This is a genomic window from Enterobacter quasimori, from assembly GCF_018597345.1.
Taxonomy (GTDB): Bacteria; Pseudomonadota; Gammaproteobacteria; order Enterobacterales; family Enterobacteriaceae; genus Enterobacter; species Enterobacter mori.
In genome coordinates, this window is sequence record NZ_JAHEVU010000005.1 from 115,021 (window position 1) to 172,691 (window position 57,671).

At 55.3% G+C, this 57,671-nt stretch carries 51 protein-coding genes, 1 tRNA gene and 2 pseudogenes (2 of these 54 only partly in view); 34 read left to right on the forward strand and 20 right to left on the reverse strand.

What is annotated here, in order from left to right:
- A protein-coding gene (gene radC, locus KK102_RS18625) for a RadC family protein (RefSeq protein ID WP_216358189.1) crosses the window boundary here: on the reverse strand, positions 1 to 191 show its 5' portion. Its footprint begins 475 nt before the window's first position; 191 of the gene's 666 nt are visible here — the first part of the coding sequence; its start codon is at positions 189 to 191; the stop codon falls past the left edge of the window.
- 173 nt (positions 192 to 364) lie between these two features.
- Between radC and coaBC the strand changes: the two genes are divergently transcribed.
- The 3 genes from coaBC to slmA all read left to right on the forward strand — a co-directional run bounded on the left by coaBC (position 365) and on the right by slmA (position 2,729).
- Entirely contained in the window at positions 365 to 1,576 is a 1,212-nt protein-coding gene (gene coaBC / locus KK102_RS18630) for a bifunctional phosphopantothenoylcysteine decarboxylase/phosphopantothenate--cysteine ligase CoaBC (protein WP_216358242.1), read from the forward strand.
- Positions 1,554 to 2,012 carry a dUTP diphosphatase gene (dut, locus tag KK102_RS18635; protein ID WP_216358190.1) on the forward strand — a complete coding sequence of 153 codons (459 nt, stop codon included), beginning with the start codon at positions 1,554 to 1,556 and terminating at the stop codon, positions 2,010 to 2,012. The genes coaBC and dut overlap by 23 nt, the downstream gene beginning before the upstream one ends.
- Before the next feature lie 120 nt (positions 2,013 to 2,132).
- Complete coding sequence (gene slmA / locus KK102_RS18640) at positions 2,133 to 2,729, forward strand: nucleoid occlusion factor SlmA (RefSeq protein ID WP_010426428.1); 597 nt, start codon at positions 2,133 to 2,135, stop codon at positions 2,727 to 2,729.
- Between the two features lie 83 nt (positions 2,730 to 2,812).
- Here the strand turns inward: slmA and pyrE are convergent, their stop codons facing one another.
- Positions 2,813 to 3,454, reverse strand: coding sequence for an orotate phosphoribosyltransferase (gene pyrE, locus KK102_RS18645; RefSeq protein ID WP_032644404.1), 642 nt, complete (start codon positions 3,452 to 3,454; stop codon positions 2,813 to 2,815).
- A 68-nt stretch (positions 3,455 to 3,522) separates the two neighbouring features.
- Complete coding sequence (rph, locus tag KK102_RS18650; RefSeq protein WP_010426431.1) at positions 3,523 to 4,239, reverse strand: ribonuclease PH; 717 nt, start codon at positions 4,237 to 4,239, stop codon at positions 3,523 to 3,525.
- A gap of 125 nt (positions 4,240 to 4,364) precedes the next feature.
- On the opposite strand from rph, the gene KK102_RS18655 reads away from it, so the two are divergent.
- The gene (locus KK102_RS18655; RefSeq protein WP_216358191.1) at positions 4,365 to 5,228 is read left to right on the forward strand and encodes a YicC/YloC family endoribonuclease; all 864 of its coding nucleotides are present in this window, start codon (positions 4,365 to 4,367) and stop codon (positions 5,226 to 5,228) included.
- A 293-nt stretch (positions 5,229 to 5,521) separates the two neighbouring features.
- Here the strand turns inward: KK102_RS18655 and KK102_RS18660 are convergent.
- Positions 5,522 to 5,675, reverse strand: a pseudogene (locus KK102_RS18660) (IS3 family transposase); the annotation flags it as partial.
- 198 nt (positions 5,676 to 5,873) lie between these two features.
- Between KK102_RS18660 and KK102_RS18665 the strand changes: the two are divergent.
- From KK102_RS18665 to KK102_RS18675, 3 genes are all read left to right on the forward strand, one after another.
- Positions 5,874 to 6,815, forward strand: a complete 942-nt coding sequence (locus KK102_RS18665) for a hypothetical protein (protein ID WP_216358192.1) — start codon at positions 5,874 to 5,876, stop codon at positions 6,813 to 6,815.
- A complete protein-coding gene (locus tag KK102_RS18670; protein WP_216358193.1) occupies positions 6,812 to 7,540 on the forward strand; it encodes a hypothetical protein in 729 nt (242 codons plus the stop codon). Before KK102_RS18665 ends, KK102_RS18670 begins: the two co-directional genes overlap by 4 nt.
- Positions 7,541 to 7,865: 325 nt before the next feature.
- Positions 7,866 to 8,483: a trimeric intracellular cation channel family protein gene (locus tag KK102_RS18675; protein WP_010426435.1), complete on the forward strand. Its 618-nt coding sequence runs from the start codon at positions 7,866 to 7,868 to the stop codon at positions 8,481 to 8,483.
- Positions 8,484 to 8,485: 2 nt separating this feature from the next.
- Here KK102_RS18675 and ligB read toward each other — a convergent pair whose 3' ends face one another.
- Positions 8,486 to 10,156 (reverse strand): NAD-dependent DNA ligase LigB, encoded by a 1,671-nt coding sequence (gene ligB, locus KK102_RS18680; protein ID WP_216358194.1) that lies wholly within the window; start codon positions 10,154 to 10,156, stop codon positions 8,486 to 8,488.
- A gap of 251 nt (positions 10,157 to 10,407) precedes the next feature.
- Between ligB and gmk the strand changes: the two genes are divergently transcribed.
- Genes gmk through recG form a run of 5 tightly spaced genes read left to right on the forward strand, consistent with a single transcriptional unit; the run spans position 10,408 to position 16,274 of the window.
- Positions 10,408 to 11,031 (forward strand): guanylate kinase, encoded by a 624-nt coding sequence (gmk, locus tag KK102_RS18685; protein WP_010426438.1) that lies wholly within the window; start codon positions 10,408 to 10,410, stop codon positions 11,029 to 11,031.
- A 54-nt stretch (positions 11,032 to 11,085) separates the two neighbouring features.
- A complete protein-coding gene (gene rpoZ / locus KK102_RS18690) occupies positions 11,086 to 11,361 on the forward strand; it encodes a DNA-directed RNA polymerase subunit omega (RefSeq protein ID WP_000135058.1) in 276 nt (91 codons plus the stop codon).
- Positions 11,362 to 11,380: 19 nt separating this feature from the next.
- Positions 11,381 to 13,495 (forward strand): bifunctional GTP diphosphokinase/guanosine-3',5'-bis pyrophosphate 3'-pyrophosphohydrolase, encoded by a 2,115-nt coding sequence (gene spoT, locus KK102_RS18695; RefSeq protein WP_042714441.1) that lies wholly within the window; start codon positions 11,381 to 11,383, stop codon positions 13,493 to 13,495.
- 4 nt (positions 13,496 to 13,499) lie between these two features.
- A complete protein-coding gene (trmH, locus tag KK102_RS18700; protein WP_126545722.1) occupies positions 13,500 to 14,189 on the forward strand; it encodes a tRNA (guanosine(18)-2'-O)-methyltransferase TrmH in 690 nt (229 codons plus the stop codon).
- A gap of 3 nt (positions 14,190 to 14,192) precedes the next feature.
- Positions 14,193 to 16,274, forward strand: a complete 2,082-nt coding sequence (recG, locus tag KK102_RS18705; RefSeq protein WP_126545723.1) for an ATP-dependent DNA helicase RecG — start codon at positions 14,193 to 14,195, stop codon at positions 16,272 to 16,274.
- A gap of 2 nt (positions 16,275 to 16,276) precedes the next feature.
- Here the strand turns inward: recG and gltS are convergent, their stop codons facing one another.
- The gene (gene gltS / locus KK102_RS18710; RefSeq protein ID WP_126545724.1) at positions 16,277 to 17,479 is read right to left on the reverse strand and encodes a sodium/glutamate symporter; all 1,203 of its coding nucleotides are present in this window, start codon (positions 17,477 to 17,479) and stop codon (positions 16,277 to 16,279) included.
- Between the two features lie 226 nt (positions 17,480 to 17,705).
- On the opposite strand from gltS, the gene xanP reads away from it, so the two are divergent.
- From xanP to KK102_RS18725, 3 genes are all read left to right on the forward strand, one after another.
- The gene (gene xanP, locus KK102_RS18715; RefSeq protein ID WP_014881972.1) at positions 17,706 to 19,097 is read left to right on the forward strand and encodes a xanthine/proton symporter XanP; all 1,392 of its coding nucleotides are present in this window, start codon (positions 17,706 to 17,708) and stop codon (positions 19,095 to 19,097) included.
- Between the two features lie 119 nt (positions 19,098 to 19,216).
- Entirely contained in the window at positions 19,217 to 20,917 is a 1,701-nt protein-coding gene (locus KK102_RS18720; protein WP_216358195.1) for an AsmA family protein, read from the forward strand.
- A 333-nt stretch (positions 20,918 to 21,250) separates the two neighbouring features.
- Entirely contained in the window at positions 21,251 to 26,578 is a 5,328-nt protein-coding gene (locus KK102_RS18725; protein WP_338070882.1) for an Ig-like domain-containing protein, read from the forward strand.
- A 52-nt stretch (positions 26,579 to 26,630) separates the two neighbouring features.
- Here KK102_RS18725 and yicI read toward each other — a convergent pair whose 3' ends face one another.
- Both yicI and KK102_RS18735 read right to left on the reverse strand, forming a co-directional pair.
- Complete coding sequence (yicI, locus tag KK102_RS18730) at positions 26,631 to 28,949, reverse strand: alpha-xylosidase (RefSeq protein ID WP_216358197.1); 2,319 nt, start codon at positions 28,947 to 28,949, stop codon at positions 26,631 to 26,633.
- Between the two features lie 12 nt (positions 28,950 to 28,961).
- The gene (locus tag KK102_RS18735) at positions 28,962 to 30,353 is read right to left on the reverse strand and encodes a glycoside-pentoside-hexuronide family transporter (RefSeq protein ID WP_216358198.1); all 1,392 of its coding nucleotides are present in this window, start codon (positions 30,351 to 30,353) and stop codon (positions 28,962 to 28,964) included.
- Between the two features lie 289 nt (positions 30,354 to 30,642).
- Between KK102_RS18735 and KK102_RS18740 the strand changes: the two genes are divergently transcribed.
- The 4 genes from KK102_RS18740 to KK102_RS18755 all read left to right on the forward strand — a co-directional run bounded on the left by KK102_RS18740 (position 30,643) and on the right by KK102_RS18755 (position 33,023).
- Positions 30,643 to 30,737, forward strand: a tRNA-Sec gene (locus KK102_RS18740).
- A gap of 78 nt (positions 30,738 to 30,815) precedes the next feature.
- Complete coding sequence (locus KK102_RS18745) at positions 30,816 to 31,601, forward strand: hypothetical protein (RefSeq protein WP_125366094.1); 786 nt, start codon at positions 30,816 to 30,818, stop codon at positions 31,599 to 31,601.
- Positions 31,601 to 32,677: an N-acetyltransferase gene (locus tag KK102_RS18750; protein ID WP_216358199.1), complete on the forward strand. Its 1,077-nt coding sequence runs from the start codon at positions 31,601 to 31,603 to the stop codon at positions 32,675 to 32,677. Before KK102_RS18745 ends, KK102_RS18750 begins: the two co-directional genes overlap by 1 nt.
- On the forward strand, positions 32,655 to 33,023 hold the full coding sequence (locus tag KK102_RS18755) for an ASCH domain-containing protein (protein WP_047062544.1): 369 nt from the start codon (positions 32,655 to 32,657) through the stop codon (positions 33,021 to 33,023). Before KK102_RS18750 ends, KK102_RS18755 begins: the two co-directional genes overlap by 23 nt.
- A gap of 1 nt (position 33,024) precedes the next feature.
- On the opposite strand, the gene KK102_RS18760 is transcribed toward KK102_RS18755, so the two are convergent.
- The gene (locus tag KK102_RS18760; protein WP_216358200.1) at positions 33,025 to 33,216 is read right to left on the reverse strand and encodes a toxin-antitoxin system HicB family antitoxin; all 192 of its coding nucleotides are present in this window, start codon (positions 33,214 to 33,216) and stop codon (positions 33,025 to 33,027) included.
- 136 nt (positions 33,217 to 33,352) lie between these two features.
- Between KK102_RS18760 and KK102_RS18765 the strand changes: the two genes are divergently transcribed.
- Positions 33,353 to 33,694, forward strand: a complete 342-nt coding sequence (locus KK102_RS18765) for a SymE family type I addiction module toxin (RefSeq protein WP_216358201.1) — start codon at positions 33,353 to 33,355, stop codon at positions 33,692 to 33,694.
- A gap of 58 nt (positions 33,695 to 33,752) precedes the next feature.
- Positions 33,753 to 34,780: pseudogene (locus KK102_RS18770) on the forward strand (virulence RhuM family protein).
- Here the strand turns inward: KK102_RS18770 and KK102_RS18775 are convergent.
- From KK102_RS18775 to KK102_RS18785, 3 genes are all read right to left on the reverse strand, one after another.
- The gene (locus tag KK102_RS18775; RefSeq protein WP_216358202.1) at positions 34,777 to 35,220 is read right to left on the reverse strand and encodes an acetyltransferase; all 444 of its coding nucleotides are present in this window, start codon (positions 35,218 to 35,220) and stop codon (positions 34,777 to 34,779) included. The pseudogene KK102_RS18770 and the gene KK102_RS18775 sit on opposite strands and share 4 nt — an antisense overlap.
- Before the next feature lie 101 nt (positions 35,221 to 35,321).
- Positions 35,322 to 36,320, reverse strand: a complete 999-nt coding sequence (locus KK102_RS18780; protein ID WP_216358203.1) for a class I SAM-dependent methyltransferase — start codon at positions 36,318 to 36,320, stop codon at positions 35,322 to 35,324.
- A 78-nt stretch (positions 36,321 to 36,398) separates the two neighbouring features.
- The gene (locus tag KK102_RS18785; protein ID WP_126545735.1) at positions 36,399 to 36,923 is read right to left on the reverse strand and encodes a lipocalin family protein; all 525 of its coding nucleotides are present in this window, start codon (positions 36,921 to 36,923) and stop codon (positions 36,399 to 36,401) included.
- 117 nt (positions 36,924 to 37,040) lie between these two features.
- Between KK102_RS18785 and KK102_RS18790 the strand changes: the two genes are divergently transcribed.
- From KK102_RS18790 to KK102_RS18805, 4 genes are all read left to right on the forward strand, one after another.
- Positions 37,041 to 37,766: a MerR family transcriptional regulator gene (locus KK102_RS18790; protein WP_216358204.1), complete on the forward strand. Its 726-nt coding sequence runs from the start codon at positions 37,041 to 37,043 to the stop codon at positions 37,764 to 37,766.
- A gap of 99 nt (positions 37,767 to 37,865) precedes the next feature.
- Positions 37,866 to 38,276, forward strand: coding sequence for a hydroxyisourate hydrolase (gene uraH / locus KK102_RS18795; RefSeq protein ID WP_042714413.1), 411 nt, complete (start codon positions 37,866 to 37,868; stop codon positions 38,274 to 38,276).
- A gap of 102 nt (positions 38,277 to 38,378) precedes the next feature.
- Complete coding sequence (locus KK102_RS18800; RefSeq protein WP_216358205.1) at positions 38,379 to 39,338, forward strand: YbgA family protein; 960 nt, start codon at positions 38,379 to 38,381, stop codon at positions 39,336 to 39,338.
- A gap of 146 nt (positions 39,339 to 39,484) precedes the next feature.
- Entirely contained in the window at positions 39,485 to 40,573 is a 1,089-nt protein-coding gene (locus tag KK102_RS18805; RefSeq protein ID WP_172701442.1) for an AAA family ATPase, read from the forward strand.
- A gap of 28 nt (positions 40,574 to 40,601) precedes the next feature.
- Here KK102_RS18805 and KK102_RS18810 read toward each other — a convergent pair whose 3' ends face one another.
- The 6 genes from KK102_RS18810 to KK102_RS18835 form a co-directional block, all read right to left on the reverse strand.
- Entirely contained in the window at positions 40,602 to 41,555 is a 954-nt protein-coding gene (locus KK102_RS18810) for a GlxA family transcriptional regulator (RefSeq protein ID WP_126545740.1), read from the reverse strand.
- 25 nt (positions 41,556 to 41,580) lie between these two features.
- Entirely contained in the window at positions 41,581 to 42,360 is a 780-nt protein-coding gene (locus KK102_RS18815; protein WP_126545741.1) for an MBL fold metallo-hydrolase, read from the reverse strand.
- Positions 42,361 to 42,455: 95 nt separating this feature from the next.
- Positions 42,456 to 43,256, reverse strand: a complete 801-nt coding sequence (gene nlpA, locus KK102_RS18820; protein WP_109081970.1) for a lipoprotein NlpA — start codon at positions 43,254 to 43,256, stop codon at positions 42,456 to 42,458.
- Positions 43,257 to 43,444: 188 nt separating this feature from the next.
- On the reverse strand, positions 43,445 to 43,843 hold the full coding sequence (locus KK102_RS18825; protein ID WP_216358206.1) for a type II toxin-antitoxin system VapC family toxin: 399 nt from the start codon (positions 43,841 to 43,843) through the stop codon (positions 43,445 to 43,447).
- Positions 43,844 to 43,846: 3 nt separating this feature from the next.
- Positions 43,847 to 44,107 (reverse strand): antitoxin, encoded by a 261-nt coding sequence (locus KK102_RS18830; RefSeq protein ID WP_216358243.1) that lies wholly within the window; start codon positions 44,105 to 44,107, stop codon positions 43,847 to 43,849.
- A gap of 117 nt (positions 44,108 to 44,224) precedes the next feature.
- The gene (locus KK102_RS18835; protein ID WP_216358207.1) at positions 44,225 to 45,709 is read right to left on the reverse strand and encodes an MDR family MFS transporter; all 1,485 of its coding nucleotides are present in this window, start codon (positions 45,707 to 45,709) and stop codon (positions 44,225 to 44,227) included.
- A gap of 93 nt (positions 45,710 to 45,802) precedes the next feature.
- On the opposite strand from KK102_RS18835, the gene KK102_RS18840 reads away from it, so the two are divergent.
- A complete protein-coding gene (locus tag KK102_RS18840) occupies positions 45,803 to 46,450 on the forward strand; it encodes a TetR/AcrR family transcriptional regulator (protein WP_126545743.1) in 648 nt (215 codons plus the stop codon).
- On the opposite strand, the gene KK102_RS18845 is transcribed toward KK102_RS18840, so the two are convergent.
- Complete coding sequence (locus tag KK102_RS18845; RefSeq protein WP_216358208.1) at positions 46,447 to 46,866, reverse strand: GNAT family N-acetyltransferase; 420 nt, start codon at positions 46,864 to 46,866, stop codon at positions 46,447 to 46,449. The genes KK102_RS18840 and KK102_RS18845 overlap by 4 nt on opposite strands.
- 186 nt (positions 46,867 to 47,052) lie before the next feature.
- Between KK102_RS18845 and KK102_RS18850 the strand changes: the two genes are divergently transcribed.
- The 5 genes from KK102_RS18850 to KK102_RS18870 all read left to right on the forward strand — a co-directional run bounded on the left by KK102_RS18850 (position 47,053) and on the right by KK102_RS18870 (position 53,783).
- Positions 47,053 to 47,622, forward strand: a complete 570-nt coding sequence (locus KK102_RS18850) for a TetR/AcrR family transcriptional regulator (RefSeq protein WP_216358209.1) — start codon at positions 47,053 to 47,055, stop codon at positions 47,620 to 47,622.
- A gap of 148 nt (positions 47,623 to 47,770) precedes the next feature.
- The gene (locus tag KK102_RS18855) at positions 47,771 to 48,892 is read left to right on the forward strand and encodes an efflux RND transporter periplasmic adaptor subunit (RefSeq protein ID WP_216358210.1); all 1,122 of its coding nucleotides are present in this window, start codon (positions 47,771 to 47,773) and stop codon (positions 48,890 to 48,892) included.
- Complete coding sequence (locus tag KK102_RS18860; protein ID WP_216358211.1) at positions 48,892 to 52,002, forward strand: efflux RND transporter permease subunit; 3,111 nt, start codon at positions 48,892 to 48,894, stop codon at positions 52,000 to 52,002. Before KK102_RS18855 ends, KK102_RS18860 begins: the two co-directional genes overlap by 1 nt.
- Positions 52,002 to 53,366 (forward strand): efflux transporter outer membrane subunit, encoded by a 1,365-nt coding sequence (locus tag KK102_RS18865; RefSeq protein ID WP_216358212.1) that lies wholly within the window; start codon positions 52,002 to 52,004, stop codon positions 53,364 to 53,366. Before KK102_RS18860 ends, KK102_RS18865 begins: the two co-directional genes overlap by 1 nt.
- Positions 53,367 to 53,486: 120 nt before the next feature.
- Positions 53,487 to 53,783, forward strand: a complete 297-nt coding sequence (locus KK102_RS18870) for a YicS family protein (protein WP_126545748.1) — start codon at positions 53,487 to 53,489, stop codon at positions 53,781 to 53,783.
- A 48-nt stretch (positions 53,784 to 53,831) separates the two neighbouring features.
- Here the strand turns inward: KK102_RS18870 and KK102_RS18875 are convergent, their stop codons facing one another.
- Positions 53,832 to 54,782, reverse strand: coding sequence for a LacI family DNA-binding transcriptional regulator (locus KK102_RS18875; protein ID WP_047649987.1), 951 nt, complete (start codon positions 54,780 to 54,782; stop codon positions 53,832 to 53,834).
- Positions 54,783 to 55,075: 293 nt separating this feature from the next.
- Between KK102_RS18875 and KK102_RS18880 the strand changes: the two genes are divergently transcribed.
- The 3 genes in view from KK102_RS18880 to KK102_RS18890 are tightly spaced (at most 17 nt apart) and all read left to right on the forward strand, a layout consistent with a single transcriptional unit that may run on beyond the window.
- On the forward strand, positions 55,076 to 55,390 hold the full coding sequence (locus KK102_RS18880) for a PTS sugar transporter subunit IIB (protein ID WP_010426508.1): 315 nt from the start codon (positions 55,076 to 55,078) through the stop codon (positions 55,388 to 55,390).
- Positions 55,391 to 55,401: 11 nt separating this feature from the next.
- Entirely contained in the window at positions 55,402 to 56,727 is a 1,326-nt protein-coding gene (locus KK102_RS18885; protein ID WP_126545749.1) for a PTS sugar transporter subunit IIC, read from the forward strand.
- 17 nt (positions 56,728 to 56,744) lie between these two features.
- Positions 56,745 to 57,671: the 5' portion of a glycoside hydrolase family 1 protein gene (locus KK102_RS18890; RefSeq protein WP_216358213.1), read on the forward strand. It continues 450 nt past the right edge of the window; 927 of the gene's 1,377 nt are visible here — the first part of the coding sequence; its start codon is at positions 56,745 to 56,747; its stop codon lies off the right edge, out of view.

Genomic DNA, 57,671 nt, shown 5'->3' on the forward strand with positions numbered 1-57,671 from the left:
GCCGCCAGATCGGCGGTCAGCAAACCATGCAGTGAACCGAAATGTGCGATCAGCTCTTTTGCCAGCGTAAATACGGTTTTCCCCTGCGTACCCGTGCGCAAAAAGAGCGCCAGCAGCTCATCGTCTTTTAACAAGGTGACGCCATAGCGCAGCAGTTTTTCGCGCGGTAGCAGCAGTTCCGTCTCTTCCATGCCCAGCCTCCTTCTGTTTGCCATCATGCTGCCACAGGCCAATCCGGGGCTCGACGCTGACTTTTCGTTCTTGCGTAACGCCTCGCAAAGTGAACGAAGGACAAAATCACCCCGTTTTTGTGATTGTGATAAAATGCCCGCTCTCTGGTGAAACCCAACAGGAAAGAATCATGATGAGCCTGGCCGGTAAAAAAATCGTTCTTGGCGTGAGCGGCGGTATTGCAGCCTATAAAGCGCCGGACCTGGTGCGTCGTCTGCGCGAGCGCGGGGCGGATGTGCGGGTCGCGATAACCGAAGGTGGCAAAGCCTTTATCACGCCTCTGAGCCTGCAGGCTGTCTCGGGGTACCCGGTATCCGACAGCCTGCTTGACCCTGCTGCAGAAGCGGCGATGGGCCACATTGAGCTTGGGAAATGGGCAGATCTGGTGATTCTTGCCCCCGCCACGGCTGATTTGATTGCCCGCGTGGCGGTAGGCATGGCGAACGATCTGGTCTCGACCATTTGCCTCGCGACACCTGCGCCAGTCGCCGTCGTGCCCGCGATGAACCAGCAGATGTACCGTAACGCAGCCACCCGGCACAATCTGGAGACGCTGGCATCGCGCGGTATGCTTATCTGGGGCCCGGACAGCGGCAGCCAGGCCTGCGGCGATGTTGGCCCGGGTCGTATGCTGGACCCGCTGACGATTGTTGATATGGCTGCAGCCCATTTTTCGCCTGTCAACGATCTGCAACATCTCAACATCATGATTACCGCGGGCCCCACGCGCGAACCGCTGGACCCGGTGCGTTACATCACTAACCACAGCTCCGGCAAGATGGGCTTTGCCATTGCTGCTGCTGCTGCAAAACGCGGCGCGAACGTTACGCTGGTGAGCGGCCCGGTCTCACTGGCGACACCTCCGTTCGTTCAGCGCATTGACGTCACCACCGCGTTGGAAATGGAAGCCGCCGTGCAGGCCCATGCGCAAAGCCAGCAGATTTTTATCGGCTGTGCGGCCGTCGCGGATTACCGTGCAGAGACCATTGCAGACGCCAAAATCAAAAAGCAAGGTGATGAATTAACGATAAAAATGGTGAAAAACCCGGATATCGTTGCGGGTGTCGCTGCACTGAAAAGCCATCGTCCTTACGTTGTTGGGTTTGCCGCAGAAACAAATAATGTGGAAGAATATGCCCGGCAAAAACGTACTCGCAAAAACCTCGATTTGATTTGCGCGAACGACGTATCGCTGGCCACACAAGGATTTAACAGCGACAGCAATGCACTGCACCTTTTCTGGCAGGATGGAGATAAAGTCTTACCGCTTGAGCGCAAGGAACTCCTGGGCCAACAATTACTGGACGAGATCGTTACCCGTTATGATGAAAAAAATCGACGTTAAGATTCTGGACCCGCGTGTTGGCGAGCAATTTCCGCTGCCGACCTATGCCACCTCCGGCTCTGCCGGTCTTGACCTGCGCGCCTGTCTCGATGACGCCGTAGAACTGGCTCCAGGTACAACCACCCTGATCCCGACAGGCCTGGCCATTCACATTGCTGACCCGTCTCTGGCGGCGGTGATCCTGCCGCGTTCTGGTCTGGGCCATAAGCATGGCGTCGTACTGGGTAACCTGGTCGGCCTGATCGACTCTGACTATCAGGGTCAGCTGATGGTGTCCGTCTGGAACCGTGGTCAGGACAGCTTCACCATTGAACCGGGCGAGCGTATTGCGCAGATGGTCTTTGTACCTGTTGTGCAGGCAGAATTTAACCTGGTGGCAGACTTCGACGCCACCGACCGTGGCGAAGGCGGCTTCGGCCATTCCGGGCGTAAATAACCGTCCGATAGATACGCATCTCACAGCGCCATAATGCAATAACAAACCGCAAACGTCAGTTTGCGGTCGCTGTGTGGATGCCAGCCTGGCAAGTGCTTATTTTCAGGGGTATTTTGTAACATGGCAGAAAAACAAACCGCGAAAAGGAATCGTCGCGAAGAAATACTTCAGTCTCTGGCTCTGATGCTTGAATCCAGCGATGGCAGTCAACGCATCACCACCGCTAAACTGGCCGCCTCCGTAGGCGTGTCTGAGGCGGCGCTGTACCGTCATTTTCCGAGCAAGACCAGGATGTTCGACAGCCTGATCGAGTTTATTGAAGACAGCCTGATCACGCGCATCAACCTGATTCTGAAAGACGAAAAAGACACCACCGCGCGTCTGCGTCTGATTGTGCTGTTAATCCTGGGCTTTGGTGAACGCAATCCGGGATTAACCCGTATCCTCACCGGCCACGCGCTGATGTTCGAGCAGGACAGGCTGCAGGGGCGCATTAACCAGCTTTTTGAGCGTATTGAAGCGCAGCTGCGCCAGGTACTGCGCGAAAAGAAAATGCGTGAAGGCGAAGGGTACACCATCGATGAGACGCTGCTGGCGAGCCAGATCCTGGCGTTTTGCGAAGGGATGCTCTCCCGTTTTGTGCGTAGCGAATTCAAATACCGACCAACGGACGATTTTGACGCCCGCTGGCCGTTAGTGGCTGCTCAGTTGCAGTAACACCGTTGCCGGATGGCGGCTTCGCCTTATCCGGCCTACGAAATACGCAGGTCCGGTAAGCGTCGCGCCACCGGGCAATGCAATTACACGCCGAACGCTTCCCGGTACGCACGTACCGCCGCCAGATGATCCGCCATCTCCGGCTTCTCTTCCAGATACGCAATCAGGTCTTTCAGGGTGATAATCGACGTCACTTTGCAGCCGTAATCACGCTCGACTTCCTGAATAGCGGAAATTTCACCGCGACCACGCTCCTGACGATCCAGAGAAATCAGGACGCCAGCCAGCGTCGCACCGTTGGCCTGGATAATCTCCATCGATTCGCGGATCGCCGTGCCCGCGGTGATCACGTCGTCCACCAGCATGACGCGGCCCTGCAGCGCGCTGCCGACCAGATTCCCGCCTTCACCGTGGGTTTTAGCCTCTTTGCGGTTAAAGCAGTACGGCACATCGCGGTCATGGTGTTCAGCCAGCGCCACCGCGGTGGTGGTCGCAATTGGAATACCTTTGTAGGCCGGACCAAACAGCAGGTCAAAATCAATCCCGGAATCCACCAGCGCTTCGGCATAGAAACGGCCTAACAATGCCAGATCGCGCCCGGTATTAAACAGCCCGGCGTTGAAGAAATAGGGGCTCTTACGCCCGGATTTCAGCGTAAACTCGCCAAACTTAAGTACCTGCTTGTTAAGCGCAAACTCGATAAACTGGCGCTGATACGATTTCATGGATTCGCTCCTTTGGTTTTTCTGTCTTACAGGCAAAAAAAAAGGCGACTCATTGGTCGCCTTTAAAATCAATTTTCTAACGCCGCTTTCTGCGTCGTGACAATAGATTCGATTCCCCCTCGGGCCAGCGCCAGCAGGGAGAGAAGCTCTTCGTGGGTGAACGGCTCGCCTTCCGCCGTGCCCTGCACCTCAATGATGCGACCGTCTTCGGTCATCACCACGTTCATGTCGGTTTCGGCAGCGGAATCTTCAACGTATTCCAGATCGCAAAGCGCTTCGCCGTTAACGATGCCTACGGAGACCGCCGCAACCATGCCTTTCATTGGGTTGGTTTTCAGCTTGCCGGCCGCAACCAGCTTGTTCAGAGCGTCCGCCAGCGCCACGCAGGCACCGGTAATGGATGCGGTACGCGTACCGCCGTCTGCCTGAATCACGTCGCAATCGAGAGTGATGGTGAATTCGCCGAGGATTTTCAGGTCAACGGCGGCGCGAAGCGCACGCGCGATCAGACGCTGAATCTCCATGGTACGACCGCCCTGCTTGCCCTTCGCCGCTTCGCGGGCGTTACGGGTATGAGTCGCACGCGGCAGCATGCCGTACTCAGCGGTGATCCAGCCCTGACCCTGACCTTTCAGGAAGCGCGGAACGCCTTCTTCGATAGAGGCGGTGCACAAAACTTTAGTGTCACCAAACTCAACCAGCACGGAGCCTTCAGCGTGTTTTGTATAGTTACGGGTCAGGGTGACGGGACGCACCTGGTTGGCGCTACGACCTGATGGACGCATGATGGATTCTCCGGCTTGAAACGAATGTGGCTGCGCATTATACGGATAAAGGACGCTTATTCCTATCCTGAGAAGCCCCCGAAAGCTATAATCCCCCCATCTCTCCTTTAAAAACGGGAATGTCTATGATCCGCAGTATGACCGCCTACGCCCGGCGTGAAATCAAGGGTAGCTGGGGCAGCGCCACATGGGAAATGCGCTCGGTAAACCAGCGTTACCTGGAAACGTATTTCCGTATGCCGGAGCAGTTCCGCAGCCTTGAGCCTGTCGTACGCGAGCGTATCCGCACGCGTCTGACACGCGGCAAAGTGGAATGCAACCTGCGCTTTGAGCCTGATGCCAGCGCACAGGGCGAGCTGATCCTCAACGAAAAACTGGCGAAACAGCTCGTCAATGCGGCGAACTGGGTCAAAATGCAGAGCGATGAAGGCGAAATCAACCCGGTTGATATTCTGCGCTGGCCTGGCGTCATGGCCGCCGGTGAGCAGGATCTGGACGCCATCACCGCTGAAATCCTGGCAGCCCTCGACGGCACGCTGGACGACTTTATCGTTGCCCGCGAAACCGAAGGTCAGGCGCTGAAAGCGATGATTGAGCAGCGCCTTGAAGGCGTGAGCACCGAAGTGGCGAAAGTCCGCGCCCATATGCCAGAAGTGCTGCAGTGGCAGCGCGAACGCCTTGTCGCCAAACTGGAAGAAGCGGAAGTTCAGCTGGAAAACACCCGTCTGGAACAAGAGCTGGTGCTGATGGCGCAGCGTGTTGACGTCGCTGAAGAGCTGGACCGTCTGGAAGCGCACGTTAAAGAAACCTACAACATTCTGAAGAAGAAAGAAGCTGTAGGTCGCCGTCTGGACTTTATGATGCAGGAGTTCAACCGCGAGTCGAACACCCTGGCGTCTAAATCTATCAATGCAGACGTGACGAATTCAGCGATTGAGCTGAAGGTGCTGATTGAGCAGATGCGCGAGCAGATCCAGAATATCGAGTAACGTTTCTCGCGATCTTTTAGAGCCTCATCATGCTAAAAAAGGTCATTGTAAATCATGGCCTTTTTCGTTTTATTTAGTCTCATATCTTATCACTACAGCGCGTGTTCAACGTGTACTTATTCAGCCTTCAGTTCATGCGTTTGAGTACCCCCGCTGATGATGAGATACATATGGGAAAACCAACAGACGTACAAATCCGTACATGGATTATAAACAATAAGCATTTTGCAAGGCAATCTGACGAGAATTGCTTCTACATCTGCTTTCAGAGACATATTGTAAACACACCTGTTTTAGTTCCACGCACTTTTTGAGGGTTCCGGATTTTCAGCCTTCAGCCGATATTCCACTGGTGTCAGGTTGTTCAGGGATTCATGCCGCCGCTGGCTGTTCTATTCACCCAGCAAGCGTTCCCCTGATTACCCGCGCTTCATTCAGGTGCATGAAAACTGCTCTATATTGCGGGCAGGCGTAGCGGGAGTACGAGTGCGCGCAAGCAACACTCAAACATGTAAAATAACTTTCTAGCCCTATAGATATTTTCAGCTAAGCCGATTAAAAAGAAAGCTATTAAATCAGCACAAAACAGCCCATATAATTAGCTTGCTAATAATTAAACATATTATGCCCACTAAAGGAAAATACATGAGCGTTTATGATTATGTATGCGAAACGTTTGGCCAAGAGAAAGGCGCAACACTTAGACGCATACAGACAGGAGGCAATAACAATTTTAAGGGCAGTGAATATGAAGCTGCTTTAGCTGCTATAAAAATTTGCGTCAATGCGGCTGAATATCATGATCAAGATTTAGATCAAGTCAAAATCGCTATTCAGGAAACAGCTTTTGTAGACGACCTTTGCATTATCAATGATTTATATGGATTCAAGCACAATTTCCAAGCGAAAAACTCTGACGGTACTGCAGCAGCTTGGACTGATGCGATGCATGACCGTTTTTGCATGCAGAAACGAATAGACGACGAGCATTTTGGATATCCCGATAATCAGCAGATTTTAGTCGTAAGTAACGAAGCCAAGAAAGTAGACAATGAAACCAAAATCCATGAAGACTATAGGGATTTTTTTATTTCAGAATATGTCCCGTATGAAGAAAACCGGATTGATTTAATTAGAAATTATTCTCCGCTACAACAAGCTCTTAAAACTATATCCGGAAAAAATAGCCCTTCGCATCTTGACTATGTCTATAGTTTAGTAGTAAGTGCTTGGGCTAACAGTCCAAAAAAAGGTTTACAAACTATTGGCGACTTGATCGGTTCAGCAAAAGCGATAGGGAAGCCCGATTGGATCTTGACGAACATACCGCCTCGTGCGATTCCAGAATGGCTAAATGATGCTTGCTTCGCTTTTCCGGGGTTGTCTGTTCGTGTAGAATCCGGTCACTTTATTGTAAGTTTGGCCGTCGGTATCGAAATCGATCTGGGAAAACACCCAGTCAAGCCCGAGGGGGTCGATGAGATAACAACAGCCGATAAAATGGTCGAATGCCTGTTATCTTTAATAAGTGATGAGCTTGATGAAGAGCAGGACAATGAACAAGATTTCAATGAGGGCATCATATGACTATTGATATCAACAAGTTAAGCCCAAACGTTTTGAGCAATAGCAGGACGCTGGCACCGACAGTATCCCATGAAGCTCGTGATGCTTTGGATGAACTTATCGATCCTAACACTGGAATAAAAGAGTATCGCTCTGCAATGCTTGCGTTAGGTGAGGAACTTGGAGCCCTCGTTGCCAAGAAAATGCCAAACAGAAGCAAGCAATGCTTGATTGTGTCTACTGCTGAAGATGCTGACTTCTTAGCTAATGGCGTAAGTCACGCTTTAAGTGAAACGAACATTCTCTATAAAAATGCTGTGCTCTGGAACAATCATTACGCGCTTAAAAAAGGTAGCGTTGCTCCTGTCATACACAGTTATATGGAACCTGGATATGAAAGTTCCAACGTTCTTATCGTTGTGAAATCAGTTATTTCAGGAAGTTGTGTAGTAAGAACTAATATTTTGTCTTTAATTGACAAAATAGATCCCGAAAAAATATTTATTGTTTCTCCAGTAATGCATGAAAAATCTGAGATGAATCTAAGGAATGAGTTCCCGAATGAGATCGCAGATAAGTTTGATTTCACATTCTTCGCTATCGATCGTATCAAAAGTGAAGATGGGGAAGTCATTCCAGGTATTGGTGGACAAGTATACCAGAAGCTAGGCCTTAGTGATCAGCCAGTAAAAATCGGTTATCTACCTGATACAGTTAGAAGAAAGATTGTCTCTTACAGTGTCTAAGCCTTTCGTTCTATCAAATAAGCCACTCATAAATGAGTGGCTTATTTGTACCAAAAAAGTAAAAACCCAAAAAACTTTAAGTTGATAATAAAAAACATTCAATTCCAGAATATCGAGTGATACCTTTCGGGTGGCGTCGGCTGATGCCATCCATTATTATTTCTAATTCGTTATCTGCTGGATTTTATCAACTCGCCACCACTAATCAGGCAGTTACGGCGAAAATTGATAACATTTTATAGGGCAAACTGACTCGCCTTAGAAAATCTCAATCGTGATCTTGCGCACAAATCGCTAACCTCCCCGCGTTCACACCGGAGGGTATATGCTGCTTCACGTTCTTTATCTGATTGGTATCACCGCAGAAGCCATGACCGGCGCGCTTGCTGCCGGGCGTCGCCGTATGGACACCTTCGGTGTAATTATTATTGCCACAGCGACCGCGCTGGGCGGCGGTTCCGTGCGCGATATCCTGCTTGGCCATTACCCGCTCGGCTGGGTTAAACACCCTGAGTACGTGATTATCGTGGCGACGGCTGCCGTGCTCACCACCATTGTGGCGCCCGTTATGCCCCACCTGCGCCGCCTGTTCCTGGTGCTTGATGCGCTGGGACTGATCGTCTTTTCAATCATCGGGGCGCAAATCGCGCTCGATATGGGGGAAGGACCGGTTATCGCTACCATTGCCGCCGTGGTCACGGGCGTATTTGGCGGAGTATTGCGTGACATGTTCTGCAAGCGTATTCCCCTGGTCTTCCAAAAAGAGCTGTACGCCGGCATCTCTTTTGCCGCAGCGGTACTCTATATCGCCCTGCAGCATTACGTTTCGAACCATGATGTGGTGGTCATCTCCACGCTGCTGTTTGGCTTTACGGCCCGCATGCTGGCGCTGCGTCTGAAGCTCGGGCTGCCCGTTTTTCACTACAAGCACAGCGCGCACTGATGTCAAAATCCGTTGATGCGCTGTTCAGCGAGCCACTTCGCCAGCACGTCAACCTGAGGCGCGCGCATCCAGTTCGTGATTTGCCGCGCTTTCTCCTCTCCAGTGCCCGGCAAGGTTTGCCAGTCGGCAGAGCTTCGCTGGCTCATTGCCTGCCACGATCGCCCATCGATAGCGTTCAGTGTCGCTTTGGATAGCGGAGCTCCCATCGCGCTAATCCAACGGATAAAAGGTTGTTCCCGCACCCGATTAAAACGATGCCAGAGCGCTAGCCCGCGCGCCGCAGAAAACCCCGGGGTGGCCTGAAGCTGCGCCTGTGTTAATAACAGCCAGGAAAAGATATGTTCGAAATGATGAGCCTGCCAGAGCGTACGCCAGCCGGATTCCCCTAAACCTTCGATATCCAGCCCCTGTTTAGAGCTGAGCCATGTTAGCCGGGCAAAAAACTGCTCCATGCAGTCCGGCGAGGCATAAAAACAGCTTAATGAATGGTACTGCGAGTCAGGTGGTCGCGGTTTTTGTCTGTCCGTCCCTCGCCAGACCACCTTATCCAGGCGCGGAATACCCTGTCCGGCGAGACTGATCAGCACCTGATCGCCTTTGGTGAGATCCAGTCTCTGCCAACGCCCAACCGACCCCAGACTGACTCGTCGCACCTGTTTATCGTCCAGTCGCACAGGCTCAAGCCCTGCAACGACGGATACCTTGCCCGTTCGTCCTACAGAAAACTGGATATTCTTTACCTCAACAAGCTGCGAAACAGGAGAATATTTCCACGCGACAACCCAGTTTCCTTCACCAGGCAACCAGCTTTCGCCCGCAGGTTCATCCTCCGAACGCACCACAATGCCATCCGTGGCAAAGGGTAATCCGGTCTCGTGCCAGGCCGCGCGCTGTTTCTCGACACCATCAACAGATTCGGCGGGAAGCGTATACCGTGCCGACAGCGTAAAACCGGCCTGAGACAGTTCAGCTAAAGATGTCTGCATATCTTTCGGCCCGTCCGGCCAGGCCCAGATGAATACGCCGATCTTGCTCAGGAGCGCGTTATCCTTTTGCCGCATCATCGCACCCGCCACCTTTGCGCGAGCGTTCATCCCGCCCATCTGCCGCTGAATGTGATTGTCGCTTAGCCAGAAAAGCTCGCCCTGTAAGACGCTGTTCGCCAGCGTGCCGGTGAGCGTTTGCGGAACCGAAGGGATTAAACGTACCTTCCCGGTCCAGTCCTCCCCTTTCAGGCCATCCCCGCGGCTGATGGCCTGGGTTAAATTACCGTCACGATAGACCAGCGTTACCGCCACACCGTCAACTTTAGGCTGCATCCAGAGGTTACGTCGGGCACGCATCCACTGTCTCAGTTCCTCTTTGCTGGTCACCTTATGCACGCCCGTATGGGCAACAGGATGTTTTACGCTCCCCGTCAGCGCGGGGAGTTTCTCTTCTGAAGGCTCGCTGCCAAAACAGCGCTGCCACTGGGTTAACCGCGCGTTAAGCTGGTCGTACACGTCGTCATTGACATCGCTCACGCCCTGCTTCCAGTAGGCATCATCCCAGCGTTTGATCTGCGCGCTTAGCGACGCGATCTCTTTCTCTGCTTTTGCCTGCGGCCACACCGGACACACCGCCGCGCCATAGCCGCACCACAACATCAGTAATCCGCTTATCCATCGCCACATTGCTACCCCTCCTTTGCGTTGCAGGAGGTATAACCTGACGATCGAAACAACGCTAACGGCAATCTTTCGCTTTGCGAGGCGCTATCCAGGGTTTCTTTTTATTTCTGCAAACCGCAGGTAAAACCGGAAAACGGCACGCAAAAATCAATAATCCGGGGGAAAAAGTGTGACAAAGGCTACGTCACGGTGCGCCGACGTGTATAATAAGCCCGTATGTAGGACTTCTTCGCTAACACATACAAAAGACTCTCATGGCTCAAGGCACGCTTTATATTGTTTCTGCCCCTAGTGGCGCGGGTAAATCCAGCCTTATTCAGGCACTGTTAAAAACCCAACCGTTGTACGACACACAGGTTTCTGTTTCTCACACCACGCGAGCGCCGCGTCCGGGTGAAGTGCACGGTGAACACTATTTCTTTGTGGATCACGACGAGTTCAGAGCGATGATCGGCCGAGACGCGTTTCTTGAACATGCTGAAGTGTTCGGTAACTATTACGGCACCTCGCGTGAAACCATTGAGCAGGTTCTGGCAACCGGCGTAAACGTGTTCCTGGATATCGACTGGCAGGGCGCGCAGCAAATTCGCAAGAAAATGCCCGACTCGCGCAGTATCTTTATTTTACCGCCATCGAAAGATGAGTTGGATCGCCGCCTGCGTGGCCGCGGTCAGGACAGCGAAGAAGTGATCGCTAAGCGTATGGAACAGGCTGTTGCAGAAATGAGCCATTACGCGGAATATGATTACCTTATTGTGAATGATGATTTTGATGCCGCGCTGAGCGATCTCAAAACCATTCTTCGTGCAGAACGTCTGCGTATGAGCCGCCAGAAGCAGCGACATGACGCATTAATCACCAAACTGTTGGCAGACTGAACCCACTTTCAGTATCATGCCCAGTCATTTCTTCACCTGTGGAGCATTTTAAGTATGGCACGCGTAACTGTTCAGGACGCTGTAGAGAAAATTGGTAACCGTTTTGACCTGGTGCTGGTCGCCGCGCGTCGCGCTCGTCAGATGCAGGTAGGCGGTAAAGATCCGCTGGTACCGGAAGAAAACGATAAAACCACCGTTATTGCACTTCGCGAAATCGAAGAAGGTCTGATCAACAACCAGATCCTCGACGTGCGTGAGCGCCAGGAGCAGCAAGAGCAGGAAGCCGCAGAACTGCAGGCCGTAACCGCTATTGCTGAAGGTCGTCGTTAATTAAACCTGCGGGTCGCCCTTGTATCTGTTTGAAAGCCTGAATCAACTGATTCAAACCTACCTGCCTGAAGACCAGATTAAGCGTCTTCAGCAGGCGTATCTCGTTGCACGTGACGCTCACGAGGGCCAGACACGTTCAAGCGGTGAACCCTATATCACGCACCCGGTAGCGGTGGCCTGTATTCTGGCCGAGATGAAACTCGACTACGAAACTCTGATGGCCGCTCTGCTGCACGACGTGATCGAAGATACCCCTGCCACTTATCAGGACATGGAACAGCTGTTTGGCAAAAGCGTTGCCGAACTGGTGGAAGGGGTCTCTAAGCTTGATAAGCTGAATTTCCGCGACAAGAAAGAGGCGCAAGCCGAAAACTTCCGCAAGATGATTATGGCGATGGTGCAGGATATCCGCGTCATTCTCATCAAACTCGCTGACCGTACCCACAACATGCGCACGCTGGGCTCACTTCGCCCGGATAAACGTCGCCGCATTGCCCGTGAAACCCTCGAAATCTACAGCCCGCTGGCGCACCGTTTAGGTATTCATCACATTAAAACCGAGCTGGAAGAGCTGGGTTTTGAAGCGTTGTACCCGAACCGCTATCGCGTGATTAAAGAGGTGGTGAAAGCCGCACGCGGTAACCGTAAAGAGATGATTCAAAAAATCCTCTCGGAAATCGAAGGGCGCTTGCAGGAAGCGGGAATTCCGTGCCGCGTCAGCGGTCGCGAGAAACATTTGTACTCCATCTACTGCAAAATGGTGCTCAAGGAGCAGCGTTTTCACTCGATCATGGATATCTACGCCTTTCGCGTGATCGTCCACGACGCCGACACCTGCTATCGCGTGCTGGGGCAGATGCACAGCCTCTACAAACCGCGTCCGGGTCGCATGAAAGATTACATCGCCATTCCAAAAGCGAACGGCTATCAATCTTTGCACACCTCGATGATCGGGCCACACGGCGTGCCTGTTGAGGTGCAAATTCGCACCGAAGACATGGACCAGATGGCAGAGATGGGTGTTGCCGCACACTGGGCGTATAAAGAGCACGGTGGCGAAAGCAGCACGACCGCACAAATCCGCGCCCAGCGCTGGATGCAGAGTCTGCTGGAGCTTCAGCAGAGTGCGGGTAGCTCGTTTGAATTTATTGAGAGCGTTAAATCCGATCTCTTCCCGGATGAGATTTACGTTTTCACCCCAGAAGGCCGCATTGTCGAACTGCCTGCGGGCGCAACGCCGGTCGACTTCGCTTACGCCGTGCATACCGATATCGGCCATGCCTGCGTGGGCGCTCGCGTCGACAGACAACCTTATCCGCTGTCTCAGCCGCTCTCCAGCGGCCAGACGGTAGAAATTATTACCGCGCCGGGCGCACGTCCGAACGCGGCCTGGCTGAACTTTGTCGTGAGCTCCAAGGCGCGCGCCAAAATTCGCCAGCTGCTGAAAAACCTCAAGCGCGATGATTCCGTCAGCCTGGGGCGTCGTCTGCTCAACCACGCGTTGGGCGGCAGCCGTAAGCTGGCTGAAATTCCGCAGGAGAACGTCCAGCGTGAGCTGGAGCGTATGAAGCTCGCGTCGCTTGACGATCTGCTGGCGGAGATTGGCCTCGGCAACGCCATGAGCGTGGTGGTGGCGAAGAACCTGCAGCAAGGCGACACAACAGCGGTGCCGGCAACGACGCAAAGCCACGGACACCTGCCGATTAAAGGCGCGGATGGCGTGCTGATCACCTTCGCAAAATGCTGTCGTCCAATTCCTGGCGACCCGATTATTGCGCACGTCAGCCCGGGCAAAGGGCTGGTTATCCACCACGAGTCCTGTCGTAACATTCGCGGCTACCAGAAAGAAGCCGAGAAGTTTATGGCGGTCGAGTGGGATAAAGAGACCGCGCAGGAATTTATCACCGAAATTAAGGTGGATATGTTCAACCACCAGGGTGCCCTGGCGAACCTGACGGCAGCGATCAACACGGCCTCTTCCAATATTCAGAGCCTGAATACGGAAGAAAAAGATGGTCGCGTGTACAGCGCCTTTATTCGTCTGACCGCCCGCGACCGCGTGCATCTGGCGAATATTATGCGCAAGATCCGCGTCATGCCGGACGTGATTAAAGTCACCCGAAACCGAAACTAGGTTTATGAATTCACAACGTTATGCACGTATCTGCGAAATGCTCGCCAGGCGTCAGCCTGACCTGACGGTCTGCATGGAGCAGGTGCATAAACCTCATAACGTCTCTGCTATCGTCCGCACCGCAGATGCCGTCGGTGTGCATGAAGTGCACGCCGTCTGGCCGGACGGCCGTATGCGCAATACGGTCTCGGCGGCGGCAGGCAGCAACAGCTGGGTGTCTGTCAAAAATCATCACACCATTGGCGAAGCCGTATCGCACCTGAAAGGGCGCGGGATGCAGATCCTCGCCACTAACCTGTCCGCTAAAGCCGTAGATTTCCGCGAGATCGACTACACCCGCCCGACCTGCATTTTGATGGGTCAGGAGAAAACCGGGATCACCCAGGAAGCGCTGGATCTGGCGGATCGGGACATCATCATTCCGATGATCGGCATGGTGCAGTCTCTCAACGTCTCCGTGGCGTCCGCGCTCATTCTGTATGAAGCGCAGCGCCAGCGTCAGAACGCCGGGATGTACGAGCGCAGCAACAGCATGCTGCCGGAAGAGGAACAGCAGCGCCTGCTTTTTGAAGGTGGCTATCCGGTGCTGGCTCGCGTTGCGAAGCAGAAAAAATTGCCTTACCCCCACGTCAACGCGCAGGGCGAAATTGAAGCCAATGCCGAGTGGTGGGCCACCATGCAGTACGCCGGGTAAGCGATGAAAGGCCGCCTGCTGGATGCCATCCCGCTCAACAGCCTGACGGGCGTGGGCGCGGCGCAAAGCAATAAGCTGGCTAAAATTGGCCTGCACACGGTGCAGGATCTCCTGCTTCACCTCCCCCTGCGTTACGAAGACCGCACTCAGCTTTATAAGATTGGCGATCTCCTTCCTGCTATTTACGCCACCGTTGAAGGCGAAGTCCTGAACTGCAACATCACCTTCGGCGGACGCCGGATGATGACCTGCCAGATCAGCGACGGCACCGGCATTCTCACCATGCGTTTTTTCAACTTCAACGCGGCGATGAAAAACAGCCTGGCGACGGGCCGCCGGGTGCTGGCCTATGGCGAGGCCAAACGCGGGAAGTACGGCGCAGAGATGATCCACCCGGAGTACCGCGTACAGGGCGATCTCAGCACGCCGGAGCTGCAGGAGACGCTCACCCCGGTTTACCCGACGACCGAAGGCATCAAGCAGGCGACGCTGCGTAAGCTCACCGATCAGGCGCTGGAGCTGCTGGATACCTGCGCCATTACCGAGTTGCTGCCGCCCGAGCTGGCGCAGGGCATGATGAGCCTGCCCGAGGCGCTGCGCACCCTGCACCGCCCGCCGCCAACGCTGCAGCTCAGCGACTTAGAAAGCGGCAAACACCCCGCCCAACGGCGTCTTATCCTTGAGGAATTACTGGCGCATAACCTGAGCATGCTGGCGCTTCGCGCGGGCGCGCAGCGTTTTCACGCCCAGCCCTTAAGCCCGCGTGATGAGCTCAAAGATAAGCTGCTGGCCTCGCTGCCGTTTAAACCCACCGGTGCGCAGGCGCGCGTCACCGCCGAAATTGAACGCGATATGGCGCTCGACGTGCCGATGATGCGCCTGGTGCAGGGCGACGTGGGGTCCGGTAAAACGCTGGTTGCCGCGCTGGCCGCCCTGCGCGCGATTGCCCACGGTAAGCAGGTGGCGCTGATGGCGCCGACCGAACTGCTGGCGGAACAGCACGCCAACAATTTCCGCGCCTGGTTTGCGCCGCTGGGAATTGAAGTGGGCTGGCTTGCCGGGAAGCAAAAAGGCAAAGCGCGCCTTGCGCAACAGGAGGCTATTGCCAGCGGGCAGGTGCAGATGATCGTGGGCACGCACGCCATCTTCCAGGAGCAGGTGCAGTTCAGCGGTCTTGCGCTGGTGATTATCGACGAGCAGCACCGCTTCGGCGTGCATCAACGTCTGGCGCTGTGGGAAAAGGGACTGCAGCAGGGCTTCCATCCGCATCAGCTGATCATGACCGCCACGCCGATCCCGCGCACCCTGGCAATGACCGCCTACGCCGATCTGGATACCTCCACCATCGACGAACTCCCTCCCGGCCGAACGCCGGTGACGACGGTTGCCATTCCCGACACGCGTCGCAGCGACATCATCGACCGCGTGCGCAACGCCTGCACCCACGAAGGGCGTCAGGCCTACTGGGTCTGTACGCTGATTGAAGAGTCGGAACTGCTGGAAGCGCAGGCTGCCGAAGCCACGTGGGAAGAGCTTAAGCTGGCGCTGCCGGAGCTGAACGTGGGCCTGGTTCACGGACGCATGAAGCCTGCCGAAAAGCAGGCGGTGATGCAGTCGTTTAAGCAGGGCGAGTTGCATTTGCTGGTCGCCACGACGGTGATTGAAGTGGGCGTGGACGTCCCGAATTCCAGCCTGATGATCATCGAAAACCCGGAGCGTCTCGGTCTTGCCCAGCTCCACCAGCTGCGCGGGCGCGTCGGCCGCGGCGCGGTGGCTTCCCACTGCGTACTGCTCTACAAAGCCCCGCTCTCAAAAACCGCCCAAATGCGTCTGCAGGTGCTGCGCGACAGCAACGACGGTTTTGTGATTGCGCAAAAAGACCTGGAGATCCGCGGCCCGGGCGAACTGCTGGGCACGCGTCAGACGGGGAACGCGGAATTCAAAGTGGCGGATTTGCTACGCGATCAGGCGATGATCCCCGAAGTTCAGCGCCTCGCCCGCCATATTCATGAACGCTACCCCGAACAGGCGGCAGCGTTAATTGAGCGCTGGATGCCGGAAACTGAACGCTACTCCAACGCCTGATTTCAGGCAAACATCGGCAGCATCAGGTACAGCTTAATCACCAGTGCGTTGACGATATCAATGAAGAACGCCCCGACCATCGGGACCACCAGAAACGCCATGTGCGATGGCCCGAACCGTTCAGTGATCGCCTGCATGTTGGCGATAGCCGTTGGGGTAGCCCCCAGACCAAACCCGCAGTGACCTGCCGCCAGCACCGCCGCATCGTAGTTTTTACCCATCATGCGCCAGGTCACGAACATGGCGTACAGCGCCATAAACAGCGCCTGCACCGACAGTATCGCCACCATCGGCAGCGCCAGCGAGGCCAGCTCCCACAGTTTGAGGCTCATCAGCGCCATCGCCAGGAACAGCGACAGGCAGACGTTGCCGAGCACCGATACCGCCCGTTCAAACACGCGGTAGAAGCCCATCAGCGCCAGGCCGTTGCTCAGGATCACCCCGATAAACAGCACGCAAACAAACGTCGGTAGTTCAAACGCAGAGCCCGCCAGCCATTGCGCAACCACTTTGCCCACGGTCAGGCAGATGGCGATCATCGCGATGGTTTCAATCAGCACCAGCGAGGTAATGCTGCGCCCGACGTCCGGTTTTTCGAACGCGGTCGGCACCAGCTCATCGTCAGGTCTGCCGTTCGGCGTGGTGGAGTGTTTAACCAGATACCGCGCCACCGGGCCGCCAATCAGGCCACCCAGCACCAGCCCAAAGGTCGCACAGGCCATCGCCACCTCCGTCGCGTTTTCAAATCCATAGCGCTCGATGAACAGCTTGCTCCACGCGGCTCCGGTCCCGTGACCGCCAGAAAGGGTAATCGACCCCGCCAGCAGCCCCATCAGCGGATCCAGCCCCAGCAGCGTTGCCATCCCGATACCGATGGCGTTTTGCATCAGCAGCAGCCCCACCACCACAATCAGGAATACGCCGAGCACTTTACCGCCCGCCCGCAGGCTCGCCAGATTGGCGTTCAGGCCGATGGTGGCAAAGAAGGCCAGCATCAGCGGGTCCTTCAGGGACATATCAAAATCGATTTCCCAGCCCATGCTTTTTTTCAGTATCAGCAGGGCCAGCGCCACCAGCAGACCACCGGCGACAGGTTCAGGAATGGTGTATTTCTTCAGAAGGGAAACGCTATGTACCAGCTTACGGCCAAGCAGTAAGACCAGCGTTGCGGCAACAAGTGTCGACAACGTATCGAGATGAATCATAGAAGGCTCCTGTTTTGCGCGTGTTCCATACACACGCGGCGTTATCCTGGGCCGGTTTGCGCTCTTCATGAGCTCCCGGCGCGAAAAAGTGTAATTTTTTTTCCTCACGCGTTGTAGAAAACCTGCGCGCAGCGGCAGAATTTCTTCCCTTTTTTTGCTGGCAATCGTTTGCTTTTACCAGGTGGTCAGATAAAATGCCCGCTTTTCCACCGTGGGATTGTCGCCGATGTCCGTTAACACCATAGAGTCGCCTGATGCGCAACCGATTGCGCAGAAGCAAAATAGCGAACTGATTTACCGCCTTGAAGACCGCCCGCCGCTGCCGCAAACGCTTTTCGCCGCCTGCCAGCATCTTCTGGCGATGTTTGTTGCGGTGATCACCCCGGCGCTGCTGATTTGCCAGGCGCTCGGTTTACCGGCGCAGGACACGCAGCACATTATCAGCATGTCTCTTTTTGCCTCCGGCGTCGCCTCTATTATTCAAATTAAAGCCTGGGGTCCGGTAGGGTCGGGATTATTGTCGATTCAGGGCACCAGCTTTAACTTCGTGGCACCGCTGATCATGGGCGGTACGGCGCTGAAAACCGGCGGGGCGGATGTCCCGACCATGATGGCGGCGCTGTTCGGCACGCTGATGCTGGCCAGCTGCACGGAGATGGTGATCTCCCGCGTTCTGCACCTGGCTCGCCGCGTTATCACCCCGCTGGTTTCCGGCGTCGTCGTGATGATTATCGGCCTGTCGCTGATTCAGGTGGGCCTTACCTCCATCGGTGGCGGCTATGCCGCGATGAGCGACCACACCTTCGGCGCGCCGAAAAACCTGCTGCTGGCGGGCGTGGTGCTGGCGATCATTATTCTGCTTAACCGTCAGCGCAACCCTTACCTGCGCGTCGCCTCGCTGGTGATTGCCATGGCGGCGGGTTACCTGCTGGCGTGGGCGCTGGGCATGCTGCCTGAGAACACCGCGCCGACCAACAGCGCGCTGATCACAGTACCCACGCCGCTGTACTATGGACTGGGCATTGACTGGGGCCTGCTGCTGCCGCTGATGCTGGTCTTTATGATCACCTCTCTGGAGACCATCGGTGACATCACCGCTACCTCGGACGTCTCCGAGCAGCCGGTGTCCGGCCCGCTGTACATGAAGCGCCTGAAAGGCGGCGTGCTGGCCAACGGCCTGAACTCGTTTGTCTCTGCGGTATTCAACACCTTCCCGAACTCCTGCTTCGGTCAGAACAACGGCGTGATCCAGCTGACCGGCGTGGCCAGCCGCTACGTCGGGTTTGTGGTGGCGCTGATGCTGATCGTCCTCGGCCTGTTCCCGGCGGTAAGCGGCTTTGTGCAGCACATCCCTGAGCCGGTGCTGGGCGGCGCGACGCTGGTGATGTTCGGCACTATCGCGGCCTCCGGCGTACGTATCGTCTCCCGCGAGCCGCTGAACCGCCGCGCGATCATGATTATCGCCCTGTCGCTGGCGGTCGGTCTGGGCGTTTCCCAGCAGCCTCTGATCCTGCAGTTTGCGCCTGACTGGGTGAAAAACCTGCTCTCTTCCGGCATTGCCGCGGGCGGTATCACTGCTATCGTTCTGAACCTCGTTTTCCCGCCTGAGAAAAATTGATTTCTCTCACGGCAGGCTGTCAGGGCCTGCCGTGACATCTCTTTACACCATTCCCGCCTTGAGCATTGCGCATAAATCGTGCATAACTCCTTTATGTACGTTTTGCGGGATGGAAGACCATGAAATTTATTGGAAAGCTGCTCGTCTATCTTCTGTTAGCTCTGCTTGTGGTGGTGCTGGCATTCTATATTTTGCTCCAGACCCGCTGGGGCGCGTCGCAGGTCAGCAATTGGGTTACGGTAAATACCGATTACGAACTCAACTTTGACCTGATGGATCACCGCTTTTCATCCCCTTCTCACCTCATTCTGGAAAATGTCACCTTTGGTCGTGACGGCAAACCTGCCACCCTGGTGGCGAAAAAAGTTGATATCGGTTTAAGCAGCCGTCAGGTAACCGATCCGCTGCATATGGACACCATTACCCTGTTTGATGGCACGCTGAACCTTTCTCCGCAAACCGCGCCGCTGCCTTTCCAGGCGGACCGCTTACAGCTAAACAACATGGCCTTTAACAGCCCGAATACCGAATGGGACCTGAGCGCGCAGAAAGTCACGGGCGGCGTCAGCCCGTGGCAGCCAGAGGCGGGCAACGTGCTGGGCAAAAACGCGCAGATCCAGATGAGCGCAGGCTCGCTCACCCTCAACGGCGTCCCGGCCAGCAACGTTCTGATTCAGGGGCAGCTCAACGGTAAAGAGGTGGTGCTGAGCACCATTGGCGCGGATATGGCGCGCGGCTCGCTCACCGGCTCCGCCCTGCGTAACGCTGACGGCAGCTGGATTATTGACAGCATGCGTCTGAATGAGATCCGCCTGCAAAGCGATAAATCGCTGATGGATTTCTTTGCTCCCATCACCACGCTCCCTTCCCTGCAGATTGGTCGGCTGGAAGTGACCGACGCGCGCCTGCAGGGGCCGGACTGGGCGGTGACGGACCTTGATTTGAGCCTGCGTAACCTGACTCTCAGCAAAGGCGACTGGCAGAGCCAGGAAGGGCGTTTGTCTATGAACGCGAGCGAGTTTATCTACGGCTCGCTGCATCTGTTCGACCCGATCCTGAACGCGGAATTCTCCCCGCAGGGTATCGCGCTGCGCCAGTTCACCTCTCGCTGGGAAGGCGGGATGGTACGCACCTCCGGCAACTGGCTGCGCGACGGCAAAGCGCTGGTGCTGGATGATGCCGCCATCGCCGGGCTGGAATACACCCTGCCTGAAAACTGGAAAACGCTGTGGATGGATCCCCTACCGGAATGGCTGAACAGCGTGACGCTAAAAAAATTCGGCCTGAGCCGCAATCTGGTGATCGACATCGATCCTGCTTTCCCGTGGCAGATCACCTCTCTGGACGGCTATGGTGCAAACCTGCAGCTGGCGAAAGACCGCCAGTGGGGCGTCTGGGGCGGCAGCGCAACCCTGAACGGTGCGGCCGCGACCTTTAATCGCGTGGACGTGCGCCGTCCGTCGCTCGCGCTGAATGCGAACGCCGCCACGGTGAACATTACCGACCTGAGCGCCTTTACCGAGAAAGGTATTCTGGAAGCCACGGCGACGGTTTCGCAGCTTCCGCAGCGGCAGACCACGGTGAGCCTGAACGGGCGCGGCGTGCCGCTCAACGTGCTGCAGCAGTGGGGCTGGCCTGCTTTGCCGATCACGGGCGACGGCAATATTCAGCTCACCGCCAGCGGCAGCGTAAAGGCCAACGCGCCACTTAAATCCTCGGTTAATGGAACGCTTACCGCAATAAATATGGATAAAAAACAAGTTATACAGAATTTAATTAATGGCAAATCTGTAAACAATAATATTTCTATCAGAGAATAATATTGTTATATTGTTTTGAAAATCAATAACCAGCCTCCTGAAAGCACGAGGCTGGCTATATAAATACCGTTATTTTTAAGTTACAAGGTTAACTAACCGTTAACTATTTTTAATTTAGAAAAAATAAAATTAAAAATAAGAAACCCTAAAACACACCTTAGAAAAATCTTAATATACTGCTGCTGGTGACTTTACCACCTCTCTCTCGTTACTCAGGAAAGGACTCCAGCAATGCATTTTTCTGCACGATTTATGGCCTGCACGCAAATATGCGTCCACCTTATCTTTCTGTTTATTAATTCATTTATATTTTCATTCCCCGCCAGAGCAGAAATGCCCATCCCATCAGCATCGGAGCCAGTTTCCAGGCCAGCAACAGGTACAGATAAAGACGATGACGCAGGTAAAAACCTCGCAAACGTACTGTCCAGCACTGGTGCGATGCTGAGTCAGGATAACAAAACGGATGCGTTAATTAACTCTGCGCTTAATAACGGATCGGCTTATGCCACGAATGAAGTACAAAACTGGCTTCAACAGTTTGGCACGGCAAAGGTAAATTTAGGTCTCAATAACGATCTGTCGCTGGAGAGCGCGAGTCTGGATCTCCTGCTGCCGCTTTATGATGATAAGAAACACAACCTGTTATTTACGCAATTAGGCGGAAGACGCGATGACGATCGCAATATTATCAACGCGGGCGCAGGTTATCGTTATTTCGCCGACCGCTGGATGTGGGGCGTTAACGCCTTTTATGACCAGCAAATCTCAAGCGTGACCCACCAGCGCCTGGGCATTGGCGGCGAGCTTGGCTGGGATTATCTCAAGCTGAGCGCCAACGCCTACCAGCGTCTTTCTGGCTGGAAAGATTCGAAAGACCATACGGATTACGAAGAGCGTGTCGCCAGCGGCTATGACGTGCGGGCCGAAGGTTATTTACCGGCCTATCCGCAACTCGGCGCGCAGTTGATTTGGGAGCAATATTATGGCGACAGCGTGGCGCTGTTTGGCGACAGCGACGATGACCGCCAGCACGATCCCTATGCATTGACCGCGGGCGTCAATTACACTCCGGTTCCGCTCCTTTCCGTTGGCGTGAACCAAAAAATGGGTAAAGGCGATCATAACGATACCCAACTCGAAATGGCGGTTAACTGGTCGCTTGGCTCACCACTCAGCGCTCAACTCGACGCCGATAACGTCAAAAACCGCCGTACGCTGCTCGGCAGTCGCCTCGATTTGGTCAACCGCAACAACACCATCGTGCTGGACTACCGTAAGAAAGAGCTGATATCGCTCAAAGTGCCGGAAAAAGTAACCGGTACAGAGGATGAAACGCTGCCAGTCAATGTCACGGTGAAGAGCAAATACCCTCTCGATCATATCACCTGGCAGGATGACAATCTGGTCCAGAACGGCGGCAGCATCACCGAGAAAAACGGCGCGTGGAGGGTCACGATGCCGCATTACATACAAAATGGCGCCGAGAAGAATATGTACGTTGTTGCCGCCACGGCCTACGACAACCAGGGCAATAAATCTGACGTCAGCCATATGACCGTAGCCGTGAGCGGTTTTAATCTGAATGACATCGCCACCACAACCACGGCGGACAGCACAACGCTGCCAGCAGACGGCGTCAGCACAACACAAGTGAACGTCACAGTTACATCAGGCAGCGGGCAAAAAATTACCGGACTCGCCAGCAACCTTAGCGCCGAGCTGATTCGCAACACGCAAAACCAGGCATCCTCTACTTCAACGGTAGCGGAAAAAATCAGCGCGTTTAGGGAGCAGTATCCGGGCGTATACGTGAGTACTTTCACTGCGGGCACGCGACCTGGCGCGGTTATCGTCCAGCCGCTCTATAATCAAACCACGAAGCTCAGCACCACCACCATTAACCTGACGGCAGTGCAAGACAACGCGCATTTTGCCACCCTTGACGCCTCTAAAACCACCGCGCTGGCGAACAGTCAGGACGCGATTTCGCTGACGGCGCACGTGGTAGACGCGATGAATAATCCTGTACAGGGCATGACAGTGCACTGGCAAAGCAACAACGCCGACGCAATACTAAGCGCGCCAGTGAGCACAACAGATAGCCAGGGAAATGCCGTCGCCTCTGTCACCAGCGGCCAAATCATACGCGCTACGGTGAGCGCGACGCTTGATAACGGCGAATCCATGAACAGTCAGTCGTTGCAGTTTACGGCCGACGCCAGCAGCGCGCAGGTCTTGCAAATTGATGCCGATAAAACCGTTGCCCGTGCCGATAATCAGGACGCTATCACCGTCAGCGCGATGGTCACCGATGCCAGCCAGCATCCGCTGTCGAACCAGACCGTAGACTGGGCGATCGATGCAGCCAGCGGTACCGCTCACCTGGCGGATAAAAAGAGCAATACCGACGAGAATGGAATTGCGACTGTCACCCTGACGTCAGCAAAAGCCGGGCAGGGCATTGTTTCGGCCTCAACGGGAAACAGCGAGGCATTAACATCAGGCACGCTGACTTTTCTGCCGGATGCTAAAACCACAACCCTGAGCAGCGTAACGGCCAGTAAAGCCTCGGCGCTCGCCAACGGCCACGATGCCGTCACTTTCACGGTGAAGGTTGAAGATGCCAATCACAATCCGGCTCAGGGCATTCCTGTTAACTGGACTACGTCCAGTACTGACGCAAGCTTATCCGCTAGCGCCACCAACACGGACGCGCAGGGTGTAGCGACTGTCGATCTGACCTCAACCGCCGTCGAAGACGTGACGGTTACCGCGGTGCTGGGAAAACAATCGCAAACCTCCCCCACCATTAATTTCCTTGCGGATAACGCCACGGCGTCTGTTCAGTCGCTGAACGTGGACAAAACCCAGGCGGTGGCCAACCAGAACGATCGTATTACGCTCACGGCTCACGTTATCGATGCCAGTGAGCACCCTGTTGCGAACGGCGCCATCGAATGGAAAATCGTGCAGGGACAAGGTACGCTGAGCGACACGCAAAATAGTACTAACCTGCAAGGGGATGCCATTGTCACGCTGGTCTCATCCGCGCAGGGTAAGGTGGTCGTCTCAGCCAGCGCCGCAACCGGCGGGGCGGTTAATTCGCCTGACCTCCTGTTTACCGCGGACACCGCGACGGCAAAAGTTACGGACGTCACGGTGGATAAGTCGACGGCCATCGCCAATGGTAAAGATCAGATCACCTACACCGCCACCGTGACAGATGCCCAGGGTAACCCGGTTAATGGCCAGGACGTTAGCTGGAAGGCAATACCCGCTACGGCGAAACTGTCATCCGCAACGACCAAAACGGACGTGAACGGCACCGCAAGGGTAACCGTGACAACCCTGAAAGCTGGTGACGTCAACGTGACTGCTCAGGCGGTGACAGGCGCGGCGTGGAATGCGCCGGTTACCACCTTTACCGGCGATTCCGCAACCGCGCAGATAGGAAACATCACCACGAATAAAACCACTGCGATCGCCAATGGCATGGACAGCATAACCTATACCGGCACCGTGACCGACGCCAACAGTAACCCTGTTACAGGGGTAAGTGCAGAATGGTCGGTAAGCCCAGCTACGGGCAAGCTGTCAGCCACCAGCAGCATCTCTGACAGCGCAGGTAAGGTGACCGTTTCCTTAACCTCTACCCTGGTAGAAAAGTACGTGGTCACCGCCAAAGTCAACGGTATGGATGAAAATGCAGAAACCGTGAACTTTACCGCCGATACCGGATCGGCCGCCATTCAGACGCTTACGGCAAGTAAAACGGACGACATTGCCGCGGGAAGAGACAATGTCACCCTGACGGCAACGGTGCAGGATGCGTCGGGGCATCCTATTGCTAACGCCGCAGTCAGTTGGTCATCCGATAATACCTCGGGCAACTTCAGTGAGCCAACCTCAACTACCGATGCCCAGGGACAGGCGATAGTCACCTTTAGCGGCACGCTCGCGCAGGCCACAATCGTGACAGCAAGCAGCGTGAACAACAGCCAGAAAACCATTCAGCTTAACATCGTGCCGGACCAGGTGAGTGCGAAAGTGGTCTCGATCACCTCTCCGGGATATGATTACGATGCCATAGCCGACGGTAAGGACGCGATTAACTTAACGGCTACAGTTAAGGACGATTACGGCAACGTCATTAACCAGGGCGAGGTAGCATGGAGCCTTAACCCGGCGGATTCTGCGCATCTCTCTGCCAACACAGTGCCCACCAATACCGAGGGCAAATCGACTGTATCCGTAACGTCAGGGAATATTGTCTCGTGCAAAGCGGTCGCCACGTTCAATGGCGTGAATACATCCTCAGCAACGATGCGTTTTATCGCTGACAGCACCACGGAGAAGGTCTCGAAGATCACTGCCAGCAAAACAACGGATATCGTTGCAGGAAAAGACCTCGTCACGCTTCAGGCCACGATCACTGACGCGAACGACAATCCCGTTGCGAACGCGACGGTACACTGGGGTACCGATAGCAACGGGGGAGCGTTCCAGCCAGCCGACAGCAGCGTCACCGACAGCAATGGCTTAACCAGCGTGACTTACACAGACACCAAAGCCGGTGCAACGGTTGTCGGGGCAGGTATCAACAGCTCTCAGCAAACCTTAACGCTGAACGTTATTGGGGACGTTGAAACCGCCACGCTCGCAAATATCAAGGCCGATAAAACCCAGGCCGTCGCGGACAATACCGACACGGTGACCTGGTCGGTCACCGTGAAGGATGCGAACGGCAACATCCTGCCGTCAACGGCGATTAACTGGAGCAGCGACGATTCGGATCTGATCCTTACGGCCAGCAATAGCATCACGAATGAGCAGGGTATCGCGTCCATTTCAGGACATACGCTTAAAGCACGTGATGCGGTGGTGACGGCAACGGTACCGGGCAATAGCAAAACGCTGTCCGCCGCGAAAGTAACCTTTATTGGTGATGCGAAAACGGCAACGCTGCTTTCACTGACGGTGGACAAAACCACTGCGCTCGCTAACGGCTCGGATTCTGTTACCTACACCACTCAAATTGAGGATGTGAACCATAACAGCGTGCCTGGCGCCGCCATTAACTGGCAAACCACATTGAACAAGCTGTCAGGGTCAACAACCAATACCAATAGCTCAGGCGTCGCTACAGTGAAACTAAGCGGCAATGATATTGGCCTGGCTACAGTGACGGCATCGATCAATGCATCATCATTAGAAAATAGCCAGGTGAAGTTTATCAACACCATTGAAGATACATGGTATGTGACAACGGATTCATCAACCTATACTTCCGCGGAGATTAAAGGTTATTCGAGTTTAGGCTTTGTCACCGCTTCCCCCACCACCGGTCCCACACAGCTTGTTTGGGAGGCAAGCGGTAGCGCTGATGTCTCAACCCCCGTCACATTGATTGACGACAGCGGTAAGCAATATGAAGTCTACCTTAAAGGTTATCGTACATCGGCTTGTTCACAGCGCCCTCTTAACGCAGCTATAACGTGTAGCGTTGACGGTTACCGAGCCAGATTTACGTGGAGCCGTAGCGATAACCAGGACATTCCACCGGGCCATTACACTGGATTGATCCATTTCTTCGGAAAAGACTGGCACACCGCCTGGGCGTTTGAATATCGATTAACGATGGATTTAACCGTTAACTGATCGCCAATAAAAAGCGAGCCATAAGGCTCGCTTTTTATTACGTTAGCTATAATTAAAGATGAATAACTACCTCATTTTGCAGCGCTTTTAACACTACCCCCCACTCACTACCTGCCTGAGAACCGCCTTTTACTTCATGGATTTTCTGTATATTGCGCAGACAGATCGACCAGTTCCGCGCCTCCCCTTCACCTTTTAGGGTAATGGTGTTGCCATTGCGCGTCGCCTGCAGCGTAAAGATCGCCGAACCGTCCGCCGCGGGCACGTCGCATGCGGCCGTTGCGCCATCGTCCAGGTTAAACAGCTGGAAGGCCGTCCCCTCGTTCCACGCGTAGTCCGGCTTCTGGTTGTTGCTGCCCAGCGCCAGCAGCGTGTTGTCGCGCACGTAGACCGGCAGGCTCATGAAATCGTGCTGCTGCTTATGCCAGCGGCTGCCCTGAATTTCGTCGTTGTGCCACAGGTGCGTCCAGCGTCCTTCCGGCAGGTAGAACTGCACGTCGCCCGCCTCGGAGAACACCGGCGCGACCATCACCGCGTCCCCCAGCATGTACTGGCGGTCGAGGTAATCGCACGCCGGATCGTCCGGGAACTCCAGCATCATCGCGCGCAGCATCGGCGTGCCGAACTCGCGGGCCAGCGCCGCCTGACGGTACAGATACGGCATCAGCTGACATTTCAGCTGCGTAAAGTGGCGCACCACGTCGCAGGACTCATCATCGTACGCCCACGGCACGCGGTAGGATTTGCTGCCGTGCAGGCGGCTGTGGCTGGAGAACAGCCCGAACGCGCACCAGCGTTTGTAGACGTGCGCCGGGGCGGTGTTTTCGAATCCGCCGATATCGTGGCTCCAGAACCCGAAGCCGGACAGGCCAATCGACAGCCCACCGCGCAGGCTTTCGGCCATCGATTCGTAGTTGGCGTAGCAGTCGCCGCCCCAGTGCACCGGGAACTGCTGCGCACCCACGGACGCCGAGCGGGCAAACAGCACCGCCTCTTTTTCCCCCACCGTCTCTTTCAGCACGTTCCACACCAGCTCGTTATAGAGGTAGGCGTAGTGGTTGTGCATCTTCTGCGGATCGGACCCGTCGCACCACTGCACGTCCGTCGGGATACGCTCGCCGAAGTCGGTCTTGAAGCAGTCGACGCCGATGTCCACCAGGCCTTTCAGCTTGTCGGCATACCACTGGCACGCTTCCGGGTTGGTGAAGTCGTAAATCGCCAGCCCCGGCTGCCATTTGTCCCACTGCCACAGGGAGCCGTCCGGGCGCTTGAGCAGGTAGCCCTTCTCTTTCAGTTCCCGGAATACCGGTGACTTCTGGCCGATGTACGGGTTGATCCACACGCAGACCTTCAGCCCTTTCTCTTTCAGGCGGCGGATCATCCCTTCAGGGTCCGGGAAGGTCACCGGGTCCCACTCGAAGTCGCACCACTGGAAGGCCTTCATCCAGAAGCAGTCGAAGTGGAACACGTGCAGCGGCAGGTTGCGCTCGGCCATACCGTCGATAAAGCTGTTCACCGTCGCTTCATCGTAGTTAGTGGTGAACGAGGTGGTGAGCCACAGGCCGAACGACCACGCAGGCGGCAGCGCCGGACGCCCGGTGAAACGGGTATAGCGGTTTAATACCTCTTTCGGCGTTGGGCCGTCGATTACGAAGTACTCGAGATATTCGCCTTCAACGCTGAACTGCACTTTGGACACCTTCTCGGAGCCGACTTCAAACGAGACGTTCTCGGGGTGATTCACCAGCACGCCGTAGCCGCGGTTGGTCAGGTAGAACGGGATGTTTTTGTAGGACTGCTCGGTGCTGGTGCCGCCGTCGCGGTTCCAGGTTTCGACCGTCTGGCCGTTGCGCACCAGGGCGGTAAAGCGCTCGCCCAGACCGTAGACCGTTTCCCCCACGCCCAGATCCAGCCGTTCGAACACATAATTGCGGTCGGTATTGTTGTCCTGCACGTAGCCGTTGTTCTTCAGCTGGCTGCCGGTAATGCGCTGGCCGTTGCGCAGGAAGTCCAGCGCCCAGAACTCGCCTTTGGTAACGCGCACGCTGACGCTGCCGCTTTTCAGCTCGGCAAAATCGGCGTTGTTATCAATCTCTACCTTCACGTCTTTCAGAACGTTCAGCGGATAGTGCGGGCCGTTGTTCAGCGCGCCCTGGAAATGCTCGATGCGCACCCCGACAATCCCTTCCTGCGGGGCAAACAGGCGCACCGTGAACATCAACGTGTCGAGCTGCCAGGTGCGCTCGCGCACGTCGCGCGGTGCCACGTACACCACCAGGTCATTGCCCTGCTGCTCCACGTCGAACACCTGCACCGGATAGGTCACGTTAAGGCCCGGTTGAATGAGCCAGTTTCCATCACTGATTTTCATACTCTCGTCCTCTTAGTTCTGTAATTCTTTGCTGACCGGCAGGTTTTCAAACTCCTGCTGGTTGCGGCGCGCGCCCTGCGCCAGATCGCTCAGGATTTTGGTCAGGAAGGGCGTTTTCAGCGTGTAGTAGCGTTTGGCGATAATGGCGCTCAGCACGTAGCAGACCGCCGGGGCCAGGGTAAACAGGCCGATAATGATGCTGATGGTCGCGCTGTTCTGGGTTTTGGCCGCCGCGTCGTAGCCGCCGCCTGCCAGCATCCAGCCGATCATCGCCCCACCCAGCGCCAGACCCAGCTTCAGTACGAACAGCGTGCCCGCAAAGCTGATGCCGGTCAGGCGTTTGCCGTTGGTCCATTCGCCGTAGTCGACGGTATCGGACATCATTACCCACTGAATCGGCGTCACAAGCTGGTGCAGCACGCCGATGACGAAGATAAAGGCAAACATCACCACGGTGGCGTGCATCGGCACGAAGAACATCGCCACGCTGACCACCGCCAGCGCGGCGTTGGTCCACCAGAAAATGCTGACCTTGCACTTCCAGTCGGTGAGGGGTTTCGCCAGCGCGGAGCCGATCAGGTTGCCGACGCAGTAGGTGGTGAGGAACGCGACGAACACCTCCGGCGAGCCCATGATCCAGGTGCAGTAGTACATCATCGCGCCGCCGCGCACGCAGACGGCGAGGATATTGAGGATGGTGAGCACGCCGACGATGCGCCACTGGTCGTTTTGCCAGATGTCGCGCAGGTCTTCCCGCATGGAGGTGGTGCTCGGCGGCACCTGGATGCGCTCTTTGGTGGTAAAGAAGCAGAACGCCAGCATCAGGAACGCGACCACCGACAGCACGGCGATGCCGCCCTGGAAGCCGAACGCCTTATCGTCGCCGCCAATCAGGTTCACCAGGGGCATCATCAGCACCGTGGAGAGCATGCCGCCCGCGGTCGCCAGCACAAAGCGCCACGACTGAAGGGAGATACGCTGCGTCGGGTCGTTGGTGATCACGCCGCCCAGCGCGCAGTACGGGATATTGACCACGGTATAGAGCAGGGTCAGCAGGGTGTAGGTAACGGCGGCGTAAACCATTTTACCGTCGAGGCTGAGGTCCGGCGTGGTGTAGGCCAGCACGCAGACGATCCCGAACGGGATGGCACCAAACAAAATCCACGGACGGAACTTGCCCCAGCGGCTGCGGGTGCGGTCGGCAATCAGCCCCATGCACGGGTCGGAGATCGCATCCAGCGCGCGGGCCAGCAGGAACATGGTGCCGACAAACCCGGCGGGAATGCCGAAAATATCGGTGTAGAAAAACATCATGTACAACATGACGTTATCAAAAATGATGTGGCTGGCGGCGTCTCCCATGCCGTAGCCAATCTTCTCTTTAACTGACAATACTTCGCTCATCTTTTTTTATCCTTCACGCTGTAGGGGGCGCTGAGACCGGTTACAACGTTTTAAACCATCGTTTCAGGAGCGTGTATTGCGTTTTCTGGTTAGCAGATTACGTTTCTTGTTTTTTGTGATCGCGATAAATGTTGGAGAGCACAAAAGGCTAACCTGAGGATTTTCTTAGGAATTAGCTGAAACAGGGGGGTGCAGGTCAAAAGAGAGGTGAAAAAAGTGGTGTGGGGTATGTGGTAAATGTCTGAAAGTAGCTATAATGCGCCCCGCCTCCATGTAGCAATCGAGGCGCGGAAGATCGTCATCTCCGGTGAGGTGGCTGGACTTCAAATCCAGTTGGGGACGCCAGCGTTCCCGGGCAGGTTCGACTCCTGTGATCTTCCGCCAAAAGTTGTTCATAAGTATTAATAGATATAGCTAACTGCCTTAATCAATTCTGCTTTATCTTATCCAAAGGAATGGTTTATGAATGAACTCCCAGATCATAATGAGATGTTACTTTCAGCCCAACGAAATTTATCCTTTCTCCTTAAAACTTTTTATTTACATTTTTCACAAGATTGGGAATTAACTAAAACACCAGCAATAGATGAAACTGATGAACAGAGAATAAAAAGATTATTATTTGAAAAGGAAATATTTTTACAAACTGGATTAGTCATATTATTTAATTCTGCAGAAATTTATTTAAAATCCATAATTGCCGAGAAAAGTGTTTTCTTGTTATTAAAAGACCTCAAGGATTCCTATAAAAAACACTCCTTCTTCGACTGCTTAACAATTGATGCCGCAGATTTAAATAATGTAGCTTCCAGTATTTCAGGAGTTACATTCCCTCAAAGATTCAATGATACTTATGTTGCCCTACGTAAAGAACGTAATAAAGTAATACATCTTGGTAAAAGTAATAGCAAAGCTGTAATAAAAGACTTTCTTTCCGCGTTTTTAACTCTACAAGAAGAAATCAATAAAGTTAGCCTGCTCAAACTTTCGGAGGGTTTATTCAGTCACGATGGGCTCGAAATTGAAGGGATCCTAGCTTCTGCACAAGGCTACTCTAATAATATTATTGATATTTATAAAACTTTCTTTCCACTTGACGAAATCTTGAAAGAGATTTATAAACTCGATAGTAAACCTAAAATGTGGATACAGTGTAGTTCCTGTCATAGTACCTCTTCCACATTAGCAGTAATATCAAAAGCTAAAGCTGTTTGTCTTGCATGTGGGTATAAAAAAGGAGTTATGTAATGGAGAATTTAAAATTAATACCTTTTTCCAAAATTAATTTTTCAGATCCGTTTTTCGATAGTCTGAAATCAGACTATGCAATAGGATTTGTTGAATGGTTCCAAAAAAAATGCTTAACCCCTGAAAAAGATAAAGCATATGTTCTCTTCGATGAGAATGAGAATATAGATGGCTTCATGTATCTGAAATTAGAAGATGGGGTTATTGATGATACTTCTCCTAATATACCCGCTGGACATCATTTAAAAATCGGAACGTTTAAATTTAATACAAAAGGTACTTTACGCGGCCAGCGTTTTTTGAAGAAAATATTCGACCATGCGTTAAAAGAAAAAGTAAATGATATTTATGTCACTATCTTTGATAAACATGATTACCTTATTAAATTATTCTTGAAGTACGGATTTGTAAAGTATGGGCTCAAACATTCCGAAAATGGAACAGAAAATGTTTTACTTCGGGAGATGAGTGCAGATCATTTAACAGGAGATTTACTTTCTGATTACCCATATATAAATAACAGAAATAATGAAAACAAATATCTATTATCTATATATCCCACTTTTCACACACGTCTTTTCCCAGACTCAAAACTCGTAAATGAGGCACCAGATGTCATTGCAGATGTTTCTTATGCTAATAGTATTAGAAAAATATATATCTGTGCAATGAGTGATGTAACAAAAATGAAGCCTCATGACATTATTATTATTTATCGCACATCTGATAATCAGGGCCCTGCATATTACCGTTCGGTTGTCACTTCTTTATGTGTTGTCGAAAGTGTAAAAACAATCAGCTCATTTTTAAATGAAAAAGAATTCCTCAATCATTGTTTAAAATATAGCGTATTTACTGAATCAGAATTGAAATCATTCTTTAAAACTAAAAAATACCCTTATATCATAACTTTCACTTATAATTTAGCTCTGCCAAAACGAGTAAATCGTGCTAAACTTATCGAAGAGGTAGGCCTGAATCCTAAGGACTACTGGGGCGTAATGAAGTTAACAGATAGACAATTCGAAATGATAGTTGAGTTAGGCGGAACAGATGAAAGTATTATTGTCAATTAAGCCAGAATTTGTGGAAAAAATTCTTGATGGGACAAAAAAATTTGAGTTCCGTAAAGGTATTTTCAAAAACGACGATGTTAAATCTGTTGTAATATACGCAACTATGCCTGTTGGTATGATTATTGGTGAATTTGACATTAAAAACATTATTGAAGATGAACCATTAAAGTTATGGAACAAAACTAGACATCAAGCGGGCATAAGTAAAAGTTTTTTTGATTCATATTTTGATAACAGAAAGAAAGCTTTTGCTATTGAAATTGGTGACATTCGCGTATATGAAGCTCCTATAAAACTGAGTTCTATGGGCATCAGTGCACCTCAGTCGTATCGATACTTAAATTAATCTAATTTTTTGGCTCAATACCGATTTTTTCTAATTCTTTTCGTCCTAAGGTTTTGAGCCAATTCCCCAAACTCATCCCTTCAGCCTTCGCCGCAGCCTCAAACTGCGCCTTCAACTCTGGCGTAATACGAATCTGAAAAGTCGGTGCTTTTCCGGAAGTTGATTTGTTAGGGTCGCGTTTAGCTGTTGACATGTACGTACCTACAGGAGCAAGATAACTTCATTGAGGTACGTACCTTAACATACGACAACCTCAGATTGAAACGCCCTCGCCAGGTACTCGCAATACCGGACGAGAGCTAACCTCACCAACTATCAAGGAGTTGATTATGGCTGATTCGCATTCTAACCCAGACACCGACCAATCCGGAACCGAGCGTTCGTTAATTGTGGGATACCGCCCGAATGTTTTCGACAAATCCACGCCGAAAATTATCCTTTCCGGCAAGTGGCTGCGCGCAGCGGGCTTTGATACCGGACAGCAGGTCACGATAAAAGTCATGAAAGGATGCATCGTTTTGGTGGCATATAACGAGCAGGAGCAGCGGTTGCAGGACGATTATAAACGGACGAAGGCAAAGCTTATTGAGATAGAGAACGCGCTTGCGGCGATCCAAACTTCGCGTCCTGGAAAGCGCCTCGCAAAATCAAATACAAACCACCTGGCTTAGCGGCTGTTTCTGGCATACTACGAGCTTACAGGCATCAACCTTATGACGCGGAGGCAGCATGACATATGAAGAATTAATTAATTCACCAGCCGGTGAGTTCGTCATGTTTGCCAGTAAGGATGGAAAAGTTCGCATTGAATGCCGCTTCGAAAGCGATACGTTGTGGCTCTCACAGGCTACGATCTGTGAGTTATAGGGTAAAGCCAAAGCAACGATCAGCGGGCATATCAAAAACATTTTTGATGAGGGTGAGCTGGTCGAAAATTCAGTTGTTCGGTTTTACCGAACAACTGCCCGCGATGGTAAAGTATATAACGTTCAATATTTTAGCCTGCCCGTGATTCTCGCTATCGGCTATCGCGTCCGCTCCGCGCGAGGTACACAGTTCCGCCAGTGGGCCACCCAAACGCTGCAGGAATATCTGGTCAAAGGCTTCGTTATGGACGACGAGCGGCTGAAAAATCCACCTGTTGGATCATCCGCCGTACCTGACTATTTCGATGAAATGCTGGAACGCATTCGCGATATACGGGCCAGCGAACGCCGGGTCTATCTCCGCGTGAGGGAGATTTTTGCATTAGCCGCTGATTATCAGCCGTCGCTCAAAGAAACCACGCAGTTCTTCCAGACCATCCAGAATAAACTGCATTATGCCTGCACGGGACACACCGCTGCTGAGTTGATTCACCAGCGTGCGGACGCCTCTCAACCCCATATGGGGCTGACCAGCGATAAAGGCGAAGAAGTCCGTAAAACGATGTCACCACTGAAAAAAATTATCTGTCTCAGGATGAGGTGAGCGAGCTTAATCGCGTCGTTAATATGTGGCTCGATTTTGCCGAAGATCAGGCCAAACGCCGCAAGCAGGTATTTTTACGAGACTGGCAAACCAAACTCGATCAGTTCCTGCAATTTAACGACCGGGACGTTTTAGAAGGGGCAGGCAAAATCAGCAAGAAAGCGGCCGATGAAAAGGCGTGCTCAGAATACATTGAGTTTGAAAAAAAGCAGCGCCTGCTGAAAGAAGCCGAAGGTGAGAAAGATATCATCGGCTTATTAAAATGGGATAAGCAGGCTAAGCGCTAATCCCGATTCAACCGCATATGCAACAACGGAAACGGATTCCCCTGCCCGTCCAGTTCCGAGCGTCCGACCTGCTCAAACCCCATATGGCGATAAAACGCGACGCCCTGCGGGTTCTGCTCATTCACGTCCACTTCGTTCGCGCCGAACGCTGCGATGGCGTGGTTCAGCAGCAATTTCCCGACGCCCTTCCCGCGACTCGCGTCGTCAACAAACAGCATTTCAATGCGGTTTTCATCCACGCCTAAAAAGCCGTGAATAACGCCTGCATCATCATCGCGGGCCATCACGACCTTGAGGTTAGGCAGATAGGCGTTAAGCAATAACGGGCGCAGCGCCGCGATATCGCTTTCCTGTAAAAAGTGGTGGGTGGCGCGGACGGAGGATTCCCAGATCGCGACCAGACGTTCGAAGTGTGAGGGGAGTGCGGTTTCGATTTTCATGGGGGGATCATGATTGGAAAACCGAATTATTTCAAGCCACGCTTTGCGGTCTGTTCCCCCTCACCCTGGCCCTCTCCCTCAGGGAGAGGGAACCGATTGTGCTAAACCCTAATCTCCATCACCGCGTACACCCCGTCCTTCGGCACCACCACGGTGACGTTTTCCACCGGCACGCCCGCCGCGAGGTGGATATCCTGCAGCTGCTGTAACGTCCTCGGGTAAATATCCTCCCAGCCGATCCCCCGCAGCACAAAGTCAATTTGCGGGCTGCTGGTCAGCATATTCGATACAATCACCGCGCCGCCGGGCTTGACCAGCCGCAGCGCGCGCTGGAGAAAAACCACCGCATCGGTATCATTGAAGTATTCGAAGATCCCCAGCGCGTCGACCAGTTCGGCCTGATGCTCGCCCAGCTCCAGCAGCAGATCCTCGTTACGCACCAGCGTATGGAGCAGGTCGCGTCTGAGGAGGGTTAGCTGTTCGCCCACCACAATCCCTTCCTGCGCCGCCATGGTTTCGGCCCAGCTCAGGGCGACGGCATCTTTATCGACCAGCGTGAGATACACCTGCTGACCATCAAGTTTGGCATTGCGGAGCGCCTCCAGCACCGGGATGGCGGCCCCGCTCGCCAGGCTGACCCAGTTATTTTCGCTTTCGTTGTGAATGTACTTCTCCACCAGCGCGGCCAGCACGCGGGCGCGGGAGCGTACGCCGATGGCATCATTGGCGTGAATAAACCACTGGCGGCTGTCGCTGTCCATTTTCGTCCCTTCGGGAAGACGCTCTTCCAGCGGATTTTGCACCACAAAAAGTGCAAGCGCAGAGGGAACCAGCCGGGTTCGCCACGCGGTGAGCGCCGGACGGTTGCGAAAGGCTTGTTCGGAATAGCGGTTCTGCGGGACAAGCACCGCTTGGCCGCCCTCTTCCCATTCAACAAAAGGAGGGCGGAGCGCCGGATCGGCTTTCAGTCCCCGATCGATGGCATGTATCTCCCGGACGGTATCGCCTTTCATCGGCCACCGATCGCTGACGTCGGGAAAGGACGCACTGAAAATCGTCATATTTTCCGGTGCATCGCCGCGAAAAGGCTGCCAGTTCATGTCGTCTTCCCTCCGTTAGGCTTTTAACGGAAGTCTATCCAGGCGAGCCAGTAAAACCCTACGAAGAAAGCACGATCTTCACTGCTTCACCCACACCAGCTGGTCAACCTGGAAGCCCAGACCGCGCGCGGTGTTCAGGTAATCCTGTTTCACCGCATCCGGGATGGTTGGCGTGCGCGACAGGATCCACAGGTAGTCGCGGTTCGGGCCGCTGACCAGCGCGTACTGGTACTTATCGTCCAGTTTGATCACGTTATACCCGCCGTAGAACGGGCCGAAGAAGGACACCTTCAGCGCGGCCGTGGTCGGTTCGCCGGTAAAGTAGGCTTTACCCTCGCTCTCATTCCACTTGTTCTTCACCGGGTCGTAGCCGCGGTTAAGTACGCTGATGCCGCCGTCGCTGCGCGTGCCGTAGGTGGCGGTAACCTGCTCCAGGCCGCGTTCAAAGCGGTTTTCCAGGCGAGCGACTTCGTACCATTTGCCAAGATAGCGGCTGGCGTCAAAACCGGAAATGGGCTGCACGCCCTTCGGTGGGGTGGGGGATTTACAGGCTACCAGCGTCAGGGCAATGGCAACACCGGTCACAACAGGCCATAGCTTCATGAGAATTCCTTTCATTTGCACGGTTGGAAATTAAGTGTAGTGCACCGCGGCGGCGCTTCATCCCGTCCGCGAAAATTCGTAGTATATTGAGAGTATTCCTCAACTCTGGACACGGACATGGCTTACTCCATCGGCGAATTCGCCAGACTCAGCGGGATCACCGCCACCACGCTGCGGGCCTGGCAGCGGCGCTACGGCTTACTCAAGCCTCAGCGCACGGAGGGCGGTCACCGCCAGTACAGCGATGAGGACGTCCAGCAGGCGCTAAAAATCCTCGACTGGGTAAAAAAAGGCGTCCCGATTGGCCAGGTCAAACCGCTGCTGGAGCGCCCTACGTCGCGCCTGACCAACAACTGGCTTACGCTGCAGCAGACCATGTTACAGCGCCTGCAGGACGGCAAAATCGAGTCCCTGCGCCAGATGATTTACGACGCAGGACGCGAGTACCCCAGACCAGAGCTGGTCGCGAACGTGCTGCGTCCGCTGCGCAGCCAGATATCGGCAAACGTCGCCGCCGCCATGACCCTGCGCGAGATCCTCGACGGCATCATCATCGCCTACACCTCGTTTTGCCTGGAAGGCGATAAAAAAGCGCCAGGCGACAACATCCTGCTCAGCGGCTGGTACCTGAATGACCCGTGCGAAGTCTGGCTCGAAGCCTTAACCCGCACCGGGCAAGGCCACCGTATCGATATTTTGCCCACGCCGCCCGCCACGCTGGCTCCGGAGATTTTCCCGGACCGCCGCTGGCTTCTGGTCACGCGCGGTAAACTCACCGCCGCGCGCAAAAAGCAGATCGAGCAGTGGCAGCAGCAGGTATCGCTTGAAGTGATTATCCTCTAATCATTTTCTCCTGCGGGAATCTTCACGAAAAGTTGAATATTTTCCCGCGCCACAAATGCTAACGTTTTCCTGTGACCGACAACTCCACAGGAAAACACAATGAAAAAAACTGCCTCTCTGCTGATGCTGACCACCCTGGCCTTTGCCCCTGCCGCCTTTAGCGCCCCTGCCGGCACGCTGAGCGTACACATTCTTGACCAGCAAACCGGGATGCCGCCATCGGACGTTACCGTCACGCTGGAAAAACAGCAGCAGGACAAATGGACCCCGATTGCCAGCGGCAAAACCGACCATGATGGCCGCATCAAATCGCTTTATCCGCAGGATCAGGATATGCAGCCCGGCGTCTATAAAGTGACCTTTAAAACCGCAGATTACTTCCACGGGAAGAAGCTGGACTCCTTCTTCCCGGAGATCCCGGTACTGTTCACCGTAACCCGCACCAACGAAAAGCTGCACATCCCTCTCCTGCTGAGCCAGTACGGTTATTCAACTTACAAAGGCAGTTAACCAACGTTGATTTTAAAGGGAAATAAAAAATAGTTCTGCTAATACTTGGACAAATTAGTCATGTTGTGTAAGTTTTAAAGAGAAGAACGGGAGGACCACACCATGACAACAAAACCTGTGCTCGGTATTAGCGGATGTTTGACCGGGTCTGCCGTTCGCTTCGACGGCGGACACAAGCGTATGGGCTTTGTCATGGATGAACTGGCCCAGTGGGTGAGTTTCAGGCCCGTCTGCCCGGAAATGGCGATTGGCCTGCCAACGCCACGCCCGGCCATACGCCTGACGCTGACGGACAGCGGCGAAACGCAGCTCCGCTTCAGCAAGCCGCCCCATGATGATATTACGCAGAAAATGGCCGACTTTACGGCGGACTATCTGCCAAAAATCGGCGATCTGTCGGGATTTATCGTCTGCGCGAAATCGCCAAGCTGCGGCATGGAACGCGTGCGGCTGTATGATGAAAACGGCAACCGGGGCCGCAAGGAGGGTGTCGGGCTGTTCACCGCCGCCCTGCTTGAAACCTACCCGTGGCTGCCCGTGGAGGAAGACGGTCGGCTGCACGACCCGGTGCTGCGGGAAAACTTTATCGAGCGGGTATTTGCCCTGCACGAGCTGAACACGCTGCGTGATCAAGGCCTGACGCGCCGCGCGCTGCTGGATTTCCACAGCCGCTATAAATTGCAGCTGCTGGCGCACCATCAGGCGGGCTACCGCGAGATCGGCCCGTTCGTTGCGTCGCTGCATGAATGGGAAGATCTGGACGCCTTCTTCGTGGCGTACCGCGAAAAGCTGATGACGATCCTGAAAAAGCCCGCTTCGCGGAAAAACCATACCAACGTGCTAATGCATATTCAGGGCTATTTCCGTAACCAGCTGAACAGCCGCCAGCGCGTCGAACTGCGCGATGTGATCCTGCACTACCGCGACGGGCTGCTGCCCATCCTCGCCCCGCTGACGCTGCTGAAACACTATATGGCCGAATACCCTGACCGGTATCTGATGACGCAAAACTACTTTGATCCCTATCCTGATGATTTGGGTCTGCGTCTGGCAGTAACCTGACGATAAAAATGCGAAGGCCCGTTTGACCCATAGAGGCCCAAAGCAGTACCCCGTTTAGACGACATCCTCACTGTCGTCTCTTTTTTGCATTCCACGCAAAATACTGTAATTATTTACAGGTAAGTAACGCAAAAAAGGGACTGCCTGTGATCACCACCCTGCACATTCAAAACTACCGCTCGATACGCGAAATGTCGCTGGAGCTGGAACAGCTCAACATCGTCTTTGGCCCAAACGGCACCGGAAAATCAAATATCTACAAAGCGATCCACCTGATGCACAGCGCCGCGCAGGGGCAGTTTTCGCAGGCACTGGCGAACGAGGGTGGGATTTTAAAAGTGTTCTGGGCAGGCAAAACCCGCAGCGACCAGCTGCGGCGGATGAATTTGGCCGTGGAAACAGAAACCTACGAATACGAGCTGCAGGTAGGCTTTGTCGAAAAACTGCCTTACCCCTCACAGTTTCAACTCGATCCGGTGATCAAAGAAGAGTCCATCTGGCTGAGTGGTCAATACCGCCGCCCGTCGTCACAGCTGATGAAGCGTAAAAATCAGGCCGTATTTCTGAATAACGTACATCACGAGAAAGTCACCCACAGCGGCACGCTGTATGAGAATGAATCGGTGTTTGGCCAGCTCGGCGAGCCGCATCTCTACCCGGAAGTGTCGCAGATGCGCGAGTCGCTGCGTAACTGGCGATTTTATCATGAGTTTTCCGTCTCATCCGGCTCGGCGATGCGGGCTCCGCAGGTCGGTTTCCGCTCCCCGGTGCTGGCCAGCGACGGCGCAAACCTGGCGGCGGCGTTTCAGACCATCGTGGAAATTGGCGACGAGCTGCTGCTGATGCGCATCCTTGATCAGGCTTTCCCCGGCTGCGTGTTTTACAGCGACAACACCGGCGGGCGTTTTCGCATGATGATGCAGCGCGAGGGGCTGAGCAGACCGCTGGAACCGGCGGAGTTTTCCGACGGCACCCTGCGCTTTCTGTGCCTGGCGGTCGCGCTGTTAAGCCCGCGCCCGCCGGCGTTTATCGCCCTCAACGAACCGGAAAACAGCCTGCACCCGCAGATGCTGCCCGCGCTGGCGAGCTTAATCGCAGAGGCCAGCCGCTACTCGCAGATCTGGCTGACCAGCCACTCGCCGGAGCTGGCGAATTTAATTGAGAAACAGCGATCGTTTTCGCTGTATCAGCTGTCGATGGTGGAAGGGGAAACGAAGGTGGAGAGGCTGGGGTAAACGCCGGGTGGCGCTGCGCTTACCCGGCCTACGAATGAGTCCGAAAGGTCTTCCGCCACTCCGCCGGACTCACCCCAAAACGCGCCTTAAACTGCTGTCGCCAGGTGACGGCGGAATTAAACCCCACCAGCTCAGCCACGCGCTCAATCGGCATATTTCCGGCTTCAAGCAGGATCTGGCTGCGCCGCAGGCGCTCGGCGGTAAGCCAGTCGGCAACGCTCATCCCCGTGGCTTTAATAAAATGACGCGTCAGGGTGCGGCGGCTCATCGAAACCACGTCCGCCAGCGAGTCAAGGCTATGCGGTTCGGTGATGTGCTGCTGTAGATAGTCGATAAGGCAATTGATACGTGCATCGCGGGTGTCATTCGGAACAGGCTGAGCAATAAACTGCGCCTGACCGCCCTCGCGGTGCGGCGGCACAATCATCCGCCGGGCAATCTGGTTGGCGACCACGCTGCCAAAGCGCTGGCGAATGATATACAGGCAGCAGTCCAGCGCGGCAGCGGTTCCGGCAGAGGTGATGATATTGCCGTCATCCACGTAGAGGGCATTGATATCCAACTGGACGTGCGGGAAGAGCGACTGGAACTGATTTTCGAACTCCCAGTGGGTGGCAGCGCGCTTGCCGTCGAGAATGCCCGCATAGCCCAGCACAAACGACCCCAGACACAACCCGACGATTTCAGCGCCATTGTCTCTCGCCTTCACCAGGCTATCGATCAACGTCTGGGGCGGGCGTTCCAGGACGTGCTGCCAGTAGGGCACGACAACAATATCAGCCTGCTCAATGGTGGAGTAATCCTGCGTAGCATTGAGCGAAAAACCGTCTCTTGATGTCAGAAACCCTGGTTTTTCAGCGCAAATCGTGACATTAAAGCGCTTTTCGCCCGATACCGTATCGCCAAACAAAATGCAGGGAACGGAGTAGTGGAACGGGCTAAACCCGTCCACCGCGACAATGGCAACATGTAATAGTGACATCACCCTCTCCTTCCCTCTGTGGTGCTCAGAATATAACGCTTTCACCATCCTGGGGAATGCTCAACGCATAACTAAACTGGTTGGCTTCGGCGTATTCACGCAGCGCGCGGCGGGTCAGTAGACAGTGGTTGATGGCCTCCATATGGGTCGCCACAATCTGCGCCTCAGGCAACAGAAAATGCACGTTCAGCACATCCTGCTCGCCCATGATAATGGGGCCAAAACCAATCACATGCGCGTAACCGGCGTTCAACACCACGACATCCGGCTGGTGTTTTTGCATGTCGGTCGCCACCTCTTCACGCCAGATGGTATCCCCGGCGATATAAAGCGTCTTTTCGTCAGGATGACGGAAGACGACGCCGCAGGCCTCGCCCAGGCGCTCCGCCAGGTCCGGCACGGCATAAGCGCGATCGGTTCCGTGCTGGCCGCCGTGGGTTTTCACGATGCTTACGTCATCAAATGCGGTCTCTTCGGTCATCACCGTCAGGTGGGTAAATCCCTGGCTGCGCAGCAGCGCGGCGTCGCTGTCGTTTTGTACATAAATCGGTTTGTCTTTGGCGATCAGCGCAATGGCGGTTTGATCCCAATGATCGTCGTGCGTGTGGGTGACAATCACCGCGTCGGCATCGAGCAGCGTAGTAACCTCAACAGGCAGGTCAACGGTCGGGTTACGAATATCTGCATGCGCCGTGCCCGGGAAACCGGGGTAAGCCCCTTTCGGCGCGAGCATGGGGTCAACTAAAAAACGTTTTCCCGCGTAGGTAATCAGCTGAGTGGCATTGCGAATCTGAGTAATGTTCATGGGCTATCCTCCGGTGGGTGTGATAAGGAGAATAGCCCGTGACCACGCGTTACGATGTGGGCTAAAGGGCGATGATCGATGGAATTGGGCCAAACTTACCAGCCTGGCACCGCGCCGCCGTTGAAGATCGTTTCGGCCGCTTTTGCTACCTCAGGCGACTGATACGACTGTATGAATTCCTTCACGTTTTCCGCATCTTTCTTGTCTTCACGCGTCACGACAATGTTCACATACGGCGAGTTTTTATCTTCAATGAAGACGCTGTCATGAACCGGCGACAGGCCGGTTTGCTGGAGGTAGGTGGTACTAATAATGGCGACATCCACCTTCGGATCGTCCAGCACGCGCGGCAGCTGCGCGCCTTCCAGCTCCATAATCTTCAGATTTTTAGGGTTTGCGGTGATATCCAGCGCCGTCGGCAGCAGGCCAACGTCCGGCTTAAGGGCAATCAGCTTCTCTTTTTGCAGCAGCAGCAGCGCGCGACCGAGGTTGGTTGGGTCGTTAGGAATGGCAATCGTTGCGCCGTCTTTCAGTTCATTCACCGATTTAATCTTGCGGGAATAGCCAGCCATCGGGAAGACGAAGGTGTTTGCAACGGCAACCAGCTTGTAGCCGTGCGCCTTGTTATCTTCTGCGAGGAACGGGCGGTGCTGGAAGACGTTGGCATCCAGCTCTCCCTGGTTAGTGGCATCGTTGGGCAGCAGCGATCCGCTAAAGCCCACCAGCTCCACGTCCAGACCGTATTTCTCTTTTGCCACCTTTTTAGCAACCTCCGCCACGTCCTGCTCGGCACCGTTAATCACGCCGACCTTAATGTGTTTGGCATCATTGCTACTTTGGTCACAGCCCGCGAGCAGCAGGCCAGTCAGGAGAAGCGCACCCAGTCGAAGTTTCACGAGACAGTTCCTTTTGTTAAACGTTTTGAAGACTATATCGACAACGCGACGGCGCGCTAAAAAACGAAAAGGAATCAATAAGAAGGATAAGTTATATGCGGCCTATTGCCGGATGACGCTGCGCTTACCCGGCCTACGCGCGGAGGTGTTGTAGGCCCGGTAAGCAAAGCGCCACCGGGCGATGGGTATCAGGCTGCGGTAGTCCAGTCCTCTACCCTAAGGTCTTGCACCATCCCAAATGCGCGATCGTTGGTGACGATCGTCGTACCCCGGCTGATGGCATGCGCAGCGATCAACTGGTCGAGATCGCCCATCACCTTCCCTTTCTTTTCCATCACTGCACGAAGCTCGCCGTAGGCGGCTGCGGCTTCACTGTCCCAGTCACAAATGGTGATAGTTTTTAGAAATTCCACTATGGTTTTGTGCAGTCGGTTGTTTTGCTTTTTGGCTACGCCATAAAGTAATTCAGCCTCCGTTACGCTTGAAATACACATTTTTTCAGGCGCGATACGCGAATATTGATTTAGAACCTCGGGGTGTTGCCTCACAAGATGGCTTACGATGTTTGTGTCCAGCATATGCAGCATGTTCTACAGCCCTTCCAGAGGATCTCGTGTCGAATAGCTCTGATTACGCTCCTCTTTGCTCAGAAACGAATCCGGCACATGCGTTTGTTTGAGCAAACGCAAAAAGTTATCCCTGTGTCGCTCTTTCTCCGATCTTGCCGTCAAAACAACATTCCCCTCGTCATCCCGCCGGATGTAAACGCTCTCCGTATCAAACGCAAACTCAGCAGGCAGAACAACAGCCTGCTTTCGCCCTTTTTTGATCAGTTTTGCTGTTCGCTCCATTGTAACCTCTGTTGTTTTATTGAACTGGCCAGAGCATGCGCCACGACGAGAAGGCATGACAACGTCGACGCTTCAATTTCAGAAAGCGACTCGCAAAAAATAACCGAACCGCTAACCTCACGCCTGCCGACGCAGCGGCGCTTCCCGTAAAAACCACGACAGCGCAAACGCCAGCACCATAATCCCTGCCGCCAGCAGGAATACCGCATGAATGGCCGAGCCGAACGCATCAAGGTAGTCCAGCCTCAGGGCGTCTGGCAGATGATGAATGGCGGTCGGGTTCAGCTCGCGCGGCAGTTCCGCGCCTTCCGGAAGGCTTTCCATCAGCCCCGATTGCAGAATATTCGTGAACACCGCGCCAAACAGCGCAACGCCGATGGCCCCACCGATGGAGCGGAAGAGCGTGACGCCAGAGGTGGCTACGCCGTACCGATCCGCCGACACGCTGTTTTGCACCGCCAGCACCAGCACCTGCATCACCAGTCCCAGCCCCATGCCCAGCACGCTGGTGAACAGATAAAGCTGCCAGGTTGGCGACGTGATTGAAATGCGCGTCAGTAAAAACATCCCCACCACGCCGAGCAGCGTGCCGAGGATCGGGAACAGGCGATATTTCCCGGTACGGCTGATGATCCGCCCGCTGATAATCGAGGTCAGCAGCAGCCCGCCCATCAGCGGAATGAGCTGCAAACCGGCCTGCGTTGGCGTGGCGTCTTTCACCACCTGCAGGTACAGCGGCAGGAAGGTCACTGAGCCAAACAGCGACATACCGATGATAAAGCCAATCAGGCTGCAGAGCAGGAAGCTGCGGTCGCGGAACAGCGACAGCGGAATAATCGGCTCCCACGCCAGCCGCTCCTCATAGATAAACCCGGCAATGCCCGTCAGGCCAAAGGCCAGAATGCACCACAGCTGCGGGTCGCTCCATGGGCGAACGGTGCCGCCTTCGGTGGTAAACAGGATGATGCACAGCAGCGCCATGCTGAGGTAAATCGCCCCCAGATAGTCTATCTCGTGCCTGCTGCGCCGCGCGCTGCCGTGAAATACCGCGCCTATTACCAGCAGCGCAAACAGCCCCAGCGGCAGGTTGATGTAGAAAATCCAGCGCCAGGAGGCGTGCTGGACGATAAACCCGCCGATCAGCGGCCCAATGACCGTCGCCAGGCCAAACACGCCGCCAAACAGCCCCTGATAGCGCCCGCGATCGGCAGGCGGGATCACGTCCGCCACGGCGGCCATGCTGATCACCATCAGGCCGCCGCCGCCCAGCCCCTGCAGGGCGCGCATCAGCACCAGCTGGGTCATGTTCTGCGCCAACCCGCACAGCGCGGAGCCCACGAGGAACAGCACTATGGCGATTTGCAGGACAATTTTGCGGCCAAACAGATCGCCGAATTTACCGTACAGCGGCACCACGATGGTAGAGCTGAGGATATAGGCCGTCACTACCCAGGAGAGCTTATCCAGGCCGCCCAGCTCACCGACAATGGTAGGCAGTGCCGTAGAGACGATGGTTTGATCAAGCGCAGAAAGCAGCATCACCAGCAGTAGCGCGCTGAACAGCAGCTTAATCGACGGCGCTTTTTGCGCGGGTGGGTTCATGACGTCGGATTCCATAAGAGATCGCTTGAAATTAATTAATCGCATAATTAATATTTGTGGAAGTGATGAATAAGATCAAGAGGCACCGTGGTCATGCCAGCATTAAAAGACAATTCTGAACCGCGCCGCCCCGGCCGCCCTCGCGGGGGTAAACGCGTCACCGCCAGCCGCGAACAGCTGCTGGATATCGCCCTGAACCTCTTTTCCCGTCAGGGGATCGCCAATACCTCACTCAACGCCATTGCCAAAGAGGCGGGCGTCACGCCCGCAATGCTGCACTATTACTTCAACTCCCGAGAGCAACTGCTGGATGCGATGATTGAGGAGCGTTTCCTGCCGTTACGCGAGCGGATCGGGACGATTTTCGCCGATAACCGGGATTCGCCGGTGAACGCCCTGACGGAAATGGTTAACGTGCTGGCCGAACTGGCGGAACAGTATCCCTGGTTTGCACCGCTGTGGATGCAGGAGGTGATTGGCGAAATGCCGGTACTGCGCACCCATCTTCAGGCGCGGTTTGGTGACGAGAAGTATCAGGCGACGCTTGCCACCCTCAAACGCTGGCAGCAGGAAGGGAAGCTGAATCAGGCGCTGGCACCGGAGCTGCTGTTTACCACCTTGCTGAGCCTGGTGCTGGTGCCGTTCTCACGCATGCGCAATGACGAGAGGCTAAAATCCCTCTCGCCGGAAATCATTGTCCGTCATGCGCTTGCCGTAATCGGCACCGGGATCGGCGGTTAAAGCGTCTTTGCCAGATAGTGGCGCTGCATGCCCGCATAGGGGTAATCCTGCAGCGACATCTGCAGCCGGTAGCCCTGTTTTTCATAGAACGGGCGTGCCTGGAAGCTGACCGTATCCACCAGCGCGTGCTTGCAGCCCTGGCGTCGGGCTTCCTCTTCTGCCGTTTTGATGAGCTTGCTGCCCACGCCGGTTCCCCGTACGGTGTCGCTCACCCAGAGATAGTCAATATTAAGCCAGTCACCTTTGCGCACGCCGATTAATCCGCCCAGCATGGCGCCATTATCGTCACGTACGTAAACGCCAATGTCGCCACTAAAGTTCGCCATATCTAAAAACTGGGCGTTGTAAGCTCTTAATCCCACAAATAACTCTTCTTTCTCTTCGGGTGTGACTTTTTTAGTAATGCTCAACTGCATATTGTTCTCCTTATTTTCAGCGCAATCTGAATATCTCACAGCTTAACCTTCATAAAAACTCCTTATTTCCTCCATTGTTTAATCCAGGAAATATTCATTCAATATGTAAATAAAAAAAGCCTTTCCAATACGCACCTAAAACGTATAATGAGAACGATCATTCTCACTTTTACACGGTAGCCGACGATGAGCACAAAGCTGGAAGAACGACAAAAATTGCGCCAGGACGAGATCATCACCGCCGCGCGCCGCTGCTTTCGCGCCAGCGGGTTTCACGCCGCCAGCATGTCGCAGATTGCCAGCGAGGCGAAGCTCAGCGTCGGACAAATTTACCGTTATTTCAGCAACAAAGACGCGATTATCGAAGAGATGATCCGCCGCATCATCGACTCGCGCATCGAGGAGATGCAGGGCAAAACGCTGGTTGAAGGGATGCCGCAGGCCCTCGCCTGGCGGCAAACGCTCAACGAGGATGACGATGCGCTGATGCTGGAAATGTCCGCCGAGGCCACGCGTAATCCTCAGGTTGCCGCCATGCTGATCGAAGCCGAATCGCGCATGTTTACCAACGCCTGCGAGCACCTGAAAAAGCAGTTCCCCCACCTGAGCGATGAGCATATTCGCTGCTGCGTGGAGATTACCGCCGTGATGATCGAAGGAACGATTTACCGCCGACTCGCGCCGTTAAAAGTACCGTCAGAACAATTAGAACCTCTTTATCAGGATATTTTAAATATGCTTTTCTCTGCGAAGTAATCGCATATGAATAATTAGCGGGAATACGTAATTCCCCTTTTTTACATTTCTGGCTCAGCCAGAGATGCGGTATCGCTGTGCCTTTAAATAGCCCTCCTCCCTGTTAAGCGATTAACAGGGCAGGCATCGTTCACCCTGGAAAAAGATTATGAAAACCATAACAACCTCCATCGCGGCATTACTCCTCCTGGCAGGGTGCGATAATGCGCAAACATCTGCTCCCCGGCATCCTCTTCCGGATGTGGGGATTGTCACGCTCATGAGCCAGCCTGTTTCCGTCGTCAGCGAGCTGACGGGCCGCACCACCGCCGCCATGAGCGCCGAAGTGCGCCCGCAGGTAGGCGGCATTATCCAGAAGCGGCTGTTCACCGAAGGCGATACGGTCAAGGCCGGACAGGCGCTGTATCAAATTGACCCTTCCAGCTACCGCGCCGCCTACGATGAAGCCGCCGCGGCGCTGAAGCAGGCGCAGGCGCTGGTGCAGGCCGACTGCCAGAAGGCCCAGCGCTATGCGCAGCTGGTGAAAGATGACGGCGTGTCGCGTCAGGACGCAGAGGATGCGAAGTCCACCTGCGCACAGGACAAGGCCAGCGTCGAGTCAAAGAAGGCCGCGCAGGAAAGCGCGCGCATTAACCTCAACTGGACTACCGTGACCGCACCGATTGCCGGACGTATCGGCATCTCCTCCGTCACCCCCGGCGCGCTGGTGACCGCTCAGCAGGATACCGCCCTCGCCACCATTCGCGGGCTCGACAGCATGTACGTCGATCTCACGCGTTCCAGCGCCGATCTGCTGCGTTTACGCAAGCAAACCCTTGCCACCAATAGCGATACGCTAAGCGTGTCGTTAATCCTCGAAGATGGCAGCACCTACGGTGAAAAAGGCCGCCTGGCGTTAACCGAAGTGGCGGTGGATGAATCAACCGGCTCCGTCACGCTGCGCGCCGTCTTCCCGAACCCGCAGCATCAGCTCCTGCCGGGGATGTTTGTCCGCGCCAGAGTGGATGAAGGCATCATGAACGACGCGATCCTCGCGCCGCAGCAGGGCATCACCCGCGATGCCAAAGGCACCGCTACCGCGCTGGTGGTGAATGCCAGTAACAAGGTCGAGCAGCGTCAGCTGGAAACGGGCGACACCTACGGCGACAAATGGCTGGTGCTGAGCGGCCTGAAGGCGGGCGATAAGCTGATTGTGGAAGGCACCGACAAGGTGACCGCCGGGCAGGAAGTGAAAGCCGAAGAGATGAAAGCCAGCGGAGGAAACGCCTGATGTTTTCCCGTTTCTTCGTGCGTCGCCCGGTCTTTGCCTGGGTTATCGCCATTCTTATCATGCTCGCCGGGATGCTCGCTATCCGCTCGCTGCCGGTCGCGCAGTACCCGGACGTCGCCCCGCCGTCGATCAAGATCTCAGCCACCTACACCGGTGCCTCCGCGCAGACGCTGGAAAACAGCGTGACGCAGGTGATCGAGCAGCAGCTCACCGGGCTGGATAACCTGCTCTACTTCACCTCCACCAGCAGCTCGGACGGGTCGGTAAGCATCAACGTCACCTTCGAGCAGGGAACCGACCCGGACACCGCGCAGGTACAGGTGCAGAACAAGGTTCAGCAGGCAGAATCTCGCCTGCCGACCGAGGTGCAGCAGTCCGGTATTACCGTCGAGAAATCGCAGAGCAACTTCCTGCTGATCATGGGCGTGTACGATAAAACCGACACCGCCAGCAGCTCGGATATCGCCGACTGGCTGGTGAGCAATATGCAGGACCCGCTGGCGCGCGTGGAGGGCGTTGGCAGCCTGCAGGTGTTCGGTGCGGAATACGCGATGCGCATCTGGCTCGACCCGGCGAAGCTGGCGTCCTACTCGCTGATGCCGTCCGACGTGCAGAGCGCGATTGAAGCCCAGAACGTGCAGGTTTCCGCCGGTAAAATCGGCGCGCTGCCCTCGTCAAACGCCCAGCAGCTGACCGCCACCGTCCGCGCCCAGTCGCGCCTGCAGACGGTGGATCAGTTTAAAAACATCATCGTGAAGAGCCAGTCCAACGGCGCGGTCGTGCGCATCAGCGACGTCGCCCGCGTGGAGATGGGCAGCGAAGATTACACCGCCACCGCGAAGCTCAACGGCCACCCGGCGGCGGGTATGGCGGTCATGCTTTCACCGGGTGCGAACGCGCTCAACACCGCGACGGCGGTAAAAGACAAGATTGCTGAGTTCAAAAAGTCGATGCCGGAAGGCTACGACGTGGCCTACCCGAAAGACAGCACCGAGTTCATCAAGATCTCCGTTGAGGACGTAATTCAGACCCTGTTCGAAGCCATTATCCTCGTGGTGGTGGTGATGTACCTGTTCCTGCAAAACATCCGCGCGACGCTGATCCCGGCGCTGGCGGTGCCTGTCGTTCTGCTGGGCACCTTCGGCGTGCTGGCGCTGTTCGGCTATTCCATCAACACCCTGACGCTGTTTGCGATGGTGCTGGCGATTGGGCTCCTGGTGGATGACGCCATCGTGGTGGTGGAAAACGTCGAGCGTATTATGCGCGACGAAGGCCTGCCCGCCCGCGAAGCCACCGAAAAATCGATGGGCGAAATCTCCGGTGCGCTGATCGCCATTGCGCTGGTGCTCTCTGCGGTATTCCTGCCGATGGCCTTCTTCGGCGGCTCCACCGGGGTGATTTACCGTCAGTTCTCGGTCACCATCATTTCGGCGATGTTCCTCTCCGTGGTGGTGGCGTTGACCCTGACGCCCGCGCTTTGCGGCTCAATTCTGAGCCACACGGCTTTGCACAAGAAAGGTTTCTTCGGCGCGTTTAACCGCTTCTACAGCAGGACCGAGCATGGCTATCAGAACAAGGTGCTGCGGGCCCTGCGCCGCTCCGGCGGCATGCTGGTCATCTACGCCCTGCTCTGTGGCGCAATGGGCTTCGCCATGCTTAAGCTGCCGGGCAGCTTCCTGCCAACGGAAGACCAGGGCGAAATCATGGTGCAGTACACCCTGCCAGCCGGCGCGACGACGGTGCGTACCGCCGAAGTCAGCCGCCAGGTACGCGAGTGGTTTCTCACCAAAGAGAAAGCCAACACCAACGTGATCTTCACCATTGAAGGCTTCAGCTTCAGCGGCAGCGGCCAGAACGCCGGGATGGCGTTTGTCTCCCTGAAAAACTGGTCCGAACGTAAAGGCGAGGAGAATACCGCCCAGGCCATCGCCCTGCGCGCCACGCAGGAACTGAGCACCATCCGCGATGCGACCATCTTTGCCATGACGCCGCCTGCGGTGGACGGTCTGGGCCAGAGCAACGGCTTTACCTTTGAGCTGATGGCCAGCGGCGGCACCGACCGTGACGCGCTGTTGAAACTGCGTAACCAGCTGATTGGTCAAGCCAACCAGGACAGCTCGCTGCACGCCGTGCGCGCCAACGATCTGCCGCAGATGCCGCAGCTTCAGGTCGATATCGACAACAACAAGGCCGTGTCGCTGGGGCTATCCCTGAGCGACGTCACCGACACCCTCTCCAGCGCCTGGGGCGGTACCTACGTGAACGACTTTATCGATCGCGGCCGCGTGAAAAAGGTCTACATCCAGGGCGACAGCGACTATCGCGCCGTACCGTCGGATCTCAACAAATGGTATGTGCGCGGCAGCGACAGCACCATGACCCCGTTCTCCGCCTTCGCCACCACCCGCTGGGAGTACGGCCCGGAAAGCCTGGTGCGCTACAACGGCTCGGCGGCGTATGAGATTCAGGGCGAAAACGCCAGCGGCGCCAGCTCCGGCACGGCGATGAGCAAAATGGAGCAGTTGGCAAACAGCCTGCCGTCCGGCAGCACCTGGGCGTGGAGCGGTTTGTCGTTGCAGGAAAAACTGGCGAGCGGTCAGGCGATGAGCCTTTATGCCCTTTCCATTCTCGTGGTGTTCCTGTGCCTGGCAGCGCTGTATGAGAGCTGGTCGGTGCCGATTTCGGTCATCATGGTGATCCCGCTTGGCGTGCTGGGCGCGGCCGTCGCCGCCTCCCTGCGCGGCCTGAACAACGACGTCTACTTCCAGGTGGCGCTGCTGACCACCATCGGCCTGTCGTCGAAGAACGCCATCCTGATTGTGGAATTTGCCGAAGCCAAAGTCGCTGAAGGGTACTCCCTGACGCGCGCCGCGCTGCGTGCCGCTCAGACGCGTCTGCGTCCGATCATCATGACCTCGCTGGCGTTTATCGCAGGGGTGACGCCGCTGGCCGTGGCAACCGGTGCCGGGGCCAACAGCCGCGTGGCAATTGGTACCGGCATTATCGGTGGGACGCTGGCCGCGACGCTGCTGGCGATTTTCTTCGTCCCCTTATTCTTTGTACTGGTGAAACGTCTGTTCTCCGGTAAGCACGCAAACCGGAGGTCATAATGTTTCGTGTATCTATTTTAGCGTTAGCCCTGCTGAGCGCAGGCTGTGTGTCGTTAGACCCAACGTATCAACGCCCGGACGCCCCCGTCCCGGCAACCTTACCCGGCGCGCACGGCGAAGCCACCGCCGTGGTGAGCCAGTGGCAGCAGGTGATGAACGACGCGCGGCTGAAAAGCGTGGTGACGATGGCACTTAACAGCAACCGCGACGTGCAAAAAGCGATTGCGGATATCGACGCCGCCCGCGCCCAGTACGGTGAAACGCGCTCGTCCCTGTTCCCGACGGTAGACGCCGAGCTGAGCCACACCCGCAGCCGCACGCTGGCGAGCGGCGTGACCACCAGCGACGAAGCCAACGGCGCGGTCTCCAGCTTCGAGCTGGATCTGTTTGGCCGCAACCAGAGCCTCTCCCGCGCCGCGCGTGAAACCTGGCTTGCCAGCGAGTTCACCGCGCAGAACACGCGCCTTACGATGGTTAGCGAGCTGACCACGGCCTGGGTGACGCTGGCGGCGGATAACAGCAACCTGGCGCTGGCGAAATCCACGATGGAGAGCGCGGCGAACTCGCTCAAGATTGTGAAGCGCCAGCAGGACGTCGGCGTGGCGGCGGCAACGGACGTTAGTGAAGCGATGGCGGTGTACCAGCAGGCGCGCGCCAGCGTGGCGAGCTACCGGACGCTGGTGATGCAGGACAAAAACGCCCTTAATCTGCTGGCGGGCGATACGGTGCCGGACAACCTGCTGCCCGGCACGCTGGAGAGCCTGAGCGATAATGCCATCACGCTGATCCCGGCGGGCGTCAGCTCCAGCGCGCTGCTGCGTCGCCCGGATATTCAGGAGGCCGAGCATAACCTGCTGAGCGCCAACGCCAACATCGGCGCGGCGCGCGCCAACTTCTTCCCGACCATCTCGCTCACCGCCAGCGCGGGCGTCGGCAGCGATTCGCTCTCCTCCCTGTTCAGCCACGGGATGAAGGTCTGGTCGTTTGCGCCGTCCATCACCCTGCCGCTGTTCAGCGGCGGGAACAACCTGGCACAGCTGCGCTACGCGGAAGCGGAGAAGAAGGGGCTGATCGCCACCTACGAGAAAGCCATCCAGAGCGCGTTTAAGGACGTGGCCGACGCGCTGGCGCGCCGTGAAACCCTGAGCGAGCAGCTTGACGCCCAGCGCGAATACGTCGCGGCGGAGCAAAAAACGCTGGATGTGGCAACGCGCAGCTATAAGGCAGGCGCGGGGGATTATCTGACGGTGCTTACCGCGCAGCGGTCGCTGTGGTCGGCGCAGGAATCGCTGATTGCCCTACAGCAAACCGACCTGGAAAACCGCATCACGCTCTGGCAGTCGCTGGGCGGCGGGATTCAGTAACCTCATCGGTGGGCGATTCTCATGCGCAGAAAAGAGAAAATCATACTTTCGGCTGGAATCGCTACACTGAATGTAACGATATATTTCATGGGAAGCATGTGACGTTAACTGGAGGTTTCGATGAAAGCTGCGCACCTGGTTTGCCTGCTCGTTTGCCTGTTGTTCGCCGCGTTTGCCCACGCGCAGGAGAAGGACGATCCGGCGAAAGATGCCCAGATAAAACAGCAGGTTCTGAAAGATGTGAAAAAAACCTGCACGCCGCAAAAAAAGCAGAGCGATAAGGCCTGGCAGGCAATGATTTTGTCGTCGGAGGCCAACCAGCTGCTGATTAAAAACGCCATCACCGCCGTGAAGCGCGACAATCTGGACGCCTACTGGGATGCCGTCAGTCAGGTGGATTGTATGGAAGACTATTGAAAGCTGTTTGCCGGGTGTCGCTGCGCTTACCCGGCCTACATCACACGTTTAACGCTTCCGCATATCCGGAATAATTAAATCCCCGCGCAGCACGTACGACCCCAGCATCTGCGTTTTTTCCGTCAGCCAGCTCACGATACGCGCCGCCATGGCATCCATGGAATATTCAATCGCCGGGATCACCGGAATACCCGGCAGGTGGAGCGATCCGGCAAGGCTGAAGACCATGATGTCGTCCGGCACCGATTTGTTAAACGCCTGCAGCTGCGGGATCACCCGCTGGGCTTCCTGCTCGTCGGCCACCAGCAGCGCGTTGAAATTCAGCGTGCTGGCGTTATTCAGCAGCTCCTGAAGCGCAACGGACGAAGAGGTGGCGTCCATGAACACAAGGTTGCGGTTAAAGGGCAGGAAATTTTTCTCCAGCGCGTGCTTGTAGCCGAGCAGAACCTGGTCGGCAAACCCGCTGCCGTGGGGATGAATGAGGGCAATCTGGCGTCGACCCTGGCTGGTCAGGTAGTTACAGGCGGTTTCGGCAGCAAACGCGTGATCGAACTGGATGCTGTTGGCGTTATCAGACTCCATGCAGTCCACCAGGATGACGTTGTCCATCTCGACGTCCAGCGGAAAACGCGCGCCAATCACCAGGATATCATCACAGAGCCCGCAGGAGAGTTCTTCAAGGGCGTGCATCACCTCCGCTTTGCTGTGCGCGAAGCGCAGCAGCAGATGTTTTTGGTGCTGGCTGAGCTGTTTTTCCAGCGCGTACAGATAACCGGTGGTCTGGTTAATGTTTTCCTGCGCGCAAATCACGCCAATACAGCCCGTCGACTGGCTCAGCAGCGACTGGGCAATTACGTTAGGACGATAGTTCAGCTCATCCACGGCCTTCAGAACGGCCTGACGGCTGGCTTCCTTAACGCCGCGCGACCCACTCAACACTCGCGATACCGTGGCTTTCGACACCCCGGCAAGACGTGATACATCATTGATTGTCGACATCTCTTTCCCCTGGCAGGCTTACCTCGCGCCTGCAAATTCCATCACCGCTACGGCTCAGATTATAGCCAGAACGGAGTATATCCGTTTCCGCTTTTCATGGAAACCGATTTTCCGTTTCCACTCAAAATGATGTCAAAACAGCCAAATTATGTGATACGCATCCGGTTAACTAGCCTCATAAGTAAGGGATCTTGATGGTTATCACACTTCTGTCTTTTATGAATGGAAACCGGTTTCCGTATCATGTCCAATCATCCTCGCAATAACTATTTACATTTAGAGGATGGTTGTCGATGTTCAAGATTATGCTGTGCTGCTCTGCCGGGATGTCCACCAGCCTGCTGGTCAGCAAAATGGTCGATGTCGCGAAAGAACGTGGTTTGCCGGTGAAGATTGATGCGTACGGTGTTTCCGAATTTGATACGCAGTTTCCGCAATACCAGGTGGTACTTCTCGGACCGCAAGTGAAATACATGTTAAAGACACTCTCAGACAAGGCGGCGACGCAAGGCATTCCGGTACAGCCCATCGACATGATGGACTACGGCATGCAGCGTGGCGATAAAGTACTGGACTATGCTCTGTCGCTCATCGAAGCGGCACACTAAAAGGTGTTCACATGAGTTCGTTATATCAATCCATGGTCGCGGTGATTGAGCAGTCAATTACCCCGCTGGCCGCAAAGCTGGGCCAGCAAAAGTACGTGATTGCCATCCGCGACGGCTTTACCGCCGCGCTGCCGTTCATGATCATCGGCTCGTTTATGCTGGTGTTTATCTTCCCGCCGTTCTCGGCGGATACCACCAACAGCTTCGCCCGCGGCTGGCTGGATTTCTCCCAGACCTACCGCGAGCAGCTGATGCTGCCGTTTAACCTCAGCATGGGCGTGATGACCTTCTTCATCTCGGTGGGGATTGGAGCGAGCCTGGGGCGTCAGTTCAACCTTGACCCGGTAATGTCCGGCCTGCTGGCCTTTATGGCCTTCCTGCTGGTCGCCGCGCCCTATGCCGACGGCAAAATCTCGACCCAGTATCTCTCCGGCCAGGGCATCTTCACCGCGCTGATTACCGCGATCTACGCCACCCGCGTCTATGCGTGGCTGAAGCAGAACAACGTCACCATTCGCCTGCCGAAGGAAGTGCCCACCGGCGTGGCGCGTTCGTTTGAGATCCTGATCCCGGTGATGGTGGTGATCGGTACCCTGCACCCGCTGAACCTGTTCATCGAAGCGCAAACCGGGATGATTATCCCGCAGGCGATCATGCACCTGCTGGAACCGCTGGTGTCCGCGTCTGACTCCCTGCCCGCCATTCTGCTCTCCGTGCTGCTGTGCCAGATCTTCTGGTTTGCGGGTATCCACGGCTCGCTGATTGTCACCGGCATCATGAACCCGTTCTGGATGGCCAACCTCTCGGCAAACCAGGCGGCGCTGGCGGCTGGCGCGGCGCTGCCGCACGTTTACCTGCAGGGCTTCTGGGATCACTATCTGCTGATTGGCGGCGTAGGCTCGACCCTGCCGCTGGCGTTCCTGCTGCTGCGCAGCCGCGTTACGCACCTGCGCACCATCGGCAAAATGGGCGTGGTGCCAAGCTTCTTTAACATCAACGAACCGATTCTGTTCGGCGCGCCGATCATCATGAACCCGATGCTGTTTATCCCGTTCGTGTGCGTTCCGCTGGTCAACGCCTGCCTGGCGTACGGCGCAACTAAACTCGGCTGGCTGGCACAGGTCGTGTCATTGACCCCGTGGACCACCCCTGCACCGATTGGCGCGTCATGGGCGGCCAACTGGGCGCTCAGCCCGGTGGTGATGTGCCTGGTCTGCATGGTGATGTCCGCGCTGATGTACCTGCCGTTCCTGCGCGCCTATGAGCGTACGCTCATCAAAAACGAAGAGCAGAAGGCCCAGGCAACCGTCGGCAACGCTGAAGCCGCCAGCAATTAAGTCAAAGAGGAAGAATCATGAAATACGCATTTCCCGATAACTTCTGGTGGGGCAGCGCAAGCTCCGCTCTCCAGACCGAAGGGGCAAGAGAGGGCGAAACCACGTGGGATTACTGGTTTGCCCGCGAGCCGAACCGTTTTCACAACGGCGTGGGGCCGCAGCAGACCTCCACGTTTTATCAGCACTGGAAAACGGACATTCAGCTGTTGAAACAGCTGAACCACAACAGCTTTCGCACCTCGATTAGCTGGGCGCGCCTGATCCCTGACGGTATCGGTAAAGTGAACCCGGAAGCGGTCGATTTTTACAATCAGGTCATTGATGAGCTGAATGAACAGGGCATCACGCCGTTCATCACCCTGTTCCATTTCGACATGCCGATGGCGATGCAGGAAATCGGCGGCTGGGAAAACCGCGACGTGGTGGACGCGTACGCCCGCTATGCGCAGATCTGCTTCGAGCTGTTTGGCGATCGCGTGCTGCACTGGTTTACCTTCAACGAGCCGATCGTGCCGGTGGAAGGCGGTTATCTGTACGACTTCCACTATCCGAACGTGGTGGATTTCCGCCGGGCAGCCACCGCGGCGTATCACACCGTGCTGGCGCATGCAAAGGCGGTTCAGGCCTACCGCGCCGGGCATTACGCGGGGGAGATCGGCATCGTGCTGAACCTGACGCCGTCCTACCCGCGCTCGCAGAACCCGGCGGACGTGAAGGCGGCGCACGTTGCGGATCTGATGTTTAACCGCAGCTTCCTTGACCCGGTCCTGCGCGGCGAATACCCGGCAGACCTGGTGGCGCTGCTGAAATCCTACGATCAATTACCCGCCTGTAAACCGGAAGACGGTTTCCTGATTGCGGAAGGGAAAATCGACCTGCTCGGGGTGAACTACTATCAGCCGCGTCGCGTAAAGTGTCGCGACAGCGCGGTGAACCCGCAGGCG

Bases quoted from the DNA above. Each gene is read 5' to 3' on its own strand.
- coaBC (WP_216358242.1), top strand. From the start codon at position 365: ATGAGCCTGGCCGGTAAAAAAATCGTTCTTGGCGTGAGCGGCGGTATT.
- dut (WP_216358190.1), top strand. From the start codon at position 1,554: ATGATGAAAAAAATCGACGTTAAGATTCTGGACCCGCGTGTTGGCGAG.
- slmA (WP_010426428.1), top strand. From the start codon at position 2,133: ATGGCAGAAAAACAAACCGCGAAAAGGAATCGTCGCGAAGAAATACTT.
- pyrE (WP_032644404.1), bottom strand. From the start codon at position 3,454: ATGAAATCGTATCAGCGCCAGTTTATCGAGTTTGCGCTTAACAAGCAG.
- rph (WP_010426431.1), bottom strand. From the start codon at position 4,239: ATGCGTCCATCAGGTCGTAGCGCCAACCAGGTGCGTCCCGTCACCCTG.
- KK102_RS18655 (WP_216358191.1), top strand. From the start codon at position 4,365: ATGATCCGCAGTATGACCGCCTACGCCCGGCGTGAAATCAAGGGTAGC.
- KK102_RS18665 (WP_216358192.1), top strand. From the start codon at position 5,874: ATGAGCGTTTATGATTATGTATGCGAAACGTTTGGCCAAGAGAAAGGC.
- KK102_RS18670 (WP_216358193.1), top strand. From the start codon at position 6,812: ATGACTATTGATATCAACAAGTTAAGCCCAAACGTTTTGAGCAATAGC.
- KK102_RS18675 (WP_010426435.1), top strand. From the start codon at position 7,866: ATGCTGCTTCACGTTCTTTATCTGATTGGTATCACCGCAGAAGCCATG.
- ligB (WP_216358194.1), bottom strand. From the start codon at position 10,156: ATGTGGCGATGGATAAGCGGATTACTGATGTTGTGGTGCGGCTATGGC.
- gmk (WP_010426438.1), top strand. From the start codon at position 10,408: ATGGCTCAAGGCACGCTTTATATTGTTTCTGCCCCTAGTGGCGCGGGT.
- rpoZ (WP_000135058.1), top strand. From the start codon at position 11,086: ATGGCACGCGTAACTGTTCAGGACGCTGTAGAGAAAATTGGTAACCGT.
- trmH (WP_126545722.1), top strand. From the start codon at position 13,500: ATGAATTCACAACGTTATGCACGTATCTGCGAAATGCTCGCCAGGCGT.
- recG (WP_126545723.1), top strand. From the start codon at position 14,193: ATGAAAGGCCGCCTGCTGGATGCCATCCCGCTCAACAGCCTGACGGGC.
- gltS (WP_126545724.1), bottom strand. From the start codon at position 17,479: ATGATTCATCTCGATACGTTGTCGACACTTGTTGCCGCAACGCTGGTC.
- xanP (WP_014881972.1), top strand. From the start codon at position 17,706: ATGTCCGTTAACACCATAGAGTCGCCTGATGCGCAACCGATTGCGCAG.
- KK102_RS18720 (WP_216358195.1), top strand. From the start codon at position 19,217: ATGAAATTTATTGGAAAGCTGCTCGTCTATCTTCTGTTAGCTCTGCTT.
- KK102_RS18725 (WP_338070882.1), top strand. From the start codon at position 21,251: ATGCCCATCCCATCAGCATCGGAGCCAGTTTCCAGGCCAGCAACAGGT.
- yicI (WP_216358197.1), bottom strand. From the start codon at position 28,949: ATGAAAATCAGTGATGGAAACTGGCTCATTCAACCGGGCCTTAACGTG.
- KK102_RS18735 (WP_216358198.1), bottom strand. From the start codon at position 30,353: ATGAGCGAAGTATTGTCAGTTAAAGAGAAGATTGGCTACGGCATGGGA.
- KK102_RS18745 (WP_125366094.1), top strand. From the start codon at position 30,816: ATGAATGAACTCCCAGATCATAATGAGATGTTACTTTCAGCCCAACGA.
- KK102_RS18750 (WP_216358199.1), top strand. From the start codon at position 31,601: ATGGAGAATTTAAAATTAATACCTTTTTCCAAAATTAATTTTTCAGAT.
- KK102_RS18755 (WP_047062544.1), top strand. From the start codon at position 32,655: ATGAAAGTATTATTGTCAATTAAGCCAGAATTTGTGGAAAAAATTCTT.
- KK102_RS18760 (WP_216358200.1), bottom strand. From the start codon at position 33,216: ATGTCAACAGCTAAACGCGACCCTAACAAATCAACTTCCGGAAAAGCA.
- KK102_RS18765 (WP_216358201.1), top strand. From the start codon at position 33,353: ATGGCTGATTCGCATTCTAACCCAGACACCGACCAATCCGGAACCGAG.
- KK102_RS18775 (WP_216358202.1), bottom strand. From the start codon at position 35,220: ATGAAAATCGAAACCGCACTCCCCTCACACTTCGAACGTCTGGTCGCG.
- KK102_RS18780 (WP_216358203.1), bottom strand. From the start codon at position 36,320: ATGAACTGGCAGCCTTTTCGCGGCGATGCACCGGAAAATATGACGATT.
- KK102_RS18785 (WP_126545735.1), bottom strand. From the start codon at position 36,923: ATGAAGCTATGGCCTGTTGTGACCGGTGTTGCCATTGCCCTGACGCTG.
- KK102_RS18790 (WP_216358204.1), top strand. From the start codon at position 37,041: ATGGCTTACTCCATCGGCGAATTCGCCAGACTCAGCGGGATCACCGCC.
- uraH (WP_042714413.1), top strand. From the start codon at position 37,866: ATGAAAAAAACTGCCTCTCTGCTGATGCTGACCACCCTGGCCTTTGCC.
- KK102_RS18800 (WP_216358205.1), top strand. From the start codon at position 38,379: ATGACAACAAAACCTGTGCTCGGTATTAGCGGATGTTTGACCGGGTCT.
- KK102_RS18810 (WP_126545740.1), bottom strand. From the start codon at position 41,555: ATGTCACTATTACATGTTGCCATTGTCGCGGTGGACGGGTTTAGCCCG.
- KK102_RS18815 (WP_126545741.1), bottom strand. From the start codon at position 42,360: ATGAACATTACTCAGATTCGCAATGCCACTCAGCTGATTACCTACGCG.
- KK102_RS18825 (WP_216358206.1), bottom strand. From the start codon at position 43,843: ATGCTGCATATGCTGGACACAAACATCGTAAGCCATCTTGTGAGGCAA.
- KK102_RS18830 (WP_216358243.1), bottom strand. From the start codon at position 44,107: ATGGAGCGAACAGCAAAACTGATCAAAAAAGGGCGAAAGCAGGCTGTT.
- KK102_RS18835 (WP_216358207.1), bottom strand. From the start codon at position 45,709: ATGAACCCACCCGCGCAAAAAGCGCCGTCGATTAAGCTGCTGTTCAGC.
- KK102_RS18840 (WP_126545743.1), top strand. From the start codon at position 45,803: ATGCCAGCATTAAAAGACAATTCTGAACCGCGCCGCCCCGGCCGCCCT.
- KK102_RS18845 (WP_216358208.1), bottom strand. From the start codon at position 46,866: ATGCAGTTGAGCATTACTAAAAAAGTCACACCCGAAGAGAAAGAAGAG.
- KK102_RS18850 (WP_216358209.1), top strand. From the start codon at position 47,053: ATGAGCACAAAGCTGGAAGAACGACAAAAATTGCGCCAGGACGAGATC.
- KK102_RS18855 (WP_216358210.1), top strand. From the start codon at position 47,771: ATGAAAACCATAACAACCTCCATCGCGGCATTACTCCTCCTGGCAGGG.
- KK102_RS18860 (WP_216358211.1), top strand. From the start codon at position 48,892: ATGTTTTCCCGTTTCTTCGTGCGTCGCCCGGTCTTTGCCTGGGTTATC.
- KK102_RS18865 (WP_216358212.1), top strand. From the start codon at position 52,002: ATGTTTCGTGTATCTATTTTAGCGTTAGCCCTGCTGAGCGCAGGCTGT.
- KK102_RS18870 (WP_126545748.1), top strand. From the start codon at position 53,487: ATGAAAGCTGCGCACCTGGTTTGCCTGCTCGTTTGCCTGTTGTTCGCC.
- KK102_RS18875 (WP_047649987.1), bottom strand. From the start codon at position 54,782: ATGTCGACAATCAATGATGTATCACGTCTTGCCGGGGTGTCGAAAGCC.
- KK102_RS18880 (WP_010426508.1), top strand. From the start codon at position 55,076: ATGTTCAAGATTATGCTGTGCTGCTCTGCCGGGATGTCCACCAGCCTG.
- KK102_RS18885 (WP_126545749.1), top strand. From the start codon at position 55,402: ATGAGTTCGTTATATCAATCCATGGTCGCGGTGATTGAGCAGTCAATT.